General features: G+C 34.7%; 31 protein-coding genes and 1 pseudogene. 17 read left to right on the forward strand and 15 right to left on the reverse strand.

Features of this window, described 5'->3' with window-relative positions; translation table 11 throughout:
- Positions 1–276: 276 nt before the first annotated feature.
- The 3 genes from C6H25_RS07660 to pyrB form a co-directional block, all read right to left on the reverse strand.
- Positions 277–2,124: a hypothetical protein gene (locus C6H25_RS07660; protein ID WP_104748842.1), complete on the reverse strand. Its 1,848-nt coding sequence runs from the start codon at positions 2,122–2,124 to the stop codon at positions 277–279.
- Between the two features lie 148 nt (positions 2,125–2,272).
- On the reverse strand, positions 2,273–3,730 hold the full coding sequence (locus tag C6H25_RS07665; protein ID WP_104748843.1) for an outer membrane family protein: 1,458 nt from the start codon (positions 3,728–3,730) through the stop codon (positions 2,273–2,275).
- Between the two features lie 281 nt (positions 3,731–4,011).
- Positions 4,012–4,944, reverse strand: coding sequence for an aspartate carbamoyltransferase (pyrB, locus tag C6H25_RS07670; protein ID WP_104748844.1), 933 nt, complete (start codon positions 4,942–4,944; stop codon positions 4,012–4,014).
- 67 nt (positions 4,945–5,011) lie between these two features.
- Here pyrB and C6H25_RS07675 point away from each other — a divergent pair, with 67 nt between their 5' ends.
- The 6 genes from C6H25_RS07675 to C6H25_RS07700 are packed head-to-tail and all read left to right on the forward strand — an operon-like array spanning position 5,012 to position 13,958.
- A complete protein-coding gene (locus tag C6H25_RS07675) occupies positions 5,012–5,527 on the forward strand; it encodes a hypothetical protein (protein ID WP_104748871.1) in 516 nt (171 codons plus the stop codon).
- Positions 5,527–6,240 carry a TlyA family RNA methyltransferase gene (locus C6H25_RS07680; protein WP_104748845.1) on the forward strand — a complete coding sequence of 238 codons (714 nt, stop codon included), beginning with the start codon at positions 5,527–5,529 and terminating at the stop codon, positions 6,238–6,240. Before C6H25_RS07675 ends, C6H25_RS07680 begins: the two co-directional genes overlap by 1 nt.
- Positions 6,200–7,048, forward strand: coding sequence for a bifunctional riboflavin kinase/FAD synthetase (locus C6H25_RS07685; RefSeq protein WP_104748846.1), 849 nt, complete (start codon positions 6,200–6,202; stop codon positions 7,046–7,048). The genes C6H25_RS07680 and C6H25_RS07685 overlap by 41 nt, the downstream gene beginning before the upstream one ends.
- Before the next feature lie 36 nt (positions 7,049–7,084).
- Complete coding sequence (gene tkt / locus C6H25_RS07690; protein WP_104748847.1) at positions 7,085–9,010, forward strand: transketolase; 1,926 nt, start codon at positions 7,085–7,087, stop codon at positions 9,008–9,010.
- Positions 9,007–11,343, forward strand: a complete 2,337-nt coding sequence (locus C6H25_RS07695; protein ID WP_104748848.1) for a PD-(D/E)XK nuclease family protein — start codon at positions 9,007–9,009, stop codon at positions 11,341–11,343. Before tkt ends, C6H25_RS07695 begins: the two co-directional genes overlap by 4 nt.
- Positions 11,340–13,958: a DNA translocase FtsK gene (locus C6H25_RS07700; RefSeq protein WP_104748849.1), complete on the forward strand. Its 2,619-nt coding sequence runs from the start codon at positions 11,340–11,342 to the stop codon at positions 13,956–13,958. The genes C6H25_RS07695 and C6H25_RS07700 overlap by 4 nt, the downstream gene beginning before the upstream one ends.
- Before the next feature lie 906 nt (positions 13,959–14,864).
- Here C6H25_RS07700 and C6H25_RS07705 read toward each other — a convergent pair.
- From C6H25_RS07705 to ilvC, 9 genes are all read right to left on the reverse strand, one after another.
- Complete coding sequence (locus tag C6H25_RS07705) at positions 14,865–15,062, reverse strand: DUF1294 domain-containing protein (RefSeq protein ID WP_104748850.1); 198 nt, start codon at positions 15,060–15,062, stop codon at positions 14,865–14,867.
- 205 nt (positions 15,063–15,267) lie between these two features.
- Positions 15,268–15,987, reverse strand: a complete 720-nt coding sequence (locus tag C6H25_RS07710; protein ID WP_104748851.1) for a glycoside hydrolase family protein — start codon at positions 15,985–15,987, stop codon at positions 15,268–15,270.
- Between the two features lie 11 nt (positions 15,988–15,998).
- Positions 15,999–16,559, reverse strand: a complete 561-nt coding sequence (locus tag C6H25_RS07715) for a hypothetical protein (RefSeq protein ID WP_104748852.1) — start codon at positions 16,557–16,559, stop codon at positions 15,999–16,001.
- Positions 16,552–16,881, reverse strand: coding sequence for a hypothetical protein (locus C6H25_RS07720; RefSeq protein ID WP_104748853.1), 330 nt, complete (start codon positions 16,879–16,881; stop codon positions 16,552–16,554). The genes C6H25_RS07715 and C6H25_RS07720 overlap by 8 nt, the downstream gene beginning before the upstream one ends.
- Positions 16,882–16,993: 112 nt before the next feature.
- Positions 16,994–17,392, reverse strand: coding sequence for a Holliday junction resolvase RuvX (ruvX, locus tag C6H25_RS07725; RefSeq protein WP_104748854.1), 399 nt, complete (start codon positions 17,390–17,392; stop codon positions 16,994–16,996).
- The gene (gene dprA, locus C6H25_RS07730) at positions 17,389–18,189 is read right to left on the reverse strand and encodes a DNA-processing protein DprA (protein WP_104748855.1); all 801 of its coding nucleotides are present in this window, start codon (positions 18,187–18,189) and stop codon (positions 17,389–17,391) included. The genes ruvX and dprA overlap by 4 nt, the downstream gene beginning before the upstream one ends.
- A gap of 12 nt (positions 18,190–18,201) precedes the next feature.
- Complete coding sequence (minE, locus tag C6H25_RS07735; protein WP_104748856.1) at positions 18,202–18,435, reverse strand: cell division topological specificity factor MinE; 234 nt, start codon at positions 18,433–18,435, stop codon at positions 18,202–18,204.
- The gene (gene minD, locus C6H25_RS07740) at positions 18,432–19,238 is read right to left on the reverse strand and encodes a septum site-determining protein MinD (protein WP_104748857.1); all 807 of its coding nucleotides are present in this window, start codon (positions 19,236–19,238) and stop codon (positions 18,432–18,434) included. The genes minE and minD overlap by 4 nt, the downstream gene beginning before the upstream one ends.
- Before the next feature lie 10 nt (positions 19,239–19,248).
- Positions 19,249–20,241, reverse strand: a complete 993-nt coding sequence (gene ilvC, locus C6H25_RS07745) for a ketol-acid reductoisomerase (protein WP_104748858.1) — start codon at positions 20,239–20,241, stop codon at positions 19,249–19,251.
- A gap of 100 nt (positions 20,242–20,341) precedes the next feature.
- On the opposite strand from ilvC, the gene C6H25_RS07750 reads away from it, so the two are divergent.
- The gene (locus tag C6H25_RS07750; RefSeq protein ID WP_104748859.1) at positions 20,342–22,954 is read left to right on the forward strand and encodes a phosphoenolpyruvate carboxylase; all 2,613 of its coding nucleotides are present in this window, start codon (positions 20,342–20,344) and stop codon (positions 22,952–22,954) included.
- A gap of 2 nt (positions 22,955–22,956) precedes the next feature.
- Here C6H25_RS07750 and C6H25_RS07755 read toward each other — a convergent pair whose 3' ends face one another.
- The 3 genes from C6H25_RS07755 to feoB all read right to left on the reverse strand — a co-directional run bounded on the left by C6H25_RS07755 (position 22,957) and on the right by feoB (position 30,150).
- Positions 22,957–25,485 (reverse strand): TonB-dependent receptor family protein, encoded by a 2,529-nt coding sequence (locus C6H25_RS07755; protein ID WP_233707360.1) that lies wholly within the window; start codon positions 25,483–25,485, stop codon positions 22,957–22,959.
- Positions 25,486–25,719: 234 nt separating this feature from the next.
- Positions 25,720–27,990 (reverse strand): TonB-dependent receptor family protein, encoded by a 2,271-nt coding sequence (locus tag C6H25_RS07760; RefSeq protein ID WP_418904559.1) that lies wholly within the window; start codon positions 27,988–27,990, stop codon positions 25,720–25,722.
- A gap of 225 nt (positions 27,991–28,215) precedes the next feature.
- The gene (feoB, locus tag C6H25_RS07765; protein ID WP_104748862.1) at positions 28,216–30,150 is read right to left on the reverse strand and encodes a ferrous iron transport protein B; all 1,935 of its coding nucleotides are present in this window, start codon (positions 30,148–30,150) and stop codon (positions 28,216–28,218) included.
- A 137-nt stretch (positions 30,151–30,287) separates the two neighbouring features.
- Between feoB and C6H25_RS07770 the strand changes: the two genes are divergently transcribed.
- The 10 genes and pseudogenes from C6H25_RS07770 to C6H25_RS07815 form a co-directional block, all read left to right on the forward strand.
- Positions 30,288–31,094, forward strand: coding sequence for a 3'-5' exonuclease (locus C6H25_RS07770; protein WP_104748863.1), 807 nt, complete (start codon positions 30,288–30,290; stop codon positions 31,092–31,094).
- Positions 31,094–33,283, forward strand: coding sequence for a phosphoribosylformylglycinamidine synthase subunit PurL (gene purL / locus C6H25_RS07775; RefSeq protein ID WP_104748864.1), 2,190 nt, complete (start codon positions 31,094–31,096; stop codon positions 33,281–33,283). Before C6H25_RS07770 ends, purL begins: the two co-directional genes overlap by 1 nt.
- A gap of 65 nt (positions 33,284–33,348) precedes the next feature.
- Positions 33,349–34,338 (forward strand): lipid A deacylase LpxR family protein, encoded by a 990-nt coding sequence (locus C6H25_RS07780; protein ID WP_418904560.1) that lies wholly within the window; start codon positions 33,349–33,351, stop codon positions 34,336–34,338.
- Between the two features lie 73 nt (positions 34,339–34,411).
- Complete coding sequence (locus tag C6H25_RS07785; RefSeq protein WP_104748866.1) at positions 34,412–35,443, forward strand: hypothetical protein; 1,032 nt, start codon at positions 34,412–34,414, stop codon at positions 35,441–35,443.
- Positions 35,444–35,447: 4 nt separating this feature from the next.
- The gene (locus C6H25_RS07790) at positions 35,448–35,828 is read left to right on the forward strand and encodes a diacylglycerol kinase (RefSeq protein WP_104748872.1); all 381 of its coding nucleotides are present in this window, start codon (positions 35,448–35,450) and stop codon (positions 35,826–35,828) included.
- A gap of 15 nt (positions 35,829–35,843) precedes the next feature.
- Complete coding sequence (gene gyrA / locus C6H25_RS07795) at positions 35,844–38,330, forward strand: DNA topoisomerase (ATP-hydrolyzing) subunit A (protein ID WP_104748867.1); 2,487 nt, start codon at positions 35,844–35,846, stop codon at positions 38,328–38,330.
- Positions 38,330–38,797, forward strand: coding sequence for a hypothetical protein (locus tag C6H25_RS07800; RefSeq protein WP_104748868.1), 468 nt, complete (start codon positions 38,330–38,332; stop codon positions 38,795–38,797). The genes gyrA and C6H25_RS07800 overlap by 1 nt, the downstream gene beginning before the upstream one ends.
- On the forward strand, positions 38,794–39,945 hold the full coding sequence (locus C6H25_RS07805) for a sigma-54-dependent transcriptional regulator (RefSeq protein ID WP_104748869.1): 1,152 nt from the start codon (positions 38,794–38,796) through the stop codon (positions 39,943–39,945). The genes C6H25_RS07800 and C6H25_RS07805 overlap by 4 nt, the downstream gene beginning before the upstream one ends.
- Before the next feature lie 4 nt (positions 39,946–39,949).
- Positions 39,950–40,503, forward strand: a pseudogene (gene fic, locus C6H25_RS07810) (protein adenylyltransferase Fic).
- A 247-nt stretch (positions 40,504–40,750) separates the two neighbouring features.
- On the forward strand, positions 40,751–42,083 hold a 1,333-nt coding region (locus tag C6H25_RS07815; RefSeq protein ID WP_104748870.1), incomplete at its 3' end, for an outer membrane beta-barrel protein.

Consider the following 42,083-nt stretch of genomic DNA (forward strand, 5'->3'; position numbering starts at 1 on the left):
GCCATTTGATAGTTAGCCCCTAAAAACCAAGCGCTTTCTTCAGCCATTAAAGAACTAGCTAGAGATAAACTTAAACTTAAAGCACTAAAAAATTTTAATCTGTTATGAGACATTAAGAAATTTCCTTTTTTTAAATGATTTTACGAATGGAATAAAAAATAAGTTTGAATTGTAGCATAAAGGGGGGCAAGGGGGAGAAAAAAATAGCATTTTAAAATTGGTTTTAGTGATTTGTTGTAAAAGAAAAGGAATTAAATAGCTTGTTTAAAACCCTTTTTAAAAAACCCACCCCATATTAAAGTAGATATTAAAATGGCTCGCTCCCTCATTAAGCGTAAATTTGCCTTGATAGTTCGGTATTTTTAGGCGTGTTTTTAGGTGTTGTTGCACTAAAGGAATAGCAATACCTATGGAATATTTTAAATGCTTGTAACGATAATTGATTGCAGTATTGAAATCTAAATTTCCGGTATTATGAAAAGTGTTGTAAAACCCATAGCCATTGTATAACGCTCTCAAACCTAGAGAAATTCCTGCACTAGATTTAAAAATCCTTTTGGCGTTAGCATTTTTAGATGTGTCATATAGTGTGAGAAAATCTATTAAAATATCGCCCCCTACTCCTAAGCCAACTTGCTGAACTTTTTTCACTATGGCGTTTGGATTTTGCGAATAATTATATTTGATAATCCCATAAGCACTTAAACCTACATAGTCATTAAAATAATATAAATAACCACTTTTAACATTAAATCCAAGCATAGCGAGATTGTAATTTTTTGTGCCTAGATTAATCTTTGTTGTTTGAGATGAAGAAATTGTGCTAGTGAGTTGGTTTAATAGCATGCTCGTTTGATTTAAAAGGCTGTTTTTAAAATCTGCGTTTTCTTTTGTATTAGGGGCTGTTTGCTTGCCAATGGTGTTATAGTTAATAGGAAGTTTATTAGCCTTTCCTAGCTCTGCCCATACTTGCTCGGTTTGCCCTACCATGCCACTATAATAAGTCTTGCCATTATGTTCTATAGTTTGGTTATCGTTACTGCAAGTCTCAGTGCCACCGACATTACCATTAGGGCAAGTCATATTCCCATAATGAGAATACCCTTTAGCATGACCAAATTCATGAATTAGAGTGCCTAGGAGTTTGCGTTCGTTTTCATTAGATAAATCAAAATTAGTGAGAAAAGTATCAGTTGTTGGGTCAATGGTTTGAAGTCTAATGCCCATGTATGCGCTATCATATTTCTTTCCGGTAAGCCCATTAAAACCCTTACTTGTCTCATTTTGGCTCAGAACGCCCAAAAATAAATCAATCTCTTTGCGGTAATTTTCAATGATTGATTGGCGGTTGTTATTTAAATTAGGAAATCGCTCATCTGTAAAAACGCCCGGATAATTTAAAATCGCCTCCGCCCATTCATTAGAGCTTAACACAGCCGCATAATCATAAAAGATATTGGCAAAGTCTTTAGCCTCTTGAACGCTGATATTTTTAGTATCAATAACCGATTTTTCTAATCCCGCAAAACTACCATTAATATCTACGCTCATATTCTTAAAAGCATTAAGCGTAGCTTGTGTTGTGGTGTCTGAAAATTGGCTTGCATCTAAGCTTAGTTGCGTAGCATCTGCCCAAGATGATTGCAAGCTGTCTATTTCTTTAGAATCAAGCTCACTCACATTAAAACTAACTTCTTGATACGCCCCTATTTCTTTAATCCCCGCTATGGTAGTCTCACTTCCATTGGCGTTTTTTATTTTTAAATACACATTGTATAAATCATAAGGCAAATAATTCTTAATGCCAAGGGTTTTAACGCCATTATTTTCATTGATAAAAAATTTTATAGGGCGTTTAGTGGAAAATCCGCTTGTGCCATAGCTGACATTTTGAGGTGTCCACACATCTGTAGATGATGTTTTAGAAATAAAAGGAAGAAGTTTAGGGCTGGGTTGCGAACTGATAGCTTTTTGTCTTGTGAGCGTTTCTTTAGTTTGCAATAACCCAGTCTCAAACCCTCCCTCAATAAAAAAGCCATTTTTAGGGTGCGCTACCAAAGAATCCACAAACATGCTAAAAAACATGCTCTTAAAATACAAACCATTTAAAAAACCTTTATTCATTCCTATCCACGCCTTTTTATCTTGCTCAATATTATTTAATCAGAATAGTTAAAAATAATCTCTTATTAAGTATATATTAGAAAATTTTTTACTTTATTGCTAAAAAATATTTATTAAAGTAACAAAAATCACCTAAAATTAAACATTGTTAAAATTTGGCTCTTAGAGTGGTCATCAAATGGCTTCTATCTGAATAAAGTGCTTTAGAGCCAGGTGTTGGAGTATAGCTACCCACCATAAAACCAGCATGCGTCATTACCCCAAAATATTCTAGTTTCACATTGGCTGATAAGCTCTTAGTGATTTTATAGCCAAAGTTTACCGCTACACTAGCCTCATTGGCTATGGTGCTACTAGTCCAGCGCCATAAAGTCCCCCATAAAAATTTCTTATGCACGCCCCCACCAAAAATCCACCCTGAGACCGCATCAGCAGTTACCACATGGCTCATAGACTGACCAATATCATAAACGCTGTTAGCCCAAAAATCTATGCCTAAAGGATTTCCTGTAGTGCCTATGTAAGCGTTCGCATTTTTCCATACTTTATAAAATGCTGCACCAAAATTAAATTCGTTATAGTCAAAGCGTTGTCTAATAAGCAAGCTCTGTCCAGCGGTGCCAGCTCTCATAGCATAACGATAATTATTTCTAACAAGTGGGGCATGCACAGGCAATAAAATATAAACTTTAGTTTCAGCCCTAAAACCCAAACCATTAAATTTAGGATTACTATCATAACCTAAAGCAATACCTGGGCTATAGTAAGTTCCCGGAGAAAATTGAAAAAAGGGGTTGATGCTAATGCCTTTTCTCTCATAAGTATAGCTTAAAAGATGAATGCCATAATTAATGGTTCTGCGAATTGTTCCGTCAGCATATTTTAATTGAACGGTTCTTGGAGAATAAAAATCATAAAGATACTGCCCATAAGCAAATGCCCTTCCCCATGAGCTAAACCACCACATTTTATGTGTCCCCTCATTCTTATCCTTAAGTTTAGTGCTGATTTCAAAACCTTGAGTATAACCACTCATATAAGGGGCTTTAGATTCATAACGACCCCCCTTGGCTACAAAAATATCTTTATAGCGGTATTCTAAATACGCATTGTTAAACACATAATTACGGCGGATTTTATTCATTTTGGCATTTCCGCAAGCCTCAGTATCTATGACCTTGCCATCAGGTCCTTTAGCACATTGATGGATACCACTCCCATCTAATTGAGCTGATTTACCCCCCAAATAACCATTCCAATAACCAATGTAGTTATAAATGACTGAGCCACCCAGATTGAATTTTGTATCATCATAAGCTACCCCTCCTATCGTGCCACCGACCTTTCCTTCTAAAGAATGTCCTAAACTTTTTAAATGCTTAGGCAACAAGTCTGCATAGATATTGCCTTGACCCACAGCGGTTACAAAAGTTTCTGTAGGATAAATTCCCTTAGCAACATCAATTTTGTTGTTATTAAAACCTACTTTAGAAAATGACTCCGCTTGAACGCTGATTTTATAATCATAAGCCCCTAAGCTTGAAAGCAACCCTAAAGCACACAACCCATAAAAAACTCTATTCTTCAAAAACGCACTATTTTTCATATCTAATATTCCTTTTATTATCAAATAGCACCTATTCTTAAGAAAGGCATCAAATCATAAACCCTACTAACAACGACCTTAAAATAACTAATTATAAACAAAGAGCAATAGTTAAGTTATCCATTCATTTACTATTTATGAAACTTAACTACACTGGAATTATAATGGAAGATTTTTAGATTCACACTAAAATTGAGACAGATTAAAGCAAAAATGATAGATTTATGATAATTTTTTACACATCGGCTTAAGAAAAATTAAACCAAATCCTTAAAACCAATTTATCTTAAAGTTGCTAATAAAAATTCTAACACTGCCATACGCATCGCCACGCCATTTTTGACCTGCTCTAGGACTTTAGAGCGTTTATCTTCTAATACAGTGCTTTCTATATCAATATCCCTATGCACAGGGCCTGGGTGCAAGATTATCACTTCCTTATTTTTAGCATGTTTTTCTAGCCTTTCTTGGGTAATACAATAAGCGTTGCCATAATCTTTTAAACTAGCAAAAATAGGTGTATTATGGCGTTCAGTTTGGGTTCTTAAACTCATCAAAATATCCCCAAACTCTATAGCTTCTTCAATTTTATGTGTGGTTCTTAAAGAAGTTGTAGGAAGCATAGAGCTTGGAGCACACAGCATTATTTCAAGTCCAAATCTCTGAAGTAACTTAATGTTACTATTTGCTACTCTTGAATTTTTTACATCGCCGATAAATGCGATTTTCTTTCCTTTCAAATTTTCTATTTGACTGTCAAAATGCTTATAAATGGTGAGTAAATCTAATAGTGCTTGGGTAGGATGAGCGTTTGTGCCACTTCCAGCATTGATTAAGGGGCATTGAGAAAACTCTACTAATTTAAAAGGCGTGCTCGAAAAAGCATGGCGCATAATCATAGCATTTGGTTGCATGGCATGAATATTTTTAAAAGTGTCTATTAAAGTCTCACCTTTTGAAGTGGAGCTAGTTTGCATGTTTAGTTTCACCATTTTTGCCCCTAATCTTAAAGTGGCGATTTCAAAGCTAGACACCGTTCTGGTAGAATTTTCAAAAAATAAAGCCACGATAATTTTGTCTTGCATTTTTTCTTTTGTTTCTACAGACACAGCGTTAAAGTCGTTTGCATAAACACTTGCTTTTTCTAGCAAAAGTTTAATTTCATCAACACTTAAATCGCTTGTTTGAAGTAAATGACGGCATTTTTTTGGCATAAAACCCCCTTTTAGTTATAATGTGGCTTTTATTTTAGCTAAAAATGATATGGGTTTTAGCAAGGAAATGGGCTTGAAAAATCTCTCAATACTTTTAGTATTCTTATTTTTTTGTTTGGGGTGTGTGAGTAATTTTAATGAAGACACTTACACGCTAGACTTAGTTTTAGAAAAAAAGATTCAAGCTAGTAGAAAAGGCGAGATTACTAAAGACAATGTCCCTATCATCACAGCGATTGCTACACATTTAAACGATGTAGATAATGGCACATACTACTACCATGAGTATTTTTTAGTAGAGATTTTTACCCAAAATAGCGACTATATAGATAATGATTATATCTCTTATGAGCTTTTTGGCAGAAAGCCTACAGGCTCAGATCCTTTATGGGTTAGAGAAATTACAAAAGATGAGTTTGATGGAATTTTAGAAACCACTAATAAATGGAGCAGAGCCTTTTTGCTTGCCTTTCCTAAATTAGATTATTTGGCGGTTAAAGAAGCTAAATTAGAGCTAAATGCCTATAGTTTAGGTGCTATTACTTTTAATTTCGCTTATCAAGTTCCTTTGCCACAATTTTAATGCGATTAGACTACGCCTTATTTAACAAAAATTTAGTGAATAGTAGAGAAAAGGCTAAGGCTTTAATTTTAAAAAAACAAGTTTTAGTTAATAAGGTAGTAATCTCTAAGCCATCTTTTATCATTAAAGATAGCGATGAAATTGAGTTAATCGCTAGAAATCTGTTTGTCAGTAGAGCAGGAGAAAAATTAGGGGCTTTTTTAGAAACTCACCCCATAAACTTTAAAGATAAAATTATTTTAGATGTGGGAGCGAGTAAGGGGGGCTTTAGCGAAGTCTCTCTTTTAAAAGGGGCCAAAAAAGTGCTTTGTGTTGATGTAGGGAAAATGCAATTAGATGAGAGTTTGAAAAATGACAAACGCATAGAGTGTTATGAAGAATGCGATATTAGAGCCTTTAAAACACTAGAAAAAATTGATTTATTGCTTTGTGATGTGAGCTTTATTTCATTATATTGTATTTTAGAAGCAATTTTGCCTTTAAGCGGTGAGTTTTTGGTGCTTTTCAAACCACAATTTGAAGTGGGTAAAAACATAAAACGCAATAAAAAGGGGGTTGTTATGGATACAAAAGCCATTTTTAACGCCTTAGAAAAGTTTAAAAACCATTTAGAAACACAGAATATGAAAATCTTAAATATTCAAGAAAGCTTAGTGAAAGGTAAGAATGGGAATGTTGAATTTTTTATCCATTTCAAGCGAACCTACGATTAAAAGCCTAGCTATCGGCAAATTTGATGGCTTACATTTAGGGCATAAGGCTCTTTTGAGAGAATTAAAAGACCCAAAAGCTCTTTTAATCATAGAAAAAGAAAATTACACTAGACCCTATTTAACCCCCCTAAATTATCGCTCTAAACTTATTGATATGCCCTTATTTTTTGTGTTTTTAGAAAAAATTTCGCATTTGAGTGCTTTAGAATTTTTAGGGCTTTTAAAAAACAAGTTTCCACATTTAGAACGCCTAGTGGTGGGCTATGATTTTAGGTTTGGATATAAACGCAAAAATGATGCCTTATTTTTAAAAGAGCATTTCAAAGAGACGATTGTTGTGCCTGAAGTAAAGGTTGAAAACACTAGCGTGCACTCTAAAATGATAAAATTAGCCTTAAATAATGGAGACTTGATTTTAGCTAACAAGCTCTTAGGCAGGCATTATGAAGTGCTTGGAGAAGTCATTAAAGGACAAGGCTTAGGGCATAAAGAATTAGTGCCTACTTTAAATTTAAAAATAAAAGATTTTATTCTTCCTAGCTTTGGGGTGTATGCAAGCTTAGTTAAGATTGAAAATCAAATTGATAAAAGCGTAAGTTTTTTGGGCAATCGCTTAAGCACGGATAAAAACTTCGCCATAGAATGCCATGCGCTTGATAAGACAATAGAAAACCCACCTAAAGAACTCACTCTGCAATTTGTAGAAAAGATAAGAGACAACATGCCCTTTAATTCTTTAAAAGAGCTTAAAAACCAAATTCAAAAAGACATCTCAACTGCCAAAGAGATTTTAAGTAATTTGTGTTAAAATGGGCTTTAAAAAACCTTAAAAATGGAAAAATTTATGCAATTGAGTAACGCTGATTTAAAACGCTTAGAAAATATGGCTACAACCTTACGCTTTTTGTGTGCGGATATGATAGATAGGGCTAATAGTGGGCATCCGGGCGTGTGCTTAGGATTAGCTGATGTGATGGTAGTTTTAAGTTTGCATTTAAATCTTAATCCTACTAATCCTAAATGGCTTAATAGAGACAGATTAGTTTTTAGTGGGGGGCATGCGAGTGCGTTAGCTTATAGCTTACTCCATTTATGGGGCTTTAATGTGAGTTTAGAAGACTTAAAGAATTTCAGGCAATTAGATTCTAAAACCCCAGGACATCCCGAATTACACCACACAGAAGGCATTGAAATCACTACAGGTCCTTTAGGACAAGGCTTTGCTAATGCTGTAGGCTTTAGCATGGCTAGTCAATACGCTCAAAACCTTTTGAATAAAGAAGTCATTTCTCATAAGGTCTATTGTTTGTGCGGAGATGGGGATTTACAAGAAGGTATTAGCTATGAGAGTGCGTCTCTAGCGGGACATCATAACCTTGATAATTTAGTTGTGATTTATGATAGCAACCAAATTAGTATTGAAGGCTCTACTCAAATTAGCTTTAGCGAAGATGTTAAAAAGCGCTTTTTAGCCCAAAATTGGGAAGTGCTAGAATGCGATGGGCATAACTATCAAGCTATTTATGACGCTCTAGAAGAAGCCAAAAAGGCCACTAAACCCACTCTTTTAATCGCTCACACAACTATTGGTAAGGGGGCTATTGGCTTAGAAGGAAGCGAAAAAACGCATGGCTCACCCTTAAATAAAGAAGTTTTAAAACAATCCAAAGAAAACGCTCATTTCAATCCTAATGAAAGTTTTGTCATTGATTCAAAAATTAAAATGTATTTTGAAGAAATGAAAGTTAGGGGCATTAGCTTAGAAGCTTTGTGGGAAAAATCTTTAAGCCCTAGCATAAAGGAAAAAATTGAATCTTTAAAGAATTTTGATTTTAATACCATCAACTACCCCACTTTTAAAGAAGGCGAGAGTTTAGCCACTAGAGTGAGTAATGGAATGATTTTAAATGCTATTGCTAAAGAGTATGAAGGCTTTTTAGGGGGGAGTGCGGATTTAGCCCCTTCTAATAACACACATTTAAAACACTCTAGTGATTTTCCTTTAGGACAAAACTTGCATTTTGGAATTAGAGAGCATGCTATGGGGGCTATTACTAATGCTCTAGCTACTTATGGCTTGTTTGTGCCCTTTTGTGCGACCTTTTTTGTCTTTAGCGATTATTTAATGCCTAGCATGCGTTTAAGTGCTTTGATGAAGTTAAAAGCCCTTTTTATTTTTACGCATGATAGCATCGGTGTGGGTGAAGATGGAGCTACACACCAGCCTATAGAGCAACTAAGCCATTTACGCTCTTTAGTTAATTTCTATGCTTTTAGACCAAGCGATGCTTTTGAAAATATCGCTTGCATGCAGGTGGCATTAAGCCTAAATGCCCCTAGTGGCTTTATTTTATCTCGCCAAAACTTACCTGTGCTTAATGAAGTCTCTAAAGAGCAAGTTCTAAAAGGGGCGTATATTAAACACTATGCTAAAAACCCTGTAATCACGCTCGTTGCAAGCGGGAGCGAAGTCTCTCTTGTTTTAGAAAGTGCTAAAAAATTAGAACAAGTTAATATCCAAGCTCAAGTAGTAAGTGTGCCATGCTTTGATTTACTCATAGAACAAGATGAAAGCTATTTTAAAGAGCTTTTTAAGGGTAAAGTCTTAGTCATTGAAGCAAGTAGAGGCTTAGAATGGTATCGTTTTGCTGATAAAATCATTAGCATGGATTGTTTTGGAAGCTCAGCCAAAGGCGATAAACTCTTTGAAAAATTTGGCTTTAATGTTGAAAATATCATCACTCAAGCTAAAGAGTTGCTGAACGCATGAATTTAAAAAAACTTTTTTCACAAAAAGCCCCCCTATTTGTCTTTAGCTCTACAAGGCGTTTAAAAAACTTCTATTTAGAGCAAGGCGAAGGGTTTTTGGATAATGCCATGAGCATGGGGAGCTTTTTTGAACAAGCTTTTTATATTCCTAATAAAAAGAAAATTCCAAAAAGCGTGCGTCAAATTTTAATGATAGACACCATTAAAGAAATCACTAGAGAAAAAAGCACTATGCTTGAAGGGCTTTTGCTTTTTGAAAATAGCTTTTTGGGATACTTAGAAAGCACTTCTTTTTTATTTGATTTATTTGATGAATTAAGTTCGGCTAATATTGAGCTTAATAAAATTTCTCTTAAAGACACTTACTTAGATTACGAACAGCATTTAGAAGTCTTAGAGATGATTTATCAACGCTATGTCAAAAAGCTAGAAAAACTAGGGTTTTATGACAAAATTATGCAAGAAAAACCAACAATTCTAAAAGAATTTTTCACTCATTTTTCATCAATTGAATGGCATTTAGACGGCTTTATGAGTGTTTTTGAAAGGCAATGCTTATTAGAAGTTGCTCAATTAGTGCCTATCACTTTACACATTACTTGCGATAAATACAATCAAAAATTTTTAGAATTTTTAAATTTAGATTTAGAAATAGATTGTGATTATTCTATAGATTTTAAAAGTCAAAAAATCCTTTCTAAGACTTCTAATGATAAACAAATAAAGCCACGCCTTTATGCAAACTCTAGTTTCTTAAAACAAAGTGCCTTGATTTTACAAACCATAGAAGAGTATTTACAAAAAAATAACGACCCTAATAAAATGGCAATTATCACGCCTAATGCTGAATTTTTACCCTTTTTAAAACTCTTAGACAAGCATAATAATTTAAATTTCGCTATGGGCTTAGGGGCTAAAAATTGCCCTTATTACACAGAGCTTACTAACGAATTAGAAAAATTAGAAGAAAGTGATTTTAATAATGATTTAACTCCCTTAGAAAATTTAGAAAATCTCACGCTCTTTCTTTTAGAAAAACAAAGCTCCAAAGAACGCACCTTATTAAAAGAAACGCATTCTAAAATCATGCACCATTATCATCTGCTACAAAATACGCTTAAAAACTATCGTTTTAAAGATTTATTGCGTTTGTATTTACAAGAATTTGAAGAGAATTATCGCCTAGATGATTCTAGTGGGGGTAAGGTGCGTGTTATGGATACCTTAGAGACAAGGGGCATGCATTTTGATAAAATTGTTGTCGCTGATTTTAATGAAGCTTGTGTGCCTAATCTTAAAGATTGCGATTTGTTTTTAAACTCTACTTTAAGAAAATCACTCAATCTCCCCACTTTATTAGACAAGAAAAATTTACAAAAACACTACTACTACCAGCTCTTTAAAAACTCTAAAGAAATTGTGCTTTCTTATATAGAGAGTGAGACTTCAAAAGTCTCTAGCATGCTTTTGGAATTAGATTTGAATTTAGAGCCTATAAAAGACGCTTACACGCTTTTTGCAAAAAATACTCTTAAAGCCTATCAAGAAGAAGAAATCATTGACACTATTGCTAAAGATTTTTGCTTTAGTGCTAGCTCACTAAATACTTTTCTAACTTGTAAGCGTCGTTTCTATTACCACTATATTAAACAATTTAGAGAAAGCCCTAAAGAAGAAAATAATAGTGCTGTGGGTAGCTTACTCCATGAGTTGTTAAAAGTGGCGTATGAAGACAACAAAAGCCCCCATTTATTAGAAGAAAGGCTTACTCAACTATTAGAAACAAGAGAAAATACCACTTCTAAAGAGCGTTTAGACACTCTTGTAGCGATTAAAAAAATCCAAGCTTTTTATATTAAAGAGCAACAACGCTTTAATGAAAAAATCAATATCCTTGAGCTTGAAAAAGGCTTTGAAACAACTATTGATGGCATTACTTTTAAAGGACGCATAGATAGAATTGATAAAGAGATTACTAATCATATTATTTTATTAGACTACAAATTTAAAAGCGATTTAAAACTAGACAACATGAGCGAAAAACAAAGAAACAGCTTAAGCCCCACAGAAATCGCTCAAACTAGCACAGATTATCAAATGGCAATTTATGTATATGCTCTTAAAAACTTAGGTTACAAAGAGCCCATAAAGGCATTTTTTTATGATTTAAGAAAGGGCGAGCTAAAAGAAGAAGAAGAGCTAATTTTACAAGCTAAAATGGCATATTTAGATGACACTCTGATTCCCCTACTCAAGCAAGAAATCTCTTTTTCTAAAACTTTAGAAACCAAAGCTTGTGGATTTTGCTCTTTTAAAGATATGTGTAATCAATGAAATCTAAAAAACTCTATTTAGCTTTAATCATAGGGGTCATATTAGCGTTTCTGACCCTATCTTCATGGCTAGGTAATAGCGGATTAGTGGGGCGTTTTGGAATGTGGTTTGCTACGCTTAATAAAGAATATTTTGGGTATCTTTCATTCATTAACTTACCCTACTTAGCATTCATTTTGTTTCTTTTGTATAAAACCAAAAACCCCCTTACAGAAATTGTTTTAGAAAAAACTTTGGGGCATTTATTAGGAATTTTATCCTTATTGCTTCTACAATCTAGTTTTTTTAATCAAGGTGAAATCGGCAATAGTGTGTGCTTATTTTTACGCCCCCTTATAGGCAATTTTGGCATTGATATGCTTATTTTTTTAATGGCACTAATTTCTTATCTCATTTTGTTTAAATTACCCTCAAAAAGCGTTTTTACGCCCTATATCCTAAAGCTACAAGCCTTTTTAAAACAAGTTTATAAGCAATGTTTGCAAGCTTTTATCCCCAAAAGAGATTCGCATTTGCCCCATAGCTTAGATGAATTAGATTTACCCTCCATTGAGCCTAAAAAACCTCAAACCACAAAAGAAGATTTTAAAGCACCTAATGAGCCTCAAGAACCTTTAAATAACGACCCTCTCATCGCCATTCCTACCCCATATAATAGCACCTTAAACACTTTAGAACCCCCAAAAGGCTCGGTTGAAATCTCTTCTAATGCCCCTACTGATTTTGTGATTTATCCTAATAGAAACAAGCTTATTGAAAAAGATTACGAATTGGCAGAAAACCAAGTCAAACAAGTTATCCACCCAACTATCCCAAAGGCTCAAACTAACCCAACGCACATGCCACAAGAAAATAAGACAGAAGAGACAAGCCTTAGAGAAAAAGAAACAAACCCTAAAGAAGAAACTACATTACTTAAAACTTCGCTTGAAGAAGAAAAGCATCAAAAAGTTACACAGAGCAATGAAACTAAAAGCGATACCATTATAAACACCTTAGAAGAAACCCCTAAAAATTCCAAAGAAGAAGAATTGAAACAACCCATCCTAATAGAAACCCAAAAAGAAGAAGGAGAAATACAAGAAACCCCAAATATAACTAACGAGCAAGAGCCAATCACAGAAAGCACCAACACTTCCAAAAAACATGTTTTAATCACAGAGCTAAGTGAAAATAAAGAAATGCTAGACGCCCTAGATTATAATGAAAAAATAGAAAAGCCAAAAGATTACGAACTTCCCTCTATAACCTTGCTAAATAAAATCCTCACACAATCCATTTCGCTAGATGAAAACGAAATTGACCAAAAAATCCAAGATTTACTCTCTAAGCTTCGCACCTTTAAAATTGATGGCGATATTGTGCGCACCTATTCAGGCCCTATCGTTACCACCTTTGAATTTCGTCCAGCCCCCAATGTGAAAGTGAGTCGCATTTTAGGCTTGAGCGATGATTTAGCGATGACTTTATGTGCGGAATCTATTCGTATCCAAGCCCCTATTAAGGGTAAAGATGTAGTCGGCATTGAAATTCCTAACTCTCAAAGCCAAATCATTTATCTAAGAGAGATTTTAGAAAGCGAATTGTTTCAAAAATCTAGCTCGCCCTTAACTCTAGCTTTAGGTAAAGATATAGTAGGAAATCCTTTTATTACAGATTTAAAAAAGCTCCCCCACCTACTTATTGCCGGCACTACAGGAAGTGGTAAAAGCGTGGGCGTGAATGCGATGATTTTATCCTTGCTCTATAAAAACCCCCCTGAACAATTAAAGCTTGTGATGATAGACCCCAAAATGGTGGAATTTAGCATTTATGCTGAAATCCCCCACTTACTCACCCCTATTATTACTGACCCTAAAAAAGCTATAGGAGCCTTGCAAAGCGTAGCCAAAGAAATGGAGCGCAGATACTCTTTAATGAGTGAATACAAGGTTAAAACCATAGATTCTTATAACGAACAAGCTAAAAATAATGGCGTTGAAGCGTTCCCTTATTTAGTTGTTGTGATTGATGAATTAGCGGATTTAATGATGACAGGGGGTAAAGAGGCAGAATTTCCTATTGCTAGGATTGCACAAATGGGGCGAGCGAGTGGCTTACACTTAATTGTAGCGACCCAACGCCCAAGCGTAGATGTCGTAACCGGTCTTATTAAAACCAACTTACCTTCAAGAGTGAGTTTTAGGGTAGGCACTAAAATTGATTCTAAAGTGATTTTGGATACTGAGGGTGCACAGAGTTTATTAGGAAGAGGTGATATGCTATTCACTCCACCCGGAATCGTAGGGCTTGTAAGATTGCATGCACCTTTTGCTAGTGAAGAAGAGATTAAAAACATTGTAGATTTCATCAAGTCTCAAAGAGAAGTAGAATACGATAAAAATTTCTTATTAGAAGAATCTCGTATGCCTTTAAATGCGTCTAGCAATCAAAATGGGGATATTATGGAGAGAGCTAAAGCCGTGATTTTAGAAGAAAAAAACACTTCTACAAGCTTTTTACAACGAAAGCTAAAAATCGGCTATAACCAAGCTGCCACCATTACTGATGAACTAGAGGCTCAAGGCTTTTTATCTCCAAGAAACGCTAAGGGGAATAGAGAAATTTTGGGCTAGTTTTTCGCATGCTTAGATTTTTAAAACATTGCAAGAAAACATATTAAAAGTTGTTTTTGTATTGAATAATTTCTATAAAAAATTATCCAAATAAAATATTACAAATCAGTTTATCACCTTAAGCTTGAAAGCAAAATAAAAGCATTCTTTAATCAAGATTTTTACGATACCAATAATGGAAGATTAGACATGATGAGAAACAGACAAAAAACAGAATTGCTATCACTCAAAGGCAAAAAAACCTAACTTATGGACTTATATAAACCTTTTTTAAAAAACTAGTAATATATTGATAGCCTTATATCCTTTAACGATGGATTTTATCAATCATTGTTTTTGCTAAAGAGCAGGTTTTAGAATCGTAGATAAAACAAGCTTTGCAGATGTAGCAAGTAGAAAATACATCTAAAGAGAATGGTAATAATAAGTTCAATAATAAAAATACATAGCGGGAATATCCAAGCAGTATGAAATTAGCCTATTAAAACTCTATGCTACAATTTTTAAGCTTACTTTTGCTTTCTATTTATTCCCAAGTAGAGCTATTTAAAAGCTCTCACCCTACTTGATGTTCTTAAGAATACCTCTAGCACTTAAAAACGCTCACCAACTCAACATCCCATCCTTACCTTACTTATATAAACGGCTTAAAAAGTCTTAAAGATATTCTTATTTTCTTAAGTTTTTTACGCTATTGCTGTGTTTTTGTTTGTTTTTTTATTTTAATAAAGATAAAAACTACTAAGATGTAAGCATTTTGCAACAATTCAAAACTCTTGATTTTTGGATTCTTAAGGCTAAATCCAGATTTTTATTCTAAATAAAATATAAATCTTACTAAAAAATACTTACACAGAAAAATAAAACGTTGTGTTTTCTAATAACCCAATCATTGAAATGCTATATTTAAAACTTAGGTTTTAATATTTTATGTCTATATACTTTCATAGCTATAATAAACCCAATAAACCCACCCAAAACAGACAATATCCACAAGATTTTTTCTGGAACACGCCAGTCGCCCTTTATGGCATAATCTTTATCCATCTTCATAACCATATAGGTTAAAATATTAATCATAAGTGCATAAATAACAACTAACATAACCTTACCCTTTCAGTCATACAACAATGCTTTAGCAAACATTCTATAGAGCCATAAAAATAGTTAGTAAAAAAATAATTAATAGAAATAAAAGCGTTATTTTTTTGCTTTTTAAAGAGAGGGAGAGGGAGAGACAAAATTTTGATATTAATTCTCAATATTCATTCCTTTACAAAAAATCACAAGAGATTATAACATAAAAACATCACATTGAAATCAAACGATTATCTTGGAAACAAAACGCATTATCTGGTCGTTTTAAAAATTCTTGTAATAATTTTTGCCCCTCTTTAGTTCTCATTAAAGTATCTATTAAACACTCTTTAAGCTTTTTAGTCTCTTTGTTCTTATTTTCTTGTGTTAAATTATGTTCATCAAAAAATTCTGGAACAGAAGAATGTTTTTCTAGCTCAATCCCTACTTCTTTGAGTGCATCGGCTATATTGTATTTTTCTTTGCAGTAATTTTTGCAAGTGCCAAATTGTAAAAATTCCATGTTTCTTTGAGCTCTTTTTCCTACTTGAAAATAATATTTGCTCTTTTGTAATCTTTCTATGGCTAAGGAATAATTTTCATCTTCTATAGCTTTAATGAATTGCTTAAAATCAAGTAAGCCTTTTAATCCTAAGTTATAACTTAAATCTAAAATAACCATTTTTCTAACTTTATTTAAGTTTTTATACCATTCATAAGAAAGAAGCTTAGTATCATTGTTCTTTAATTCTTTAACTAAAATAAAATAAGCTTTATTTTTAGTGATATTCTTATCTTTATAATATTCATATTCTTTTTTATGAACGCTTAAATTGTAACCATAGCCAATTGTGGCATGACCTACTTTATCGGTGTAAATTACAGATGAAAACCCCTCTGAATCCATCAGTAAAAACGAGGCTGCTAAAATCAATTTGCTAACACAAAGCATTGAATGCCTTTTTAATTATCTTTATTGTTCTTAATTCTTAGTTCCTCTTGTTTCTTAAGAATCATTTCTTCAGTAATGTTAGAAAGTTTGTCCTTATTATGAGTATTTTCTTCTTTATGATGAATTTCTTCTTGTTTTTTTAAAATTATCTCTTCAGCGATATTAGAGAGCTTTTCTCTATGAGAGACTTTTTCATTTTTTTGACGCAAACGAGTTTTAAAATTCTCTCTTATTTGTATCTTTTTTTGGATTAATGCAAACATTTTTTTACTAAACTGATAACAATTGCGCACACTAATAACAATCACGCCCCATTTAATCAATAAAGCGATTAAAAGCAGAATTGAAGAACTAGAAGTGTCTAATAAAAACTGACGAATATCGCTATAAACCCAAATATCTGCTAAAACAATTAGTAAAGTAATAAAAATAGAAAATACAATACTTTTAAATCTAAAAAGCCAAGCCACTATTACAAACCCTCTAGTATGCCTATGAGCTAAAAGCCATCGCTCATTCTTTTCATTAAAAAAACCTATTAAACTTGAGATAACGCTATTTTTCTTACTCATCTTTGCCTTTCTCCCAGACTTCTTTGAAATGCTTTGTATTTTTTTCTTTATTTTCTTTAAATTCTTTAGCTTGAATTTGTTCTAAAAGCCTTTTTTCTTCAGCTTCAAACATGATTTTTAATTCTTCTTCATTAAAATCGCTTAATTTCATGTTTTCTTTTAATAAGCGTTTTTCTACGATTTTAACAGCTTGTTCTCTAATTTTTTGAGTTTTTTCTTTAAAAAGTGCTTGTTTAGTTTTTTGAAGTGCCTTATGAGTGTTTTCTTGTATAGAATGCCCAAAGGTATTTAAAAAATCTTTTACTTGATGCATTATTTTCATTTTTATCCGTTTTTAAAGATATTTTTGCATAAGACTAATAAAATGTCTTATTATCATTCTAAAAGAATACCAAACAAAAAGTTAAAACTCTCTATCAAGGATTATCTTTAAACTAAAAATTAAGTTGTTTTACATAGCGTTCTAAAATCCTACACGCACTTAATGAGTCCAAACGCCCATCTTTTTGGGCTGTCTGCTTATTCTTCCTACCCAAATACTCTAAGTCTTCATAGGCTTCTATACTAGAACCATCTTCATTGATAAAAACAATTTCGCCCTTAAAGTCTAAAAGTGCAATAAAATGCTTGATGCGAATGTTTGTATCCACATAACTTTCGCTAGGCTTACCCACCACTAGAGTTGTAACGCCCTTTTCTCTCAACAAATTGCTTAAATCCCTAGAAGCCTGATTCCTATTCTTGCGTAAAATCGGCTCTAAAGGTAAGATTATGCCTTCTAAAAGAATGGCTAAACCTATGCGTTTTAGCCCCACATCGCATGCCAAAATCATGCTAACACCACGCTATGATTTATGCGCTTGATTTTGCCTAATAATTCGTATTCTAAAAGCTTGTCGCCATATTTTAGATACGCTTCTTCATAACTAGGATTTTTCGCACAATATTCTAAAAATTCATCTTTGACTTCGCCTGTTTCTTTTAAGTGGTAATCTTTTAAAAGAGTGTTAATAAAATTTTGAAGGTTATAAATGCCTTTAGCTTGGTTTTTTTCTAAAAGCTCATTAGTGCCTTCACTCTCATTTAATTTTTGGGGCAAAACAAATAAAGGCTTTTGATACTTTTGAGCTAGTCTCGCGCTACTCATAGAGCCACTCAATAAATCCGCTTGAGGGATAATGACTATATCACTTAGTGCAATAACCAAGCGATTTCGTGCCAAAAAAGAGCCTTTAAGGGGCATAAAATCTTTTTCATATTCGCTTAAAATCAAGCCATTTTGAGCGATTTTTTGAATGATTTTAGCATTGCTTGCAGGATAGATTTTATCCAAACTACAAGGCGAGAGCATAATCGTATTAGGTAAGGCATTTTCTTGAGCGATAATATCCACTCCTAACGCTCCCCCACTCACAATGATTGCACCACTTTTAGCAAGCTCTCTAGCTAGAGTGATGGTGTGTTGCTTACTATAAGGGGTGGGTCTTCTTGTGCCTATAATGGCTACTTTTAAAGGTGTGTTTAAAAGCTCGGCGTTGCCTACAAAATAGAGTTTTTTAGGGGGGTCTTTGAGAATGTCAAAGACCTTAGGAATACTCTCTAAAACATGGTATTGAAAGCCACTTTTCATCAGTTATTCAAGTTATTTGGGTAATACAATTTCTACTTCAATCGTTTCTACACTCTGATTGCTATCAAGGGTTTTAAAATGAATGTCTGAAGATTTGGTGTATTTTTGAATGACTGCAATAATTTCCTTACGCATATCTTCCATGTAGGGTAAATTCAAGGTGCGTTCTTTAGCTAAAATCAATTTTAATCTGTCAGTCGCTGTAGTGGCACTCCCCTTTGTTTTGAAAAAGTCAAAAAAACTCATGAGAATATCCCTTTTAAAGCCCCAAAAAAGCCTTTTTTAGCCTTAAATTCTACAAACTCCACTTCTTCACCTAAAATCCTTCTTGTAATACGCTCATAAGCCTTTGAGCTTTCACATTCAGTGCGTATCACTGGTTCGCCCTTATTAGTGGCTGAAACGATGTGGCTATCTTCTGGAACCACCCCAATTAAAGGCAAACCTAAAATCTTAAGCACTTCTTCTGTAGAAATCATCTCGCCATTTTCCACTAATTCAGGTTTTAAGCGATTGATAATCAAGTATTTATGCACTTCTTCGCCCCTTTTAGCCCGATTAGACTTCGCATCAATAATGCCAATCACTCTATCGCTATCTCTTAAAGAACTCACTTCTGGGGTTACCACGACTAATGCCATATCCGCATGCAAAATCGCATGCTCAAACCCGCTTTCAATCCCAGCGGGCGAATCAATCAAAATATAATCAAAATCCGCTCTTAAAGCATTGATTAAAATCGCCACTTTTTCCTTGTCTAAAATATTTTTATCCTTGCTTTGAGAGGCGGCTAAAAAAGAGAGATTTTTAGTCTGTTTATCTGTGATTAAAGCTTGTGTAAGATTACAATTTTTTTCCATAACATCTACCACATCATAAACAATGCGATTTTCTAAGCCCAAAATCATATCCAAGTTTCTTAAGCCTATATCAAAATCAATCGCCACAACCTTTTTGCCACTCTCAGCTAATCCTATTGCTAAATTAGCAGTTGTAGTGCTTTTGCCTACGCCACCTTTACCTGAAGTGATAGTAATTACTATTGCCATATTATTCCTTTTAATTTTTATTGTTTAAAGGGGTGCGTAAAATTTTCCCAATTTGTTCTAATTTGATGTTTTTAAGGGCTTTTCTTTCTGTGTTTAATCTAGGGTAATTCAAGCTTTTTTCTAGTAAAAAATCCTTAGCAAAAGAGCCATTTTGAATCTTATTTAAGATTTTTTGCATGCGTTTTTCTAATAAATGAGCCATAGGTTCTCTAGCTTTGATAGCTCCAAATTCAGCGGTGTTAGAAATATGTTTTCGCATGCCTTCAATCCCCTTATAATGCAATAAATCTGCCACTAATTTCACTTCATGCACGCATTCAAAATAGGCTAATTCTTCAGGGTATCCTGCCTTAATTAAAGTCTCAAACCCCGTTCTTACAATCGCTTCTAGCCCCCCACATAAAACCGCTTGTTCGCCAAACAAATCGCTCTCGCATTCTTCTTTGAAGCTCGTTTCTAAAACCCCCATTCTTCCCCCACCATTTGCTTTAGCATAGCTTAAAGCCACAGCTTTAGCATCATGTTTTGAACTTTCTTGTTCCACAGCGATTAAATGATATAAACCCCTATTTTTGAGGTATTCTTCTCTTAAAGCACTCCCAGGCCCTTTTGGAGCAACTAGAATAACCCCCACACCCTTTGGAAGAATTACTTGATTAAAATGCACGCTAAAGCCATGAGAAAAGGCTACAATTTGGTCGTCTTTTAAAAAAGGAATCACTTCTTTTTCTAAAACTTCTTTATGTAATTCATCAGGAAGTAGCACCATAAGCACATCAGATTTTTGGACTAATTCTTTGACTTCTAACACTTCAAAGCCTTCATCTTTTGCCCTTGAAATGCTTGAACTTCCCTTGTATAAGCCAATACGCACTTTTACTTCAGAGTCTCTTAAATTGAGTGCATGGGCTCTTCCTTGTGCACCATAACCAATAATGCCTACTTGCAAAGCTTGAATTATATTTAAATCAATGTCTTTATCATAATAAATCGGTAATGCCAAAATTAAATTCCCCTAAACAAAATTAGAATTAAGAGTGATTGTCTATTAGATAACAAATAATTCTATAATACCATAATGCTTAAATAAGAGAGGTAGAACTTTGAAAAAGAACCCCCATTTTTTACAAGAATTAGCGCTCATTAAACGCCTTTTTTTACAGATGCTAAAAGAATGTAAAGAAGAAGAGACCGCACAGCAATTTCTCTCTTTATGCCATGCATTTGAAAAAAATTCTTTTAAAGAAAGTCAAAAAATTTTACAAAAAATTATAGAAAGCCAACAGCTTTTGGGTATTATCAAGGCTTTTTCACTCTATAATATCCTTATTAACATTGTTGAAGAACGCTATAAAATCAATAACACCTCTTATTTTTTTGAAGATATTATCAAGCCCCTAAATCCAAAAACAAAAAAAACCTTAAAAAACTTAGCTTTTTATCCGGTTTTTACCGCTCATCCTACCCAATCTATGCGAAGAACTTTTTTAGAGGCTTATCAAGTGATTTCTAAAAATTTAGCGTATTTTTCTAACAAGCTCACAAAAAACGCCCAAGAAAAAATTGAAAATGAGATTAAATACCGCTTGCACTTACTCTATAAAAGCCATTTAGCCCGCCAAGAAAAATTGGAAGTTTTAAGCGAATTGGATAACTTGCTCTACTTGGTAGAAACCTCCATTCTCCCAAGCGCTTTAGAAACCTTGCGTTCTGTAGAAAAGGTTTTAAATGAGCCTCTCACACAATCCCCTATTATCTTAGGAAGTTGGATAGGAGGCGATAGAGATGGAAATCCTTTTGTAACTAATGCTTTAATGACCCAAACTCTGCGTATCCAGCATGCTTTTATCATAGAATTTTATATTAAAGAAGTGAGAGCCTTAACTAGAGAGCTTTCTCTCTCTTCAGATTTTTGCACCATAAGCAAAACCTTTAAGCAAAGCTTAGAACAAGAATGGGAATATTTAGACCCAAGCGATGCGATTTTACACCAGCATGAACCCTTTAGAGCCAAATTGCTTTTAATGGAAAAAAAGCTCAAAAACCGCCTTTTAAGCGTGAATAGTCCCTTGCCTATCGCTTATACTTATCATAATATAGAAGAATTTATCAGCGATATTGATTTAATGCTAAATAACCTTGAACCCTATCTAAAACCCCATTTAGAACGCTTGCGTCATTTAGCTCTTTTAGCAGGGTTTCATGCTTTGCGTTTGGATTTTAGAGAGCATAAAGAAGTGTTTTTAAACGCTTTGAGCGAAACTTTTTCATTTTTAGGACTAGCTGATAATGATTTCTTGTCTAAAAATGAAACTAAAAAACTAGAAATCATCAATAACGCCTTTTTATTCTTATTAAAAAATCCTTTAGAATTAGGCTCTTTAATAGAGCAATTAAGCCCAAAAAGTGCCAATATCCTAGAAGCATTAATGAAAATTTCATGGGCAAAAGAGATAATTTCTAAAGAAAGTGTTCGTTCTATCATTCTTTCTATGAGTGAGAGTGCGAGCGATATTTTAGGAGTGCTATGGCTCATTCAATTAGCTAAATTAGAAAAAGAAATTTCTCTAACCCCCCTTTTTGAAACCATACAAGACTTAGAAAATGCCCCTAAGATCATGCAAATTTTAAGCCAAAACCCCCACTACAACGCTTATTTAAACCATCAAAATAGAAACCAACAAATCATGATAGGCTATTCAGATTCTAGTAAAGATGGCGGTATTTTTGCAAGCAATTATTACCTTGATAACGCTATTAAAGAATTAATAAATCTTGAAGAAAAGCTCAATCTTTCATTCTTGCTCTTCCATGGGCGAGGAGGGAGTGTGAGTAGAGGGGGATTAAGCTTAGAGAGTGCTTTAGATTGTGCACCTTATAAGAGCGCTAAAGATATTCTTAAGCTCACTGAACAAGGCGAAGTCATTAGCCTAAAATATCTCAATTTAGAAAGCGCTCAATACAATTTACACAACACCCTAAGCGCTTTATTAAAAAAGAATACCCAAGAAAAAGCCCCTAAAACTTCCAAAGAACACAAACAAACCCTCCAAACTATCGCTCATCTTTCTTATAAAGCCTATAGAAAATTAGTCTATGAAACCCAAGGCTTTTTAGAGTATTTTAAATTAGCAACTCCTATTTATTTTATCCAAGAATTACCGCTTGGCTCACGCCCTTCTAAACGCAAAGAAAGCTCTAAAATTGAAGATTTAAGAGCGATTCCTTGGGTTTTTGCATGGACACAGAATCGTTGCATTTTACCGGCATGGTATGGCTTAGGAAGCGCTTTAGAAACGCTTAATCCTACAACCCTAAAAACCCTTTATAAAGAAAATGCGCTTTTTAAAGTCGTCTTAGATAATGTCGCCCAAGTGCTTTTAAAAGTGGATTTAGATATTTTTGCAACCTATCATTCTTTGGCTAAGGACTTGCCTAATGCGAAAGAAATTTTTGAATCCATTCAAAATGAATTTAATGCGACTAAAAAGTCTATTCTATGCGCTCGCCAAGAAAATGAGCTTTTAGAAAATGAACCGATGATTTATCATTCTATCTTATTTAGAAAACCCTATCTAAACGCCCTTAACACCTTACAAATTGAACTCATTAAAGCCTTTTATGCTACTAAGGATAAAGACAAACAAGCACACTTACTCCACCAAGTCCATAGTAGCATTGTAGGTATCGCTCAAGGCATGCGTAATACCGGATAGCCCTAAAACTGATAATTAATAAAGCAAGTAATTGAACGCCCAGGCCCTGGCTGTCTGCCTGTAGGGCTAGTGCCAATCCCTCTAAAATAGTATTTCATATTAAAGATATTATTCACTTGCAAGCTCGCTGTAATTTTATGTCTGCCACTTTGCCACAACACTTGACTAATTTGAATGTTCCACACCCAATACCAAGGCAACATACCCACATTATTACACTGATAATTGATCCCCCATAAAGGCTCAATATACCCACACACTTGCTTAGACTTATCACTATTTAGCATACTGCTATATGAACGGCTATAAAAAAAGCTTGATAATCCAATCGTCGTATTCTTATAAGTATATCTTGCATCAAAAACAAATTGATTAGGGCTAACATAAGGAAATCGCTTGCCTTTAATATTAAAAGAATCATAATGCCCTTCATAAGAAGAATTAACAATACCCACAAAAAAGGGGTTGCTCGCTCCATTATTTGTAATGAGCGCATCAATATAAGTATAAGCTGCATGAAATTGCAAGCCTCTAATAGGTGCATAATACAATTCTAATTCCACGCCTTGAGAACGCCCATCAATAGGCACAGAAGTATAACCCCCAGAGTTATAATCATGCGCAAAAGTGATGAAATAATTAGAATTAAAACTCAATTTATCTTTATAAGAATAGCGAGAGCCTGCTTCTATTTCATTAAAAGTTTGGGTATAAAACTGCCTATAAAACCCATTATAAAAAGCCGCCATGCCTTGTTGAGGGGGGATAAAACTGCGTTGGTAATTAAAATACAACACCCAATTACTAATAGGCTTATAAGCAATACTAACAGCAGGGTTAAACTCATTATTTTGCTTAGGATAATCTCGTATGATGTAATCATCACTACCTTTTGCATGAATGTCTTCTACATCATATTGGTAATTAGGATTAAGCATTTTAACATGGTAGTGGTAGTTCAAAAAAGTGTAGCGAATACCCGGTGTAATCACTAATTTGCCATCAAATAAATCAATTTTATCGCTTAGATATACGGCAGTGAAATTATTATTTAAGCGTTGGTAAGGAAAAAAAGCGTAATTCCACTGATAGCCACTTTGAGAACAATCGCTTGTGTTATACCCTAAAGCCCCCTCTTGTTGCAATTCTTGCACGCTTTTTCCCATAGTATCCACCCCCGCTTTAACACTCACGCCATTATCTTCTAAATCTTGCAAGCTTTCATTATAAATCGTGCCTTTTAAAGGTGTCCAGCCAGCTTTACAAGTAGTAGTATCTCTTAAAGCAGGGGGGAAATACAAATCTGATGCAAAAAAGCGCATTCCAGCTGTAAAAGTTTGCTTAATATTACCGGTTTTGACATTTAAATGTAATTTTGGCTCAAACGCATTGAAAACAAATCTTCTTGGGTGCTGAAACACTGCAAAACCATTATAATTATCATCAGTATAAACAGGCCCATTTTCAGGGTTACTATTGACATTTAAAAAATTGGTATCAAATTTAAAATCCCTACTTAAATCTTGCGTATAATAAGTGAAACTAAAATCTCCATTTAGTTTTTCACTGGTGCCAAAATAGTTTTGATACACAATGCCAAAACGCTTAGAGCGACCGCTTTTAGTGTTATTAGGGCGGTTGTTTTGAAAACGATTTGTATTATACGCCTCTATACTCAAACTTCCCGGGTCAGCAAAGAAAAAACTATAGTATTGATAATAGGCTTTAATACTATTATTAGCATTAATTTTCCAAACCCCCTCTAACATGTAGTTTTGATTATCAGTAGGGCTGTTATATCTAAAGCCTTGCCCCTTAAGCCAATCCGCTTGAATTTGCACCCCAAAATGTTTATTTATCATGCCCCCACTTTTTAAATAAGTATCAAAAAGCATGTTATTAGCTAAACTTTTATTGATAGGCTTATCTTGTGTGCTTACAAAACCGCTATTTCTAGCCCTCCCCCAAAAGGTTGTCCTCTCTGCTACTTCATTAACCCATTTTTTAGGGATTTCTTTAGTGATAACATTAATAACCCCTCCAAAAGTGTTAGGCCCATATTGGACGCTTGAACCACCCTTAATCACATCAATCCTATCCACATTTAAAAAATTGATAGGCATAAGCGGTATTCTAATGGCAGAATAAGGGTCTGCATAAATAGGCACACCATTCATTAAAATCATGCCCGTATCACTATGTCCAGCAGCCCCTGCCCCAAAACCTCTCACACTAATTGATGGCTCTATGCCTGTGCCATTGAAATTTCTAATTTGAATACCCGGCACATTTTGCAAAGCCTCTTCAACGCTTTGATTAGCCGTTTGCGTGATTTGCTTATGTGAGATAATGCTCCTACTACCGGCAAAATTTCTCACACTAGAGCTTTGCCAATTTTTAGGCGTATCAATCCCACCATAACCCCTAGAATCTACATCATTCATTCCTAAAGCTTGCACCTTGCTTAGCGTATAGGACTTCTTAGAGCTTTTAGCCTGCATAACACTCATTCCAAGCAATACCAATAACAACCAACTTCTACACTTCATTTTACCACCAAAAATATATAATGATAATTGTAATTACTATACAAAACTTGCGTAATATAATGATAATAATCTTAAATGTCAATATCAAAAAGATAAAAAAGCGGTTTTCTTAAAATAAATTTTTTAATATTTTAAACAAAAAAATTAATATTTATTGTTGCAAAAATAAACGCTTGCAAAAAAAGCAAGCTAAAAATAAGATGAGCTTAAAGAAGTTTAAAATTCATAATTCAAATACGCCGTAACCGAACGCCCAGGTCCTGGCTCTCTGCCTGTAGGGCTTGTGCCAATCCCCCTAAAATAGTATTTCATATTAAAAATATTATTCACCTGCAAACTTCCGGTGATTTTATGCCTACCACTTTGCCATAAGACCGAGCTTACTTGAATATTCCATACCCAATACCATGGCAAAAGCCCCACCGAATTACAGCCATATTCTAGCCCACCGGTCTCTTTAGGGTTTAATTTCATGCACACCGTTTCATCTTTGGCTTGATTTAAAATAGAGCTATACGAACGACTATAAAAATAACTACTCAAACCAAAAGTCGTTTGCTTATAAGTATACATCATATCAAACACAAATTGATTGGGGCTGACATAGGGCAAACGCTTATTATAAATATCAAAAGAATGATTGACAATCCCCTTAAAATACGCCCCCTTATCCTTAGCCCTAGTCGTAACTCGTGCGTCTATATAAGTGTAAGCTAGATGAAATTGTAACCCCCTAATAGGCGTATAATACAATTCTAATTCCACGCCTTGGCTTCTAGCATTAATAGGCGCTTTGCTATACCCACCCATATAATAGCGATTAGCAAAAATCACAAAATAATTCGCATTAAAACTCAACTTATCCTTATAGCTATAGCGCTGACCCACCTCAACTTCATTAAAAATTTGATTGTAATTAGTGCTAAAAATCCCTACCATTTTATGCTGTGGGGGGATAAAACTTCGGCGATAATTCGCATACCATACCCAATCTTCTGTGGGTTTATAGCCAATGTTAAAAGCAGGACTCCATTCATTTTGCCTTTGTTTTTTATTTGTCCATACTTCATAATCATGTTTTAAAGGCTCTTTAGTATCATAATTCAAAAAAGTGTAGCGCACCCCCGGCGTAAAAACTAATTTACCTTGAAAAAATTCTATTTTATCGCTTAGCCATAGTGCTGTGTAGTTATTAAACATCTCTTGATTGCTACCGGGACTTTTTTGAAAACTAGGGGTTGGCATATGGCATAAGCCATTAGAAAAATCAGCCTTTTTGCAAGTGCTTTTTAATACTTTGAAATACATATCCATTGTCATAAAACGCATGCCCACATTAAAAGTCTGCTTAACTTTATCAGTTTTTACAATCAATCTCAAATTAGGCTCAAACGCATTCATCACATAACGGCGCACATGGTTAAAATTATAAAACCCTATATAATTTTGGTCGGTATAGACTGGACCTTGCAAAGGGTTAGTGTTGACATTCAAATAATTAGAATCAAACTGAAAATCCCTTTTCATATCATGCCCATAGTAATTAAAAGTAAAATCCCCCCCTATTTTATCTGCATCTCCAAAAAACCCTTGATACATCGCTCCCCAACGATTCGCACTCCCTCCCTTAAGATTATTAGGGCGGTTATTTTGAAAACGATTTTCTTCATAAGCCTTAGCCCCTAAAGAACCCGGATCGGCCATACTATAAGTGTAGTATTGATAAAACGCTGTGATTTTATTGTTATCATTGATTTGATACAACAAATCTAGCATGTAGTTTTGAATGCTTGTAGGGCTATTATCTCTAAAGCCTTGTCCTTTAAGCCAATTCGCTTGAGCTTGCACGCCAAAATGCTTGTTTATCATGCCACCGGTTTTTAAGTAAGTATCAAAGAGCATGTTATTGCCCAAGCTCTTATTGATATTTTTAGCGTCTTTATTGACAAAGCCACCATTTCTAGCTTTCCCCCAAAAAGTGGTGCGTTCACTCACTTGATTGACCCATTTATAAGGAATGCTTTTAGTAATAACATTAATAACCCCTCCAAAGACATTAGGGCCATAGCGCACGCTCTCCCCACCCTTAATCACACTGATTCTATCCACAGATTGAAAGGTTACCGGAAAAATTGCCATACTGATATTAGCGTAAGGCGCTTCATAGATAGGAATACCATTGACTAAAATCATGCCCGTATTAGAATGCCCAGAGCCTCCCCCACCAAAACCCCTTATAGAAAAGACAGGCACCGCTCCAATACCTGTAGCATTTCTAATATGCACACCCGGCACATTTTGCAAAGCCTCTTCAATGCTCTGATTAGCCGTTTGGGTCAGTTGCTTATGAGAAATAATCGTGCGAGAACCAATATAGTTTTTAACTTCCTTGCTTTTCCAGCTTAAAGGCGCTTCTTCATTTAATGCAGTCCCTGAAGTTTCCACCTTTCCTAAGCGATGAGTTTTTATGGCATACACATTAGACATTCCTATTATGCATGTAAAAACGACAATTTTTTTCATTAACACCCTTTTACTTTTACAATGAGTTAAAACAAATTCGGTGCGATTATATAAAAATTACTATTATTATTAACTTAAAATGATATAAAAATTATTGAAGTCATTATCACTAATTAAAAATTCTATTTTTAATACAGGTGATTAAATTTCAATAAGCGTTAAAAATTCCGCTTATTAAAAAATTATTTTTTATAATGCCAAAAAGACTTTAGTCGCATAAAAAGCAATGAGTGAAAACACATACGCTACTATCGTTGTAAATACGAATAAATATATTACAAACTTTATCCCTCCAGCTTCTCTGCCAAAAGTAATCGTAGCTGCAAAACAAGGAATATAAAACATCACAAACACGATAAAGGCAATCCCACTAGGCACGCTCACATCTTTTCTAACTATCTCTCTAAAAGCGCTAGATTTTTCATCTTCATCTTCTAAAGAAAATAATACCCCTAGAGTAGAGACTACCACTTCTTTAGCCATAAATCCAGTAACAAGTGATACACTCAAACGCCAATCAAACTCCATAGGACTAAAGACTTTTTCTAAATGCACCCCTATTCTTCCTACAAGACTATTTTCTAAATTCTTTTTGTCTAGCTCTATTTTTAATTCTTTTAATTTTTCTTCTTTAACTTCTTGTGAAAGGCTAGTGTCTTTTTTAATCAATAAGCTTTCTTGTTTATAAGTTTTCATAATCGCATCATCTTTAGGGTATTGAGACATAAACCAAATCAAAATCGCCCCCATTAAAATATAAGTCCCAGCCTTTTTAAGATAAGAAAGCGATTTGGTATAGATGCTAAACCACACCATTCTAGCACTAGGAAAGCGGTATTTTGGCATTTCCATAATAAAAGATTCTGTTTGTCCTTTAAACACGCTTAGTTTTAATAGTTTTGCCATAACTAACGCCACAATCGCCCCTAAAACATAAATGCAAAACAGCACAAATCCTGCACTAGAAGAGGGGAAAAACGAGCCTACAAACAGCACATAAATAGGAAGTCTTGCAGAACAGCTCATAAAACCAATCACAAAAAGCGTGATTAATCGTTCATTATGATTTTGTAAAGTTCTTGTTGCCATGTAAGCTGGCACCGAGCAACCAAACCCTGTAATTAAAGGTATGAAGCTCTTTCCATGCAAGCCAAATTTATGCAATATTCCATCTAGTAGAAACGCCACCCTACTCATATAACCCGTCGTCTCTAGTAAAGAAATCCCAAAATATAACACCACAATTAATGGTAAGAACGAAATGGTTGCCCCAACGCCTCCAATAATTCCATCGCCTATTAAAGACGCTAAATCTTCATTAGCCACATGCTCTTTGATACTATCGCTTAAAAAATTAAACCCCTCTTCAACTACTTCTTGTAATGCCCCCCCTATTAAAAAGCTCAAAGAAAAAATGATTAGCATAAACCCCAAGAAAATCAAAATGCCATAACGCTCATGCATTAAAATCTTATCAATCTTATAAGTGCGTTCAAAACTCTCATTGTGCTTATGCTCTTTAATGACTAATTGAGCGGTTTTTTTAGCCAAACTACTATATTCCAAGCATTGATTAAAACTTTGGGATTGAACCTTTATATTTTCATTCTTTATAGTATTTTGAGAATAAAGGGTTACAATCTCATCTAGTAAATGCTCTGTATTTAAACAATCTTCTTTAGAGCGAGCACTCGTAGGCACACATACAACCCCTAATTCCTTAGAAAGCTTTTCTACATCAATACTGATACCTTCTTTTTGTGCTTCATCCCACATATTGAGTGCAAGCAACATTTTTTTATTCGTATCTAGTAGTTGAAAGCTTAAGGCTAAATTACGCTCTAAATTAGTAGAGTCTACTACATTGACAATTAAGTCGTATTTTTCATTTTCTAAAAAATCTTTAGTAACTTTTTCTTCAGTAGTGAAGTCATTGAGTGCGTAAGTGCCGGGCAAATCAATGATAGTGATTTTATGCTCTTTGTGAGTCAAACTCACTTCCATTTTATCCACGGTAACTCCGGCAAAATTCCCCACTTTCAAATGAGCGTTGCTGAGTGCATTGATTAGAGATGACTTCCCTACATTAGGTTGTCCTACAAGAGCGATTATGATTTCTTTCATGCTAATCTCCAAAAAACCTTTGAGTTATTTTTAATCTTTTTTGTTATATAGTTCCCACATTAGAAGTTAGGATTATAGCATTATAAGACTAATTATTATAATAAGACCGATAATATTAAAATTTATGAGGGTGCATAATGTTATGTGTGTTTGATATAGAAACGATTCCTAATACAAGCTTATGTAAAGAATATTTTCAGCTAGAAGAAGAAAATGATTTAAAAATTTGTGAATTAAGCTTTGAAAAGCAAAAAGAAAAAAGTGGGAGCGAGTTTTTACCCCTTTACTTGCACGAAGTAGTCTCTATTTCAGCCGTTATTGGCGATGATTATGGAAAGTTTATTAAAGTAGGGAATTTTGGTCAAAATAAAGAGAGTTTTACAAGCGAAAAAGAGCTTTTAACAGACTTTTTCAATTACTTTAATTCTAAAAAGCCACGCCTTGTAAGCTTTAATGGAAGAGGCTTTGATATGCCCCTACTCACTTTAAAAGCTCTTAAATACAATCTAACTTTAGATGCGTTTTATAATCAAGAAAATAAATGGGAGAATTACCGCTCACGCTATAGCGAGCAATTTCATTTGGATTTAATGGATAGCTTGAGTCATTATGGCTCAGTTAGGGGTTTGAATTTAAATGGCATTTGCGCTATGACTAATATTCCGGGTAAATTTGATATGAGTGGGGACTTAGTGCATGCGATTTATTATGACACTACTTTAAATGAAGTTGACAAAAAGACCACCATTGATAACTATTGTCAAAGCGATGTGTTAAACACCTATTGGCTTTTTTTGAAATACGAAGTCTTAAAAGGGGCTTTAAACAAAGAGCAATACATAGAAATCTTGCAAGATTTCTTAGAAAAACTCCCCAAAAATAAATCTTATTCAAGCGTGTTTAATACAGCTCTACAACAAGAAATTGCTACAGAGCTAATCTAATGAATGGTGCTACTAGTGATAGCCAATTAGAAAGTATCTTAAAAACATACCAACTGAGCTTAAAAGATTATAACCATATAAAAACCTCCTTAAATCGTGTGCCTAATCTCTTAGAAATGGGGATTTTAGGCACACTTTTTAGCGAACATTGCAGTTATAAGTCTAGTAAATTTTTTTTAGAAACCCTTCCTACAAAAGCCCCTCAAGTGATTCAAGGGCCTGGCGAAAATGCAGGCATTATAGACATTACTAAAGGCTATGGGGCTGTTTTTAAAATTGAATCGCATAACCATCCAAGCTTTATTGAGCCAAAATTAGGGGCTATGAGTGGGGTTGGAGGGATTATGCGTGATATTTTTGCTATGGGGGCTAGACCAATAGCTAATCTTAATTTCTTACGCTTTGGAGAAACACGCCCTAAAATGAGCGCATATCAGCGCCATTTAGTTGAAGGCGTAACGCAAGGCATTAGTTCTTATGGGAATTGCATGGGTGTGCCCACCTTAAATGGCGAAACAAACTTTAATGCATGCTATGAAAACAATATCTTAGTGAATGCGTTTTGTTTAGGCATTGTCAAAAAAGAAGAAATTTTTTATAGCCATGCTAAAGGCGTAGGCAATGCCATGATTTATGTAGGGAGCAAAACCGGCATTGATGGCATTCTTGGAGCTATAATGAGTAGCCATCGTTTTGACAAAAACTCTAAAAACACACACCAAAACATACAAGTTGGCGACCCCTTTTGTGAAAAATTACTCTTAGAGGCATGCTTAGAATTAAAAGGTCTTATTATAGGCATTCAAGATATGGGTGCAGCAGGGCTTGCTAACGCCTCGTTTGAAATGGCACTAAAAGGGCAAAGCGGTATAGAATTACACCTTGATAAAGTACCAACCACCAAAAATCTAACCCCCATAGAAATCATGCTAAGCGAATCACAAGAACGCATGCTCATTTGCGCTAAAAAATCTAAAGAGCAAGAAATAATAGAGATTTTTAAAAAATGGGATTTAGAGGCTTGTGTTATAGGGCATGTGATAAAAGAGCCTCATATCAAGCTTTTTTATCACAATGAATTATGTGCTGATATTCCTACTAAACTCTCTAAAGTAGAGCCTTTAAAACGCCCCCTTAAAGAACCCTCTTATTATAAAGAGCTTAAAAATAAGCCTAAGCCCACACTTCCTAACAAACCCTTAAAAGAAATTTATGAAACCCTATTAAGCGCTATAGAAGTGGTGGATAAAAAAGCGATTTATGAACAATATGATGACACCATTTTATTAAACACCCTTTTAGGTAATGGAAATTGTGATGCAAGCCTTATTCAAGTAGAAGAAAATAATGTCAAACTCACTCTAAGCATAGGGTGTTTAGAAAATTTATGCTATTTAGACCCTAAAGAAGGGGCTAAACACACTCTAGCTAGAGTGGCACGAGATAGCGTCTTAAGGGGAGCTAAAGTGCTAGGCATTAGCGATTGCTTAAATTTTGGTAATCCTAAAGATTTAGAAGTGATGTGGCAGTTTAAAGAAAGCATTGAGGGGCTTAAAGAGGCTTGTGAAGTTCTAAAAACCCCTATAGTAAGCGGTAATGTCTCTTTTTATAACCAAACTTTAAAAACCAATATTTACCCCACACCAAGTATAGTGGCTGTAGGCATCATTAAACATAACCACCCCATAAGCTCTTCTTTAAAACAAGAAAATAACGCCCTTTTTTTAGTGGGCGATAGCACAATAAATTTTGTAGGCAGTCTCACTCAAAAGATTTTTGATAAGACCTTAGAGGGTGAAGTTTTAAAAATCAATTTAGAATACGAAAAAACCTTATGCGAATTTTTAGAAAAAGCGATTGAAAAGCGCTTGATAGTTTCTTCTAAAAATTTAGGCAAAGGGGGCTTAAGCATAGGCTTAAGTAAAATGGCTCTTTTAGGTAATAAAGGGTTTTTTATTTTTGTAAAAAACAAGGCTTTATTATTTAGCGAAAATACAAGTTCTGTGATTGCAGAAATTCCTAAAGACAAGAAAAAAAACTTTCTCTTATTAGCACAAGAGTATAATATTGAAACGCTACTATTAGGACAAGTGGTCTCTAAAAATAAGGGCTTGAATTTTAAAACCCCTAAAGAAAAGGCTTTTTTCACTTTTGAATACGCCAAAACTCTCTATAATAGTAGCTTTTAAAGCTTAATAATATTTTACAAAGGATTTCTTTGCGTTTTAAAATTGTTATTCTTTTATCTCTTAGCATGGTCGCTTGGGCAAAACACCATAAAAATATTTCTAAAGAAATAAGTCCCACAGGGCCTCTAGTCCCACATAAACGCTATTCTATCAATTTGCTGACTGAAAATGATGGCTATATCAATCCTTATATTGACGAGTATTACACCGCCGGCACTCAAATTGGCTTTACCACAAGAGAGTTTGATTTTTCTAAAAATAAATACATGAAATGGACTTCCTACATTGGATTTTTTAATAAAAGCCCTAGGGTTACTCGCTTTGGCATTTCTTTAGCACAAGATATGTACACTCCAGCGCTCAAAAACAGAAAATTGCAAGATTTGCACCATAACCACCCTTATGGGGGCTACTTAAGAGTGAATTTAAATGTATATAACCGCCATAAAACTTTTATGGAATTATTCACGCTTTCTTTAGGCACAACAGGGCGAGGTTCACTAGCAGCACGAACCCAAGAACTTATCCATAAATGGGGGCAAGACCCTCAATTTTATGGTTGGGATAAACAAATCAAACAAGAATTTATTTTTGAATTTCATTACCAATTACTTAAAAAAGTCCCCCTTTTAACCACGCGCTTTTTTTCTATGGAGCTAATGCCGGGCTTAAATGTTGAATTAGGTAATGCAAGGGATTATTTTCAATTAGGCTCACTCTTTAGGTTTGGATACAATTTAGACGCAGATTATGGCGTGAATAAAGTTAATACCGCCTTTAATGGCGGAGTGCCTTATAGCGATAAATTTTCGCTTTATTTCTTTGCGGGGGCGTTTGGGCGTTTCCAACCTTGGAATGTTTTTATTGAGGGGAATAGCCCAGAAACTAGAGGCATTGCTAATTTAGAATACTTCGTTTATACTAGCGAAGTGGGAGCAGCTATGATGTGGCGTGGACTTAGAGTAGCTTTTACTATCACTGATATTAGTAAAACCTTCCAATCCCAACCTAAGCACCATCAAATTGGCACATTAGAATTGAATTTTGCCTTTTAATTTTATGGGTTTAATTTTAAGCACGATTATGCTACAATTAAATTTAATTATGCTTTAAATAAAAAGGGTATTTTTGACTAAAAAATTCATGTATTGGAGTTTAGGGGTTGGTGCTTTAATATGCACTCTTTTGGGTGTTTTCATTGTTTTTACAAGCATTTCAGTTAAAAAATTTTTAACCACCCATATCAATGGTGCTTTAAACCAGCAACAAGCCATTACTTTTTCTCCTTTTGAATGTCAAGGGCTTTTTAAAATATCATGCTCATCTAAAAAACTCAGCCTTTTAGATAAAAATTCCTCTCAAGTGATTGATTTTGAAAATTTTATCTTAGGGTTAGAGTCTTTAGACAAAAGCTCGCTCACTCTTTCTATCAAATCTCAAGCTAAATCCCCTATTTTAGAGCAATTAGCACATGAAAAAATCACTCAAATCCCCCTAAAAGACCTAAACACTCTCTTTGAAAAGACTAAGCCTACGCATTTAAAATGCTCTCTAAAATTCAACGCCATAGACACTAAAACCCTAGACAGCCATCTAAAATGCGATTTATCTAACCAACAAAAAATTCTCTCTTACACTTTCTCTCAAGACACTAAGGCTATCACTCAAAACAATCTCTCCATTAAGAGTATTTTAGAGACTTTAACTTCGCAAGATAAGGGGGCTTTAGAAAACTTGAAAGATAATTTGCATTTTTCATTCTATCATTCAGAACTTTCTTTAAAATCCAATCATCTTAAAAAACTCTTAGAGCCATTCTATAACCAAAACAAAGAGAGCTTGTCCTTTTTCTCCCCTTATTTTAGCTTACGCTCTCATCAAGCTCCTAATATCCCTTATGATAGCACATTACTCTTTTTAGAAGAACATCTTATAGCTTTACTCCAATCAGACTTCAAGGATAACCCCACTTACTTTGAAATTCAAAAAAATTCTAAGGATTTCTTAAAAGCCCTTGTTGCAATGGCTAAAGAAGAGCGTTCTACTATCACACTAAGCGCTAATGTCAAAGATACCAAAGCATTCTTTAACCTAAGAGAAATGGCTAAAATGCCCCTTGGTCAACATTTTTTTAAATCTTATCAATTTAATGTCCAATAGCTTAATGAAAACTCCCCCTAAAGCAAAAGGCATTAAACGCATTATTAAAGCCTTTTTTTATTCTAAAGATGGGCTTAAATGCGCATGGGCAGAAGAGAGTGCTTTTAGGCAAGTATTAACCTTAGCTCTAATTTGTATTATTCTAGCAAGCTATCTTGCTAAGGATTTTTTAGAATGGGGACTATTGATTTTGCCTTGCTTTTTATCGGTAATTATTGAGTTGTTTAACAGCTCTATTGAAAAGGCTGTAGATTATACCGGCACAGAATTTCACCCCCTAGCTAAGAAAGCTAAAGATATTGCTAGTTCAGCCCAGCTCATAGGGCTAATTTTTTGGGCTTTTATTTGGGGGCGTTATCTTTTAATGCTCTATCAAAGCAATTAAATTTTAGGGAGAAACATGCAAGATAGCTTGATTGAGAAAGACAAAAATATTATAGAAGTAGGAATTGATTCTTCTATTGAAGAGAGTTATTTAGCCTATTCTATGAGTGTTATTATTGGGCGTGCCTTACCTGATGCTAGAGATGGCTTAAAACCCGTGCATAGGCGGATTTTATATGCAATGAATGAACTAGGTCTCACTTCTAAAGTCGCTTACAAAAAGAGCGCTAGAATTGTGGGTGATGTTATCGGTAAATACCACCCCCATGGCGATATCGCCGTTTATGACGCCCTAGTAAGAATGGCACAAGATTTTTCTATGCGTTTAGAATTAGTAGATGGGCAAGGAAACTTTGGTTCTATTGATGGCGATAATGCCGCTGCTATGCGTTATACCGAAGCTAGAATGACCAAAGCGAGTGAAGAAATTTTAAGAGATATTGACAAAGACACCATAGATTTTGTGCCTAACTATGACGATACCTTAAAAGAACCTGATATTTTACCAAGCCGACTGCCTAATCTCTTAGTCAATGGGGCTAATGGTATTGCAGTAGGCATGGCTACTTCTATACCTCCCCATAGAATTGATGAAATCATAGACGCTTTAGTGCATGTATTAGAAAACCCTAACGCAGAGTTGAATAAAATTTTAGAATTTGTTGAAGGACCAGATTTTCCAACTGGAGGAATCATCTATGGCAAATCAGGCATTATTGAAGCCTATAAAACAGGGCGTGGACGTGTGAAAGTTAGAGCCAAAGTGCATGTGGAAAAGACTAAAAATAAAGACATCATTGTTTTAGATGAAATGCCCTATCAAACCAATAAAGCTAAATTAGTAGAACAAATCAGCGATTTAGTGCGAGACAAACAAATTGAAGGCATTTCTGAAGTGCGTGATGAATCTGATAGAGAAGGTATTAGAGTGGTGATTGAGTTAAAAAGAGATGCGATGAGTGAAATTGTCTTAAACCATCTCTACAAACTCACTACTATGGAAACCACTTTTAGCATTATCCTACTCGCCATTTACAATAAAGAGCCTAAGATTTTCACACTTTTAGAACTCTTACATCTATTCTTAAGCCATAGAAAGACCATAGTCATTAGACGCACCATATTTGAATTAGAAAAAGCCAAAGCTAGAGCTCATATTTTAGAAGGCTATTTAATAGCCCTAGATAATATTGATGAAATCGTGCAACTCATTAAAACAAGCGAGAGCCCAGAAGTAGCCAAAAACGCTTTAATGGAGCGTTTTAGTTTGAGTGAAATTCAAAGCAAAGCCATATTAGAAATGCGTTTGCAACGCCTAACCGGCCTAGAAAGAGATAAAATCAAAGAAGAATATCAAAACTTGCTAGAGCTAATTGAAGATTTAAATGGCATTTTAAAGAGTGAAACTCGCTTAAATGAAGTCGTAAAAACAGAGCTTTTAGAAGTTAAAGAGCAGTTTTCTTCTAAAAGACGCACTGAAATTCAAGAATCCTATGAAAATATTGATATAGAAGATTTAATCGCTAATGAGCCTATGGTAGTGAGTATGAGCCATAAAGGCTATGTGAAAAGAGTGGATTTAAAAGTCTATGAGAGACAAAATCGTGGCGGTAAGGGCAAGCTATCTGGTAGCACTTATGAAGATGATTTTATTGAAAGCTTTTTTGTGGCTAACACGCATGATATTTTGCTCTTTATCACGAATAAAGGTCAGTTGTATCATTTGAAAGTCTATAAAATCCCAGAAGCAAGTAGAACCGCTATGGGTAAAGCCATAGTCAATTTAATCTCACTAGCCCCTGATGAAAAGATTATGGCAACTCTAAGCACCAAAGACTTTAGTGATGAACGCTCACTAGCTTTTTTCACTAAAAATGGTGTCGTAAAACGCACGAATTTAAGCGAATTTGGTAGCAATAGAAGTTATAGCGGTATCAAAGCGATTAATTTAGATGAAGATGATGAATTAGTGAGCGCAAAAATTGTGGATAAAAATTCTAAACATTTACTCATCGCTTCACATTCTGGAACTTTTATTAAATTCCCCTTAGAAGATGTGAGAGAAATTGGGCGAGTAAGCCGAGGGGTTAGGGGCATAAGACTTGCTGAAAATGATTTTGTTATTGGTGCGGTCGTTATTTATGATGATAATAACAAGCTTTTGAGTGTGAGCGAAAATGGGCTTGGCAAACAAACTTTAGCGGAGTCTTATAGAGAGCAATCTCGTGGCGGTAAAGGCGTGATTGGCATGAAACTCACTAAAAAAACCGGTAATTTAGTAGGTATTATTAGCGTAGATGATGAAAATTTAGATTTAATGATACTTACTGCAAGTGCAAAAATGATTAGGGTTTCTATCAAAGATATTAGAGAGACCGGAAGAAATGCTAGTGGAGTGAAACTCATAGACACCGCTGATAAGGTTGTGTATGTCAATTCTTGCCCTAAAGAAGAAGAGCCAGAAAATTTAGAAAACTCTCCTACACAAAATTTGTTTGACTAATGCGTTTCTTTTTGTTTTTTTACTTGCTAGGGGCTTTTTTAAAAGCTTTTAGCCCCCTAGAAGACCAAGAATTTTTAATCTCATATCGTTTAAAAGTCGTTGATGCAAGAGTTATGGGCGAAGAATATGCTATCTCTAGACCTATCATTAGTCGCATTGAAACAACCCCCTATGTCTTAGACTATCATTGTTTAATTGTTGCGAAAGATTTACCCACAATTAATTCTAAAGACCCCATACTCCAAGCACGCTTAGAAAATTCTCTCTTAGAAAGAGCCTTAAAACAAGAAAAAGAGCAAATCATAGATTGTCTTTTAAAAAGCCAAGTGGCTATCACACATTATGATAATAGCCATAAAAATGGCACCACCACCACAAGCATACTCAATCTCAAAGCCTTAAGCGTTAGGGCAAGCTTAGCAGGAAATGTGCTGTCTTTAGATATTTTTAGAAAGGAAGAAGAATGAAAATCGCCATTGTAGAAGATGATATTAACATGCGTAAAAGCCTAGAGCTTTTTTTTGAGCTCCAAGATGACTTAGAAATTGTGAGTTTCAAAAACCCTAAAGACGCCCTAGCTAAACTAGACGAAAGCTTTGATTTAATCATCACGGATATTAACATGCCCCATATGGATGGCTTAGAATTTTTACGCCTTTTAGAAGGCAAATATGAATCCATTGTCATCACCGGCAATGCGACCTTAAATAAAGCCATTGATTCCATTCGTTTAGGCGTGAAAGACTTTTTCCAAAAACCCTTCAAACCCGAACTCCTTTTAGAATCCATATACCGCACCAAAAAGGTTTTAGAATTTCAAAAAAAGCACCCCTTAGACAAACCCCTTAGAAAAACCCCCGCCCAAAAACACAGCTTTTTAGCCACTTCCCCTGCCCTAGAAGAAGTCAAACGCCAAGCTTTAAAAGTCGCAAGCACTGACGCTAATGTCATGTTATTAGGCGAAAGTGGCGTAGGCAAGGAAGTCTTTGCCCATTTTATCCATCAAAATTCTAAGCGCTCTAAAGAACCCTTTATGGCAATCAATATGTCCGCCATCCCAGAGCATTTATTAGAAAGCGAGCTTTTTGGGTATCAAAAGGGGGCTTTCACTGACGCTACCACCCCTAAAATGGGACTTTTTGAGAGTGCGAATAAAGGCACGCTATTTTTAGATGAAATCGCTGAAATGCCTATCCAACTACAAAGCAAACTTTTAAGAGTGATTCAGGAAAAAGAAGTTACACGCCTTGGCGATAATAAGAGCATAAAAATTGATGTGCGTTTCATTTCAGCCACCAACGCTAACATGAAAGAAAAAATCGCTTCAAAAGAGTTTAGAGAAGATTTGTTTTTCCGCTTACAAATTGTGCCTATAGCAATCCCCCCCTTAAGAGAGAGAGTAGAAGAGATTTTACCCATTGCTGAGATTAAGCTTAAAGAAGTGTGCGATGCGTATAATCTAGGACAAAAATCTTTTTCAAAGAATGCTATTAAATGCCTTTTAAAATATTCATGGCATGGCAATGTGCGAGAGCTTTTAGGCGTAGTAGAAAGAGCGGCAATTTTAAGCGAAGAAAATGAAATTCAAGAAAAAGATTTGTTTTTGGAGAGATAGTTTAATGAACTCCATTGACAAACAAAGCCTTGAGAGAGCCAAAACTCTCATTGAAAACGAAGTAATAGATAGCTTTGAAGTTGGCACGCTTAAAGGCCTATTAGACATTCATAAAGCTTTATTTCAAGGGCTATATGAATTTGACGGAACCATTAGAAATAAAAACATTTTTAAAGGCAATTTTAGATTTGCTAACTCTATGTATTTAGATGTCATCTTACCTAAAATTGAGAGCATGCCTCAAAATACCTTTGATGAAATAGTAGAAAAGTATGTAGAGATGAATATCGCCCACCCTTTCTTAGAGGGTAATGGTAGAGCTACTAGGATATGGCTAGATTGTATTTTAAAAAAAGAATCAAGCGCATCATAGATTGGGAAAAGATAGATAAACATGCTTATTTAAGTGCTATGGAGCGCAGTCCCATAAACGATTTAGAAATCAAAACTCTTTTAAAAACTCATTTAAGCGATGATATTTTTAACCAACAAACTCTTATTAAAGGTATCGTTCAGTCCTACTACTACGAAGGGCTAGAAAAACCTATCCAACCTTAGATAAAAACACCTAAAACCCCTACTTATGCCCCCCACAATAATCCAAGTTTGTGTAAAATAGTATAAAAAGATTACTCAAAATAACAAAACTCATTTAATTAAGTTAATATTCAACTCTTATAAGAACAAAATCATGCTATAATTAAATCAAAGTTTTTAAAAACATACATATACATATACACATACACATACATGTGTTTTGAATGTGAATGGGATTATTAAGAATTTAATGATTTAAAGGAGTTTTATGCTACGCAAAAGCAAAGTTCTATTTTTTAGTCTTGTTGCTTGTATCAGCCTTAGTCATGCTGAAGATGATGGAGGCTTTTTTACCGTGGGTTATGAGCTAGGACAAGTAATGCAAGATGTTAAAAACCCGGGGAAAGCTAAGGCAGACTATTTAATGCAACAGCTCAATTCCGGAGTTACCCTAAATGTCGCCGGGCAAGATATAGGGGGTAATGTGGTAGGAAGTTTGGGGAATGCCTTTAGCACCTATTTAAACTCTTTTTTGAAAAACTACATTCAATATACTGATCAAGATAAATTGGTGAAACTACCCGTATTTCTTTGGAACACTCTAAACACATCATCGCAAAATCATGCCGGAACTTGTAATGGCAAAAGCTATCAAGCCGGTTCGAACCCTTGCGATGTGCCTTTCATCAATTCTGTTGAAAAAATGCTTAATGGCTCTAACCCTAACTCTTTGGTTAGCAAAATTTTGAGCGTAACCCAACCGGGTATTACCACCTACCCCCAACTCATCAATCAAATCGCCTACTTCCAATCTTTGCCACTCTTTTTACAAAACCTTAATGGCGTTCTTGATGGCGAACAGCTTGGTAATATCAGTGAATATGGAAAGGGGGGAAACGAGAAAGCAATACTAAAACTAGAACAAGAATATTGTAGCAGTATTAGTGCTTGTGATCCTACAAATGATAATAGTAGAGCCAATGTTTCAAAAGAAGCCTTGCAAGCCCTTACCCAGCAAATCACCGGCATGACTACACAAGTCGCACAATCTCTAAACGCTGCCACTAGTGGCATGTCTAAAATTAGTGATAGCGTTTTAGATAGCGCTACCGCTCTAGCAAGCTTAGATGCTATAGTCTCTGGCTCTAACCCAAGCACAGCCGAATTGACAGGACTTGTGCAACAAGTCATTGATGTATCCAAACAAACCCAAAAACTACTCCAAAATGCTTATAATGAATCTTTAAAAGGAAGTGGCACGATTAACAATCAAGTTGCCACGAATTTACCTAGTGCTTTAGCTAATGTTGAAAACACTATCACTAAACTTCAAAACCTAAACAACGAAGTGAGAGATACCCCCTACCTCCCCCAATTTAGAGCTGGTAATAGCCGTCAAACTAACATTATGAATGGTTTTTACACCAAATGGGGTTACAAGCAATTCTTTGGTAAAAAGCGTAATATCGGTCTAAGATACTACGGTTTCTTTTCTTATAATGGAGCGAGTGTAGGCTTTAGAGACACTTATAATAATGTAGGGCTTTATACTTATGGCGTAGGCACAGATGTATTGTATAACATCTTTGAAAGGTCTTATC

It is taken from the genome of Helicobacter cetorum, from assembly GCF_900198405.1.
In the GTDB taxonomy this organism is placed as follows: Bacteria; Campylobacterota; Campylobacteria; order Campylobacterales; family Helicobacteraceae; genus Helicobacter; species Helicobacter cetorum_C.

Excerpts from the sequence above, each read along its gene's own strand:
- C6H25_RS07700 (WP_104748849.1), top strand. The coding sequence starts at position 11,340 with ATGAAATCTAAAAAACTCTATTTAGCTTTAATCATAGGGGTCATATTA.
- C6H25_RS07770 (WP_104748863.1), top strand. The coding sequence starts at position 30,288 with ATGTTATGTGTGTTTGATATAGAAACGATTCCTAATACAAGCTTATGT.
- minD (WP_104748857.1), bottom strand. The coding sequence starts at position 19,238 with ATGGCAATAGTAATTACTATCACTTCAGGTAAAGGTGGCGTAGGCAAA.
- C6H25_RS07800 (WP_104748868.1), top strand. The coding sequence starts at position 38,330 with ATGCGTTTCTTTTTGTTTTTTTACTTGCTAGGGGCTTTTTTAAAAGCT.
- ruvX (WP_104748854.1), bottom strand. The coding sequence starts at position 17,392 with ATGATTTTGGCATGCGATGTGGGGCTAAAACGCATAGGTTTAGCCATT.
- pyrB (WP_104748844.1), bottom strand. The coding sequence starts at position 4,944 with ATGCCAAAAAAATGCCGTCATTTACTTCAAACAAGCGATTTAAGTGTT.
- purL (WP_104748864.1), top strand. The coding sequence starts at position 31,094 with ATGAATGGTGCTACTAGTGATAGCCAATTAGAAAGTATCTTAAAAACA.
- C6H25_RS07710 (WP_104748851.1), bottom strand. The coding sequence starts at position 15,987 with ATGCTTTGTGTTAGCAAATTGATTTTAGCAGCCTCGTTTTTACTGATG.
- C6H25_RS07680 (WP_104748845.1), top strand. The coding sequence starts at position 5,527 with ATGCGATTAGACTACGCCTTATTTAACAAAAATTTAGTGAATAGTAGA.
- C6H25_RS07715 (WP_104748852.1), bottom strand. The coding sequence starts at position 16,559 with ATGAGTAAGAAAAATAGCGTTATCTCAAGTTTAATAGGTTTTTTTAAT.
- C6H25_RS07660 (WP_104748842.1), bottom strand. The coding sequence starts at position 2,124 with ATGAATAAAGGTTTTTTAAATGGTTTGTATTTTAAGAGCATGTTTTTT.
- C6H25_RS07720 (WP_104748853.1), bottom strand. The coding sequence starts at position 16,881 with ATGAAAATAATGCATCAAGTAAAAGATTTTTTAAATACCTTTGGGCAT.
- minE (WP_104748856.1), bottom strand. The coding sequence starts at position 18,435 with ATGAGTTTTTTTGACTTTTTCAAAACAAAGGGGAGTGCCACTACAGCG.
- C6H25_RS07705 (WP_104748850.1), bottom strand. The coding sequence starts at position 15,062 with ATGTTAGTTGTTATTTATGCACTTATGATTAATATTTTAACCTATATG.
- C6H25_RS07665 (WP_104748843.1), bottom strand. The coding sequence starts at position 3,730 with ATGAAAAATAGTGCGTTTTTGAAGAATAGAGTTTTTTATGGGTTGTGT.
- tkt (WP_104748847.1), top strand. The coding sequence starts at position 7,085 with ATGCAATTGAGTAACGCTGATTTAAAACGCTTAGAAAATATGGCTACA.
- gyrA (WP_104748867.1), top strand. The coding sequence starts at position 35,844 with ATGCAAGATAGCTTGATTGAGAAAGACAAAAATATTATAGAAGTAGGA.
- feoB (WP_104748862.1), bottom strand. The coding sequence starts at position 30,150 with ATGAAAGAAATCATAATCGCTCTTGTAGGACAACCTAATGTAGGGAAG.
- C6H25_RS07790 (WP_104748872.1), top strand. The coding sequence starts at position 35,448 with ATGAAAACTCCCCCTAAAGCAAAAGGCATTAAACGCATTATTAAAGCC.
- C6H25_RS07760 (WP_418904559.1), bottom strand. The coding sequence starts at position 27,990 with ATGTCTAATGTGTATGCCATAAAAACTCATCGCTTAGGAAAGGTGGAA.
- dprA (WP_104748855.1), bottom strand. The coding sequence starts at position 18,189 with ATGAAAAGTGGCTTTCAATACCATGTTTTAGAGAGTATTCCTAAGGTC.
- C6H25_RS07685 (WP_104748846.1), top strand. The coding sequence starts at position 6,200 with ATGTTGAATTTTTTATCCATTTCAAGCGAACCTACGATTAAAAGCCTA.
- C6H25_RS07805 (WP_104748869.1), top strand. The coding sequence starts at position 38,794 with ATGAAAATCGCCATTGTAGAAGATGATATTAACATGCGTAAAAGCCTA.
- C6H25_RS07675 (WP_104748871.1), top strand. The coding sequence starts at position 5,012 with ATGGGCTTGAAAAATCTCTCAATACTTTTAGTATTCTTATTTTTTTGT.
- C6H25_RS07695 (WP_104748848.1), top strand. The coding sequence starts at position 9,007 with ATGAATTTAAAAAAACTTTTTTCACAAAAAGCCCCCCTATTTGTCTTT.
- C6H25_RS07780 (WP_418904560.1), top strand. The coding sequence starts at position 33,349 with ATGGTCGCTTGGGCAAAACACCATAAAAATATTTCTAAAGAAATAAGT.